This window comes from Sphaerisporangium sp. NPDC049002 (assembly GCF_040649355.1).
Lineage (GTDB): Bacteria > Actinomycetota > Actinomycetes > Streptosporangiales > Streptosporangiaceae > Sphaerisporangium.
Genome location: NZ_JBEZFH010000016.1, coordinates 1 through 57,671, shown reverse-complemented (window position 1 = coordinate 57,671; position 57,671 = coordinate 1). Strand labels below are relative to the sequence as shown.

Annotated in this window: 49 protein-coding genes (1 of these 49 running past the window's edge); 14 read left to right on the top strand and 35 right to left on the bottom strand. The window is 71.4% G+C overall.

What is annotated here, in order from left to right:
- The 4 genes from AB0B89_RS06250 to AB0B89_RS06235 form a co-directional block, all read right to left on the bottom strand.
- Positions 1 to 662: the 5' portion of an SIS domain-containing protein gene (locus AB0B89_RS06250; RefSeq protein ID WP_358548910.1), read on the bottom strand. Its footprint begins 460 nt before the window's first position; the window shows 662 of its 1,122 coding nt (coding positions 1–662); it begins with the start codon at positions 660 to 662; its stop codon lies off the left edge, out of view.
- Complete coding sequence (locus AB0B89_RS06245; protein WP_358548907.1) at positions 659 to 832, bottom strand: Trm112 family protein; 174 nt, start codon at positions 830 to 832, stop codon at positions 659 to 661. Before AB0B89_RS06245 ends, AB0B89_RS06250 begins: the two co-directional genes overlap by 4 nt.
- Before the next feature lies 1 nt (position 833).
- Positions 834 to 2,192, bottom strand: coding sequence for a phosphomannomutase/phosphoglucomutase (locus AB0B89_RS06240; protein WP_358548904.1), 1,359 nt, complete (start codon positions 2,190 to 2,192; stop codon positions 834 to 836).
- A gap of 268 nt (positions 2,193 to 2,460) precedes the next feature.
- Positions 2,461 to 2,826, bottom strand: coding sequence for a DUF3499 domain-containing protein (locus AB0B89_RS06235; RefSeq protein ID WP_358548902.1), 366 nt, complete (start codon positions 2,824 to 2,826; stop codon positions 2,461 to 2,463).
- Between the two features lie 196 nt (positions 2,827 to 3,022).
- Here AB0B89_RS06235 and AB0B89_RS06230 point away from each other — a divergent pair, with 196 nt between their 5' ends.
- Complete coding sequence (locus AB0B89_RS06230; protein WP_358548899.1) at positions 3,023 to 3,487, top strand: metallopeptidase family protein; 465 nt, start codon at positions 3,023 to 3,025, stop codon at positions 3,485 to 3,487.
- A 14-nt stretch (positions 3,488 to 3,501) separates the two neighbouring features.
- On the opposite strand, the gene AB0B89_RS06225 is transcribed toward AB0B89_RS06230, so the two are convergent.
- The 4 genes from AB0B89_RS06225 to AB0B89_RS06210 all read right to left on the bottom strand — a co-directional run bounded on the left by AB0B89_RS06225 (position 3,502) and on the right by AB0B89_RS06210 (position 11,281).
- A complete protein-coding gene (locus AB0B89_RS06225; protein WP_358548896.1) occupies positions 3,502 to 4,932 on the bottom strand; it encodes a DUF5719 family protein in 1,431 nt (476 codons plus the stop codon).
- On the bottom strand, positions 4,929 to 8,003 hold the full coding sequence (locus AB0B89_RS06220; protein ID WP_358548893.1) for a glycosyltransferase family 2 protein: 3,075 nt from the start codon (positions 8,001 to 8,003) through the stop codon (positions 4,929 to 4,931). The genes AB0B89_RS06225 and AB0B89_RS06220 overlap by 4 nt, the downstream gene beginning before the upstream one ends.
- A gap of 238 nt (positions 8,004 to 8,241) precedes the next feature.
- Positions 8,242 to 8,484 carry a WhiB family transcriptional regulator gene (locus tag AB0B89_RS06215; protein WP_114031515.1) on the bottom strand — a complete coding sequence of 81 codons (243 nt, stop codon included), beginning with the start codon at positions 8,482 to 8,484 and terminating at the stop codon, positions 8,242 to 8,244.
- A 280-nt stretch (positions 8,485 to 8,764) separates the two neighbouring features.
- The gene (locus AB0B89_RS06210; RefSeq protein ID WP_358548890.1) at positions 8,765 to 11,281 is read right to left on the bottom strand and encodes a hypothetical protein; all 2,517 of its coding nucleotides are present in this window, start codon (positions 11,279 to 11,281) and stop codon (positions 8,765 to 8,767) included.
- Between the two features lie 215 nt (positions 11,282 to 11,496).
- On the opposite strand from AB0B89_RS06210, the gene cofD reads away from it, so the two are divergent.
- Positions 11,497 to 12,423, top strand: coding sequence for a 2-phospho-L-lactate transferase (gene cofD, locus AB0B89_RS06205; protein WP_358548887.1), 927 nt, complete (start codon positions 11,497 to 11,499; stop codon positions 12,421 to 12,423).
- Positions 12,420 to 13,718 (top strand): coenzyme F420-0:L-glutamate ligase, encoded by a 1,299-nt coding sequence (locus AB0B89_RS06200; RefSeq protein ID WP_358548884.1) that lies wholly within the window; start codon positions 12,420 to 12,422, stop codon positions 13,716 to 13,718. Before cofD ends, AB0B89_RS06200 begins: the two co-directional genes overlap by 4 nt.
- A gap of 69 nt (positions 13,719 to 13,787) precedes the next feature.
- Here the strand turns inward: AB0B89_RS06200 and AB0B89_RS06195 are convergent, their stop codons facing one another.
- The 11 genes from AB0B89_RS06195 to AB0B89_RS06145 form a co-directional block, all read right to left on the bottom strand.
- Entirely contained in the window at positions 13,788 to 15,560 is a 1,773-nt protein-coding gene (locus tag AB0B89_RS06195; RefSeq protein ID WP_358548882.1) for a substrate-binding and VWA domain-containing protein, read from the bottom strand.
- Between the two features lie 147 nt (positions 15,561 to 15,707).
- On the bottom strand, positions 15,708 to 18,284 hold the full coding sequence (locus AB0B89_RS06190) for a bifunctional FO biosynthesis protein CofGH (protein WP_358548879.1): 2,577 nt from the start codon (positions 18,282 to 18,284) through the stop codon (positions 15,708 to 15,710).
- 319 nt (positions 18,285 to 18,603) lie between these two features.
- Positions 18,604 to 19,527, bottom strand: a complete 924-nt coding sequence (locus AB0B89_RS06185; protein ID WP_358548876.1) for a DNA-3-methyladenine glycosylase 2 family protein — start codon at positions 19,525 to 19,527, stop codon at positions 18,604 to 18,606.
- 127 nt (positions 19,528 to 19,654) lie between these two features.
- A complete protein-coding gene (locus AB0B89_RS06180; RefSeq protein WP_358548873.1) occupies positions 19,655 to 19,987 on the bottom strand; it encodes a hypothetical protein in 333 nt (110 codons plus the stop codon).
- Complete coding sequence (locus AB0B89_RS06175) at positions 19,984 to 20,244, bottom strand: hypothetical protein (RefSeq protein ID WP_358548871.1); 261 nt, start codon at positions 20,242 to 20,244, stop codon at positions 19,984 to 19,986. Before AB0B89_RS06175 ends, AB0B89_RS06180 begins: the two co-directional genes overlap by 4 nt.
- A complete protein-coding gene (locus AB0B89_RS06170; protein WP_358548869.1) occupies positions 20,238 to 20,456 on the bottom strand; it encodes a hypothetical protein in 219 nt (72 codons plus the stop codon). The genes AB0B89_RS06175 and AB0B89_RS06170 overlap by 7 nt, the downstream gene beginning before the upstream one ends.
- A gap of 192 nt (positions 20,457 to 20,648) precedes the next feature.
- Positions 20,649 to 21,863: a helix-turn-helix domain-containing protein gene (locus tag AB0B89_RS06165; protein WP_358548867.1), complete on the bottom strand. Its 1,215-nt coding sequence runs from the start codon at positions 21,861 to 21,863 to the stop codon at positions 20,649 to 20,651.
- Between the two features lie 414 nt (positions 21,864 to 22,277).
- Positions 22,278 to 23,381, bottom strand: coding sequence for an NDP-sugar synthase (locus AB0B89_RS06160; protein ID WP_358548865.1), 1,104 nt, complete (start codon positions 23,379 to 23,381; stop codon positions 22,278 to 22,280).
- A 14-nt stretch (positions 23,382 to 23,395) separates the two neighbouring features.
- Entirely contained in the window at positions 23,396 to 24,523 is a 1,128-nt protein-coding gene (locus AB0B89_RS06155; RefSeq protein ID WP_358548862.1) for a glycosyltransferase family 1 protein, read from the bottom strand.
- Positions 24,524 to 24,751: 228 nt separating this feature from the next.
- A complete protein-coding gene (locus AB0B89_RS06150; RefSeq protein ID WP_358548859.1) occupies positions 24,752 to 25,675 on the bottom strand; it encodes a lysylphosphatidylglycerol synthase transmembrane domain-containing protein in 924 nt (307 codons plus the stop codon).
- A complete protein-coding gene (locus AB0B89_RS06145; RefSeq protein WP_358548856.1) occupies positions 25,672 to 26,517 on the bottom strand; it encodes a class I SAM-dependent methyltransferase in 846 nt (281 codons plus the stop codon). Before AB0B89_RS06145 ends, AB0B89_RS06150 begins: the two co-directional genes overlap by 4 nt.
- Positions 26,518 to 26,645: 128 nt before the next feature.
- Here AB0B89_RS06145 and AB0B89_RS06140 point away from each other — a divergent pair, with 128 nt between their 5' ends.
- Positions 26,646 to 27,590, top strand: a complete 945-nt coding sequence (locus AB0B89_RS06140) for a lysylphosphatidylglycerol synthase domain-containing protein (protein WP_358548853.1) — start codon at positions 26,646 to 26,648, stop codon at positions 27,588 to 27,590.
- On the opposite strand, the gene AB0B89_RS06135 is transcribed toward AB0B89_RS06140, so the two are convergent.
- The 4 genes from AB0B89_RS06135 to AB0B89_RS06120 all read right to left on the bottom strand — a co-directional run bounded on the left by AB0B89_RS06135 (position 27,545) and on the right by AB0B89_RS06120 (position 32,737).
- Complete coding sequence (locus tag AB0B89_RS06135; protein WP_358548851.1) at positions 27,545 to 28,621, bottom strand: glycosyltransferase family 4 protein; 1,077 nt, start codon at positions 28,619 to 28,621, stop codon at positions 27,545 to 27,547. The two genes, AB0B89_RS06140 and AB0B89_RS06135, sit on opposite strands and share 46 nt — an antisense overlap.
- A gap of 1 nt (position 28,622) precedes the next feature.
- Positions 28,623 to 29,516, bottom strand: coding sequence for a glycosyltransferase family 2 protein (locus AB0B89_RS06130; protein WP_358548849.1), 894 nt, complete (start codon positions 29,514 to 29,516; stop codon positions 28,623 to 28,625).
- A gap of 149 nt (positions 29,517 to 29,665) precedes the next feature.
- Entirely contained in the window at positions 29,666 to 30,595 is a 930-nt protein-coding gene (locus AB0B89_RS06125) for a permease-like cell division protein FtsX (RefSeq protein WP_358548847.1), read from the bottom strand.
- A 33-nt stretch (positions 30,596 to 30,628) separates the two neighbouring features.
- Positions 30,629 to 32,737, bottom strand: coding sequence for a hypothetical protein (locus AB0B89_RS06120; protein WP_358548845.1), 2,109 nt, complete (start codon positions 32,735 to 32,737; stop codon positions 30,629 to 30,631).
- 209 nt (positions 32,738 to 32,946) lie between these two features.
- Between AB0B89_RS06120 and AB0B89_RS06115 the strand changes: the two genes are divergently transcribed.
- The 5 genes from AB0B89_RS06115 to AB0B89_RS06095 all read left to right on the top strand — a co-directional run bounded on the left by AB0B89_RS06115 (position 32,947) and on the right by AB0B89_RS06095 (position 40,496).
- Positions 32,947 to 34,491 carry a hypothetical protein gene (locus AB0B89_RS06115; protein WP_358548843.1) on the top strand — a complete coding sequence of 515 codons (1,545 nt, stop codon included), beginning with the start codon at positions 32,947 to 32,949 and terminating at the stop codon, positions 34,489 to 34,491.
- 146 nt (positions 34,492 to 34,637) lie between these two features.
- Positions 34,638 to 36,575: an LCP family protein gene (locus AB0B89_RS06110; RefSeq protein WP_358548840.1), complete on the top strand. Its 1,938-nt coding sequence runs from the start codon at positions 34,638 to 34,640 to the stop codon at positions 36,573 to 36,575.
- A 222-nt stretch (positions 36,576 to 36,797) separates the two neighbouring features.
- Positions 36,798 to 38,483: an acyltransferase family protein gene (locus tag AB0B89_RS06105; RefSeq protein WP_358548837.1), complete on the top strand. Its 1,686-nt coding sequence runs from the start codon at positions 36,798 to 36,800 to the stop codon at positions 38,481 to 38,483.
- A 102-nt stretch (positions 38,484 to 38,585) separates the two neighbouring features.
- On the top strand, positions 38,586 to 39,701 hold the full coding sequence (locus AB0B89_RS06100; RefSeq protein WP_358548835.1) for a glycosyltransferase: 1,116 nt from the start codon (positions 38,586 to 38,588) through the stop codon (positions 39,699 to 39,701).
- Positions 39,702 to 39,791: 90 nt separating this feature from the next.
- Entirely contained in the window at positions 39,792 to 40,496 is a 705-nt protein-coding gene (locus tag AB0B89_RS06095) for an acetoacetate decarboxylase family protein (RefSeq protein ID WP_358548945.1), read from the top strand.
- A gap of 5 nt (positions 40,497 to 40,501) precedes the next feature.
- On the opposite strand, the gene AB0B89_RS06090 is transcribed toward AB0B89_RS06095, so the two are convergent.
- Positions 40,502 to 40,813 carry a hypothetical protein gene (locus AB0B89_RS06090; RefSeq protein WP_358548832.1) on the bottom strand — a complete coding sequence of 104 codons (312 nt, stop codon included), beginning with the start codon at positions 40,811 to 40,813 and terminating at the stop codon, positions 40,502 to 40,504.
- A 79-nt stretch (positions 40,814 to 40,892) separates the two neighbouring features.
- On the opposite strand from AB0B89_RS06090, the gene AB0B89_RS06085 reads away from it, so the two are divergent.
- Positions 40,893 to 41,249 (top strand): hypothetical protein, encoded by a 357-nt coding sequence (locus AB0B89_RS06085; RefSeq protein WP_358548829.1) that lies wholly within the window; start codon positions 40,893 to 40,895, stop codon positions 41,247 to 41,249.
- Positions 41,250 to 41,253: 4 nt separating this feature from the next.
- Here the strand turns inward: AB0B89_RS06085 and AB0B89_RS06080 are convergent, their stop codons facing one another.
- The 8 genes from AB0B89_RS06080 to AB0B89_RS06045 all read right to left on the bottom strand — a co-directional run bounded on the left by AB0B89_RS06080 (position 41,254) and on the right by AB0B89_RS06045 (position 48,330).
- Positions 41,254 to 41,448: a helix-turn-helix transcriptional regulator gene (locus tag AB0B89_RS06080; RefSeq protein WP_103961967.1), complete on the bottom strand. Its 195-nt coding sequence runs from the start codon at positions 41,446 to 41,448 to the stop codon at positions 41,254 to 41,256.
- Positions 41,445 to 41,864, bottom strand: coding sequence for a hypothetical protein (locus tag AB0B89_RS06075; protein WP_358548826.1), 420 nt, complete (start codon positions 41,862 to 41,864; stop codon positions 41,445 to 41,447). Before AB0B89_RS06075 ends, AB0B89_RS06080 begins: the two co-directional genes overlap by 4 nt.
- Positions 41,865 to 42,191: 327 nt before the next feature.
- Positions 42,192 to 43,091, bottom strand: a complete 900-nt coding sequence (locus AB0B89_RS06070; protein WP_358548824.1) for a glycosyltransferase — start codon at positions 43,089 to 43,091, stop codon at positions 42,192 to 42,194.
- A gap of 189 nt (positions 43,092 to 43,280) precedes the next feature.
- Positions 43,281 to 44,048, bottom strand: coding sequence for a CDP-alcohol phosphatidyltransferase family protein (locus AB0B89_RS06065; protein ID WP_358548821.1), 768 nt, complete (start codon positions 44,046 to 44,048; stop codon positions 43,281 to 43,283).
- Entirely contained in the window at positions 44,026 to 45,066 is a 1,041-nt protein-coding gene (locus AB0B89_RS06060) for an iron-containing alcohol dehydrogenase family protein (RefSeq protein WP_358548942.1), read from the bottom strand. The genes AB0B89_RS06065 and AB0B89_RS06060 overlap by 23 nt, the downstream gene beginning before the upstream one ends.
- Before the next feature lie 82 nt (positions 45,067 to 45,148).
- Complete coding sequence (locus AB0B89_RS06055; RefSeq protein ID WP_358548818.1) at positions 45,149 to 45,883, bottom strand: phosphocholine cytidylyltransferase family protein; 735 nt, start codon at positions 45,881 to 45,883, stop codon at positions 45,149 to 45,151.
- Positions 45,884 to 46,012: 129 nt separating this feature from the next.
- Positions 46,013 to 46,636 carry a DUF5941 domain-containing protein gene (locus tag AB0B89_RS06050; RefSeq protein ID WP_358548815.1) on the bottom strand — a complete coding sequence of 208 codons (624 nt, stop codon included), beginning with the start codon at positions 46,634 to 46,636 and terminating at the stop codon, positions 46,013 to 46,015.
- A 2-nt stretch (positions 46,637 to 46,638) separates the two neighbouring features.
- On the bottom strand, positions 46,639 to 48,330 hold the full coding sequence (locus AB0B89_RS06045) for a CDP-alcohol phosphatidyltransferase family protein (RefSeq protein WP_358548812.1): 1,692 nt from the start codon (positions 48,328 to 48,330) through the stop codon (positions 46,639 to 46,641).
- Positions 48,331 to 48,570: 240 nt separating this feature from the next.
- Between AB0B89_RS06045 and AB0B89_RS06040 the strand changes: the two genes are divergently transcribed.
- Positions 48,571 to 49,983, top strand: coding sequence for a bifunctional cytidylyltransferase/SDR family oxidoreductase (locus tag AB0B89_RS06040; protein WP_358548809.1), 1,413 nt, complete (start codon positions 48,571 to 48,573; stop codon positions 49,981 to 49,983).
- Positions 49,984 to 50,074: 91 nt separating this feature from the next.
- Positions 50,075 to 51,838, top strand: a complete 1,764-nt coding sequence (locus AB0B89_RS06035; RefSeq protein WP_358548807.1) for a CDP-glycerol glycerophosphotransferase family protein — start codon at positions 50,075 to 50,077, stop codon at positions 51,836 to 51,838.
- Between the two features lie 41 nt (positions 51,839 to 51,879).
- Here AB0B89_RS06035 and AB0B89_RS06030 read toward each other — a convergent pair whose 3' ends face one another.
- A complete protein-coding gene (locus tag AB0B89_RS06030) occupies positions 51,880 to 52,908 on the bottom strand; it encodes a glycosyltransferase family 2 protein (RefSeq protein ID WP_358548940.1) in 1,029 nt (342 codons plus the stop codon).
- A gap of 101 nt (positions 52,909 to 53,009) precedes the next feature.
- On the opposite strand from AB0B89_RS06030, the gene AB0B89_RS06025 reads away from it, so the two are divergent.
- Positions 53,010 to 54,509, top strand: a complete 1,500-nt coding sequence (locus AB0B89_RS06025) for an LCP family protein (RefSeq protein WP_358548805.1) — start codon at positions 53,010 to 53,012, stop codon at positions 54,507 to 54,509.
- Position 54,510: 1 nt separating this feature from the next.
- Here AB0B89_RS06025 and AB0B89_RS06020 read toward each other — a convergent pair whose 3' ends face one another.
- Positions 54,511 to 55,173 (bottom strand): hypothetical protein, encoded by a 663-nt coding sequence (locus AB0B89_RS06020; protein WP_358548802.1) that lies wholly within the window; start codon positions 55,171 to 55,173, stop codon positions 54,511 to 54,513.
- 99 nt (positions 55,174 to 55,272) lie between these two features.
- Complete coding sequence (locus tag AB0B89_RS06015) at positions 55,273 to 56,103, bottom strand: phosphoribosylaminoimidazolesuccinocarboxamide synthase (protein ID WP_358548800.1); 831 nt, start codon at positions 56,101 to 56,103, stop codon at positions 55,273 to 55,275.
- Between the two features lie 631 nt (positions 56,104 to 56,734).
- On the opposite strand from AB0B89_RS06015, the gene AB0B89_RS06010 reads away from it, so the two are divergent.
- On the top strand, positions 56,735 to 57,634 hold the full coding sequence (locus tag AB0B89_RS06010) for a siderophore-interacting protein (RefSeq protein ID WP_358548798.1): 900 nt from the start codon (positions 56,735 to 56,737) through the stop codon (positions 57,632 to 57,634).
- Positions 57,635 to 57,671 lie beyond the last annotated feature (37 nt).

Here is a 57,671-nt window from a genome sequence, read left to right as displayed (position 1 = left end):
AGCGCCAGCGTCTTGCCGGGGTTGATGAACGACTCGCTCGACGGCCGGCAGCGGTGCGCGATGTCCTCCAGGCGCTTGGCCGTGGCCTCGACCGCGTCGGCGTTCACGTCGGCCAGCCCGAGCGCCGACGCCACGGCGACCAGGGGCATGGTCAGCCCCCAGAGGTTCGCCCGGGGCAGCCGGACCGCCCCCTGGACCGGCACCACCGGCAGGTGCGGCGCGGACGCCTGCTCGGCGATCGCCGCCAGCGGCGACCCCGCGCGTCCGACGGTGATCAGCCGGCACCCCCGGCGCACCGCCTCAAGCGCCAGGGTCCTGGTCTCCTCGGTGGTGCCCGAGCTGGACACGGCGATGACCAGGTCGGCGGCGCCCACCCAGCCCGGCAGCCGGTAGGAGCGCACGGTCACGATCGGGATCGGGACCCCGCCTCCGCACACGGCGGCGAGCATGTCGCCGGCGATGGCGGAACCGCCCACCCCCGCGATCACGACCGCCCGGGGACGGTCGCCCACGGACATCCGGGAGACGCCCGCCTCCAGCGCGCCCCGGTGCGAGGTGCGGACCTGCGCGCCGGAGGACGCCACCGCGGGCAGCATGCCCGCGGGGTCGCCCTCGGTCAGGAGCGCCGCGTCATCCAGCCGCTCGGGCTCGAACGAGCTCACGCCTTGCGAGCCTCGTCGACCAGCAGCACCGGGATGTCGTCTCGAACGGGGTAGACCAGCCCGCACGTCTCGGAACTGCAAGCCAGCTCATCGCTCTGGGTGACAGCGTTGAGCGGTGACTTGCAGGCCGGGCAGGCCAGGATGTCGAGCAACCAATCGTCGATCTTCACGTCAACTCCTCACGACGGCGAGGACCTCATCTCGGGTCGCCGCCATTAGCTTCTCGTCGGCCGCCTCGGCATTCAACCGAAGGAGCGGCTCTGTGTTGGACGGACGAAGATTGAACCACCAGCCGGACCCCGACACGGTGAGACCGTCGAGCTCGTCCACGGTCACCCCCTCACGGCCGGCGTACCGCGCGCGGACCCGCGCCAGCGCGGCCGCCTGGTCGGCGACGGTGCTGTTGACCTCACCGGACGCGGCGTACCGGGAGTAGCGCGCGAGCAGGTCGGACAGCGGGCGATCTTGCTCGCCGAGGGCGGCCAGCACGTGCAGCGCCGCGAGCATGCCGGAATCGGCGAACCAGAAGTCGCGGAAATAGTAGTGGGCGGAGTGCTCGCCGCCGAAGACGGCTCCGGTGCGGGCCATCTCGGCCTTGATGTAGGAGTGCCCCACGCGGGTGCGCACCGGGACGCCGCCGTTCTCGGCGATGATCTCGGGCACCGCCTTCGAGGTGATCAGATTGTGGATCACCGTGGCCCCGGGATGCTTGGCCAGCTCGCGCACGGCCACCAGCGCGGTAATCGTCGAGGGCGAGACCGACTCACCGCGCTCGTCGACGACCCAGCAGCGGTCGGCGTCGCCGTCGAAGGCCAGGCCGAGGTCGGCGCCCTTGTCGAGCACGGCCTTCTGCAGGTCGCGGAGGTTGCCGGGCTCGATCGGGTTGGCCTCGTGGTTGGGGAAGGTGCCGTCGAGCTCGAAGAACAGCGGGGTCACCTCCAGCGGGAGACCCTCGAACACCGTGGGGACGGTGTGCCCGCCCATGCCGTTGCCGGCGTCCACGACGACCTTGAGGGGCCTGATGCCGGAAAGGCCGACCAGGCCGCGCAGATGGGCGGCGTACCCGTCGAGCAGGTCGCGCTCGGTGACCGTGCCCGTGCGCCCGCCGGTGCTCTGGACGCCCGAGGCGAGCAGCTCGGCGGCGCGGTCGCGGATCCGCACCAGGCCCGTGTCGGCCCCGACGGGGACGGCGCCCGCGCGGCACAGCTTCATCCCGTTGTAGCGGGCGGGATTGTGGCTGGCCGTAAACATCACGCCGGGTAGCCCCAGGCTGCCGCTGGCGTAGTAGAGCAGATCGGTCGAGCCGAGCCCGGTGTCGACCACGTCGGCGCCCCTGCCTGTCGCCCCTCGGGCGAAGGCCACGGCGAGGGGGCCGGAGGACGCGCGCATGTCGTGTGCCATGACCACGGCGCCGGCTTCGAGGACCTCGACGAAGGCGGCGCCCACGGCCTCGGCGGTCTTCTCGTCGAGCTCACCGGGGACGACGCCACGGATGTCGTACGCCTTGAAGATCTTGGCGAGGTCGCCCACTGCCGCTCCGCACCTAGTCACGTCTGTTCTGACCGAGCCTACTGCGTTCCTCCCGGGCCTTTCACGGTGATCGGGAAGCGTCCGGGGCCGACGTGGGCGGGGATCTTTCCGGGACGCGGGTGGGGATCTTTTCCGGGGAGGCCGGTGAGAAGCTTTCCAGGGAGGCTGGCCAGAAGCTTTTCGGGGAGGTCGGTGAGGAGCTTTCCGGGCAGGTCGGTGAGGAGCTTTCCGGGGAGGAGGGCGCGGAGGCCGGGACCCGGCGGCGGCCTCAGCGTTCGAGGTTCTGCTGGGCGGACCGCAGGACCCGCAGGTGACCGCGCCGGCCGACCTCCACGCCCTGCCCCACGGGCTCGCCCGTCGAGGGCGTGGGCCTGGCCGCCTCGCGCACGGCGTTGGCGAGGGCTTCGAGATCGTCGGTGCTCGGTTGCCCCGCCTCCGACGGCAGCCGGACGACCTCCCACCCACGCGGGGCCGTCAGCCGCTCCGCGTGGTCCGCGCACAGGTCATAGCAGTGTGGTTCGACGTACGTCGCCAGCGGTCCGAGCACAGCGGTCGAGTCGGCGTAGACGTACGTGAGTGTGAAGACGGCAGGCTGCCTGCAGGCGGTACGGGAACAGCTGCGGACGGGGCTCACGGAGGGACCGTATCCGGTCCGCGTTCACATTGCCACCACCTGGCAGCTCTTAACGAGCGTGTCGCCACAATTCGGACACTTGCCGTCCCTTTACGGGCTGTATGGCGGGTCCTGAAACCGCATGGCGGACAGCCCGTTCGACGGGACGTCAGGGAGTGGGGCGCGGGACCAGAGAACCACGATCTAGGCTTGCTGTGTGAGTTCGGCCCCCGGCGGCAAGCCCCGCCCCAACGGCCCGCGGCGGCGCGACCGGCACGGCCGCGGCATGCGCGGTCCGCTGGCCCCGTCGCACGTGCCCATCGCGCGCTCCCGCAGCGAGCGTTTCGACGATTTCGTGCTGGACGCGGTCGACCGGCTGAAGCCGAAGTGGGGTGGGCAGCTCTCCTCCGTCGAGTTCGCCGTCGAGGAGGTCCCCCCGGCCGACGAGCTGATCGACGGGCCGGGCAGGCTCTCGTCCGACCCGATCCCCTTCGGCCGGGTCCAGCCCGCCGAGAGCGGCAGTCCGGCGGTGGTCGTGGTCTATCGCCGCCCGCTGGAAGCCAGGGCCCGCGATCGCGACACTCTGAGCGCGCTCGTGCACGACGTCGTGGTCGAGCAGGTCGCCAACCTTCTGGGCCTGTCGCCCGAGACCGTGGACCCCGGTTACGACGACCGCCACTGAGCGCGGCCACGCGGTCAGGGCAGCACCACGGTGGGCGCCTCGGAGATGCTCGGCACGATCGCCCAGGTGCGCGCGAGGGCCAGGGGCTGCGTCGTGACGAGCAGCCCGTCGGGGGCACGCTCGTCCATGACCCGCCCGCCGTAGACCGGCCCGGAGCCGGGAAGGGGCAGCACGACCACGCTGAAGTCCCCCCGGACCCCCGGAGGGGCCAGCTTGATCTCCTTCGTGCGCGACGCGGGGATCTCCACCTCCACGGGCGGGGGCGCGGCGCCCTTGAACGGCAGCGTCTGCACGCGCACCTTCCCTGCGGCGCCGGGCGCCGAGAGGACCAGCCGGGAGGAGATCTTCTTCCCGGCGCGGTTGTCGGCGACCACGCTGCCGATGTCGATCGGCACCGCTCCCGCGCTGAACGCGACGTCCTGCTTGGTGCCGGTGCCCGTGGCCATCACCCCGGCCACGATCGGGACGTCGGCGGTGAGCACGAGGGCCGACGGCTGCCCGCCGATGCCGGTCGACAGGTCGAGCGAGGCCGTGGACCCGGCGGTCACGTCGAGCGACTCGCGGTTCTTCATGGCGTAGAACCCGTCGGCCGTCAGCGCCTTCACATGGACGGTCGTGTCGGCCTCCCCCGGCGCGGTGACGTACAGCTCGCGCAGCCCGCCACCGCCGGGGATGCCGGGGACGACGACGCTGGTCGCGGGCTCGGCGGCGGCGGGGAGCCAGTCGGTGCCCTTGCCCTTCCCGAGGACCGCCCGCGCCGAGGCGGCCACGCGCCCGCTGATGGTGCGCACCTCCACGGCCATGACCAGGGGTGAGGGCGCGAGGTCGCGCACCCGTACCGCGCGGTGCTCCCCAGGCTTGAGCACGAGGCCGTTGCCTGAGTCGTTGACCACGGGACCCTCGCCGGCGTAGACCATGACCTCAAGGACGGCCTGGGCGGCGTCCGCGTTGGCGAGATAGAGCACGACGTCGGCGGCGGCCGGGCCAGGGCCGACGAACCACGCGCTGGAGCCGGGCTCGGCGCACCGCACCCCGGCCAGCCCGCGCGCCGTGCCATCGGCCTTGCGGGTGGTCTGCGCGGCCTCCAGCCCCGCCGCCATCGCGCCGACGCCGGCGACCTCCAGCGGCCCCGACTTCGCGGGCAGGTCGCGCTGCCACAGCAGGCCGGGCTGGTCGAGGCTCGCCAGCGGCGAGGTCTCGGCCCTGACCTCGGAGATCGTGGTACGCCCCGCGCCCTTGCCGCCGGGCGGGGTGATCGTGCTGACCCGCGCGCCGCCCGGGTCGGGGCAGACGGTGGAGACCGTCTCGACCGCGACCTTGTGCGGGGTGACGGCGGGCACGGCGGCGACGCCGGGACGGGTCACGGACGCCACGCCGAACAGGGCCGTCAGGGCGACCAGGACCAGGGCGAGGAATGCGAAACGGTTCTCGATCAGCGCCCTCACCGGACCAGCACTCCCTCGGTCTCGCGCTCCACCGGCATCTCGGCGTACTCGTCGGCGGCCTCCGCGCTCCGCGCGCCCGGAGAGGCCAGGACGAGGACCAGCGCCACGAGCGCGACCTGCACCCAGAGCCAGACGTCGTGCCAGAAGGCTCCGTACTCCACGGTGACGCGGCCACCGGCGGCGGGCACGTCGAAGCCCTGTGCCCAGCCGTCGACGGTGCGCCCTGCCAGCGACGAGCCGCCCGCCGTGGCGTTCCACCCGCCGGCGGGCTCGGCCAGCACCAGTGTGCGGGTGCCCTGCCCCACGGGGACCGAGACCGTCAGGCCGCCGCCCGCCGCCTCGGTGTACGGGACGGGCGTGCGCGCCCCGGTCTGGTCCTGGAGGTAGGCCCGGCCGAGGGGCTGGACCATGCGCCACAGCCCGGCGGTCGCCGAGAGGTTCACCCGGACCAGCGCGGGGTCCGCGTCGAGCGAGCGCCGCACCTTGGGATCGACCGGAGCCGGGACGGCGACGAAGCTGACGCCGTAGGTGGCCAGCGTGAGGGCGTCGTCGCCTCCGCGCCCGGAGACCACGCCCGCGACCAGGTCGGAGAGCCGCTGCCGCATCGCGCCGGAGACCGGCAGGTCGGTCTCCCCCAGCAGAGGAGTACGGCCGCGCAGCACGGTGAAGGTGAGCCGCCCGCCGTCCTCCGAGCGGAGCACGACCGTGCCCTCGCCCTCGGAGGAGCTCGCGGCGGCGAAGTCCGTGATCACGCTGGGCACGCCGCGCTGGAGCGGCCCCCGCACGCCTTCCTTGATCCACAACCCCGCCACGGCGACGGGCGAGGCGCAGGCCACAAGGACCATGAACGCCGCGCCGACCCTGCGCAGGCCCCCGGCCTGGTTGAGCTCGATGACGCGGTGCCCGGTCAGCGCCGCCGCCACGATCAGGCCCGTGGCGGCGAACGCCAGCGGCACGCCGGGCCAGGCGGGCGTGCCCTCCACGGGGACGCGGCTGGCCACGATCGCGACCAGGACGCCGAAGACCGTGACGCCCCATCCGACGATGACGACCATCTGGTGCCGCCGGAACAGCAGGGCCGCCAGCGCGGCGGCGATCAGGCCCCCGGTCACCCAAACGGGCGGCACGCCGGGGCCGCCGGGGCTGAGCAGCAGGAGGGCTTCGGCGGTGAGCCGGGGGTCGGCCAGCTCGGGGCGGTGCAGCCCGGCCTCCAGCAGGATGCGCCCGGGGTCGCCCGCGATCTGGACCAGCCAAGGGAACAGCAACACGATCGGCACGGCCATCGCGATGCCGAGCGAGAGGCCCACCCCGCGCCGCACCCCGCCGAAGGACACCGCGGCGAGGCCGCCGAGGACCGCGACGAGCACGTAGACCAGGGGCGCGAACGCCGTGCCGACCGCCAGCAGCAGGCCGAGGGCCCATGCCGCCCGGCGCGCGACGCGGCGCTCTCCCATGATGACCCGGGAGGCCAGCGCGGCGTAGGCGGGGAGCAGGACGAAGACCACCGCCGTGCCGAGCCTCCCGCCCGCGACGGCTCCTGTCGCCACGGGAAGCAGCGCGTACGAGGCGGCCAGCCAGACCCGGGCCAGCGGGTAGGAGATCATCGAGCGGGTGGCGACGTAGGCGGACAGGCCCGCGAGCGGCACGCAGCCGAGCAGCAGGACCGAGACCGCGAGCCAGGTCTTGCCGAGGAAGATCGTCGACAGGGCCGCGAGGACCGCGACGTACGGCGGCGCCCAGCCGTCGGAGCCGAGCCCGCTGGCGTGGTAGCCCGAGGTGTAGAACTGCCACAGGTCGGAGGCGCCGCCCACGACGGGCACCAGCGCGCCGCCGCCGAGCAGGCCGCCGTAGAGCAGGGATCGCTCGGCGGCCAGCGTGACGGCGACGAGCGCCAGGCAGAGCAGCACGCCGGGGTTGCCGAAGACGCGCTGCATCAGGCCGGCGTCGGTCAGCAGCTCGTCGCCCTCGTCGCCCTTGGACGGCTCGGAGATCACCGCGTGGTGCCGCCCGGCGGAGTCGATCGGCCCGGCCCCCGACAGGTAGTTCTGGACCATGTCGGCGAGGCGTCTGTAGGCCATGCCCGAGGGCGTGAGCAGCCGCTTCACCTTGGGATAGCCCTGTTTCCTACCCTGCTTCCTCGCCTTTCGCGCCTTCATGAGACGGCGGGGGGCGGCCAGCACGGAGACGAGCGCGACGACCTCGTCGAGGGCGTTGGCCGGCTGCTTGGCCAGCAGCAGCAGAAGCGTGCGGAACACCGAGCCGAAGATGTTGCGCACCAGCGACCACAGCAGCGACCGGAAGGGCAGGTTCGCCATGATCACGAACATGGCGTTGCGCCGGTCGAGCCTGCGCGGATGGTCGGTGCTGGCGGTCATGCGGCGCCTGCGCCGGGTCGCCGCCTCGGCGTGCCAGGCGACCGCGTCGGTGACGGTCAGCACGTGGTAGCCGGCGGCCGTGACCCGCCAGCACAGGTCGAGGTCGTCGCGGAAGAGGGGCAGGCCGGGGTCGAGACCGCCGAACTCCTCCCACACGTCGCGACGGATCAGCATGCCCGCCGTGGACACCGACAGCACCTTGCGGACGCCGTCGTGCTGCCCCTGGTCGTACTCCCTGGGCTCCAGGCCGGTGTCACGCCGGCCCGACCGGTCGACCGTGACGCCGACTTCGAGCAGGATGCGGCGGTCGAGCCAGTCGCGGAGCTTCGGGCCGAGGATGGCGACCTTCTCGTCCTCGGCGGCGGCCCACAGGAGCGCTTCGAGCGCCCGCGGGTGGGGCGCGCAGTCGTCGTGGATCAGCCAGATCCACTCTTGGCCACCCGTGCGGGGCAGCCGTTCGAGCACCGCCGCCACCGCCTCGCCGAAACCGGTCGAGCGAGGCAGGGTCAGGACGCCGTTGGCGCCGAGGGCCTCGGCGAGGAGCTTCCCGCTGCCGTCGCGGCTGCCGTTGTCGACGCCGACGAGCCTGTCGAGGGGGCGCGTCTGCCGGAGCACGCCTTCCAGCGACTCCCTCAGCCAGCGGGCGCCATCGTGGGCGACGATGATCGCTGTGACGGATTGACGCGGCGGGTGCACGGAGGTGGTGTCCTTGGGGGCTCGTGTGGCTTGCGCCGATCACGATACGGCACCCCGAGCGCGCCGGGTCTGCCACTCTCCCAATCAGGTCCAGATCACCGACCGGAGCTCACGTCCCCTCGCCCGGCCTCCGGCTATGGCCCCCCTAGACCCTAGCCGTTCGGCCGTGACCGTGATCGCTCAGTGTCGGTCGTCGTATCTCAAAACGTAACCGTCGCCTTCCGGCGGTTACGGTCTCTCAGCCGGCCTCTCGCTTGATCCGGCGACGCTCACGCTCGGACAACCCTCCCCAGATCCCAAATCTCTCATCATGCTGTAGTGCGTACTCCAAGCACTCGGCCCGCACCTCGCAGGACCGGCACACCTTCTTGGCCTCCCGGGTAGAACCACCCTTCTCCGGGAAAAACGCCTCCGGATCCGTCTGCGCGCACAACGCGCGCTCCTGCCATCCCAGCTCTTCCGCGCCGAGCACCTGTGCCATGACCAGATCGGTCAATGCACACCTCCTGCCGATCGCCCGCCCGCTCCGCAACGGAGCCCCCCTTTTGAACACCTTCCTCAATACCCACCCTGTGAAAGGCGTAACAACACAGTTGTAATTACACGCGTGTGCCGCGTGTGGCGTCAAGCAGCATGGCAGTATCCGGGGAAAGACCAGCTCACCCCGGTATGCGGGCCTTGGCGGAATATGTGGCCGTCTTCGGCGTATGCCGTCTACGCGGGACCCGACGGCGTTCTGATATCCCCGATCTTCAATGCCCTCAGCGGTCGGAACCGTACCAGCGTGATCCCTGATCAACACCTGGACCTGCCGGTTCTCTACCGCCGCTTTCCTCTGGCCTTGCCTGGGCCGACCGGTCGGGGGCGTAGATGGCGGTCGGATCGATCGGCTCGTCCCGGTGCCCCTGCGACCCGGGCGGGGGCATGGGGGCGTTCAGCGGGTCGTTCTGGAAGGCCTTGGGGTCGAAGCGGACCGTACTGTCCACGGCGACATCCTCCCAGGCCGGCTGCTGCGGCTGGTACGGCTGCTCCGCCGCCTGCTGGTACGGCCGGTCCTGCGACTGGGGATAGCCCTGATCCTGCGACTGGGGGTACGCCTGGTCCTGGGGCTGGGGGTAGCCCTGGTCCTGCGGTCGCTGGTACGGCTGGTCCTGGGCCTGGGGATACGGCTGCTCCTGGGCCGGCCGGTACGGCTGCGCGTCCGCCGGGGGCCGCGAGTAGCCCGAGGAGTCCCCCGCCGACTGCGGGTGGCCGAACGGGCTGCCGCTGTAGCCGGGGGTGTAATCCGGCGTCCTCACCGGATGCGTGCCGGTGGCGTACTCGCCCTGGGTGCCGCCGCCGTCCGAGGGCGACCCGGCCTGCGACTGCTGGTAGCTCTGCGCCTGCTGGTAGGCATGCGCGATCTGCTGCTGGCGCGCGTCGGCGGCCTCGGCATACAGCGGGGAGGGCTCGGGCCGGCGGCCGAAGTCGGCGCCGGAGTAGCCGCCGTACGGCTCACCGGCCTGACCGTACGGGCCCGCCTGCGGGCCGGTCTGACCGTAGGACGGGGAAGGCTGGTCCAGCGGGCTGGGCTGCGGGCTCGGCTGGGAGTAGACCTGCGTCTGGTCCATCGGGTTCGCCTGCGGGCCGGTCTGGCCGTAGGACGAAGACGGCTGGTCCAGCGGACCGGACTGACCGTAGGACGGAGAAGGCTGGTCGAGCGGGCCTGTCTGTCCGTGGACCGGGGCCTTGTCCAGCGGGTTCGTCTGCGGACCGGTCTGACCGTAAGACGAAGACGGCTGGTCCAGCGGGTTCGTCTGCGGACCCGTCTGACCGTAAGACGAAGACGGCTGGTCCAGCGCACTCGGCTGCGGACCCGTCTGGCCGTACGGGGCGCCGGCCTGCGCCGGGGGACGGCCGTAGGCGTGAGGCTGGTCGAAGGCGGTCGGCGCCGTGAGCGGCTCGGGCACGGCCTGGCGCGCGCCGGTCGTGAAGGCGTCGTTCATGCCGAAGGCACCCGCGCCCCCGCCCGAGTGCGGGTACGGCGAGCCCGCCTGAGGGGCATACGAGTCGGACCCTTGGGGAGCGTACGGGTCGGACGCCTGCCGGCCCTGCTGCCCGTGCTGGCCCGGCTGGCTCTGCTGCCCCGGCTGGCTCTGCTGGCCGTACGGGCCGGAGGGCTGCGGGGCGTACGGAGACGCGGAGGACGGCCCGTACGACCCGGAGGACTGCGCGGCGGCGGATTCGGCCGGGGCGCTCTGCGCGTACGGCTCGGACTTCAGGGCCGCCGCGTAAGCGTCGAGCGGCTGGGAGTGCTGGGGCGCGTAGGAGGTGTCGCCGAGGGGGCCCGCCTCGTTCGCGGGAACGTACGGCCGCACCTGCCGATCACCCTGCGGCCCGAACTGCTCGCTCTGCGGCTCGAACCGCTGCTCGCCCTGGGGGCCGAACTGCTCGCTCTGCGGCCCGAATCGCTGCTCGCCCTGGGGGCCGAACTGCTGATCACCCTGCGGGGGGAACTGCTGCTCCCCCTGCTGGGCGAACTGCGGCTGGTGCGTCTCGCCCTGCTGGGCGAACTGCGGCTGGTGCGTCTCGCCCTGCTGGGCGAACTGCGGCTGCGGGTAGGGGTCGGGACCCGGCTGCTGCTGGGCGTAGGTCTCCGCGGGCCGCTGGTCACCCTGCCCGTACGGCTGCTGCTGGGGGGCGTACGGAGCCGGGGGCAGCGCGGGAAGCGCGGAGGCGGGGCCGTTCTGGGCGGGCACGTACGGAGCCTGGTCGGGGTGGCCGCCGGGCACACCGTACCCGGGGTTGTCGCCGTGGAGAGGCTGCGGGGGGTACAGCCCCTGGCCGGGCGCGGCCTGCCCGGGCCGCACCGCCGAGGGCGCGCCGGACGGCAGGATGGAGAGCGCGTACACCAGGGCGACCGCGATGAGGGCGAGCGCGGGCACGCCGGTCAGCAGGTACTCGATGATGCTCCAGCCGCCCGTGCCGCCGCCGAGGAGCACGCCGATGAGGCTGATGAAGCCGAAGAGCGCGGCGACCGCCAGTGCGGCGACGGCGCCGAGGTTCACGAGCCGCGCACGCCGGGTCGGCTCGCCTAACCTGGTGACCAGGACGACGGCGCCGATCGCGAGCGCCGGGCGGAGCGGAGAGGTCAGCGCGCCGAGCGCGCCCGCCGACCGGGAGCCGAACGAACCGTCTTCGAGGATCAATCCCAGGGCGGCGACCAGAACCTGTGCGCAAACCACCGAAAGCATGATCAACGCCGCAGGCTCGCGGAGCCGTCCGGGCTCAACTTTCACCACAACTACCCCCCAATGGGTCATACGGCACCCGAAGTTTCGCACATCTCCCCACTTCGAGGACGCCGGACCCAACAACCTCATTGATCACACAAGCCCCGTATGAAAGCCATTCAACCCTTTCCATAAGCCCGTGAGCAGGCGTTTCGGAGATCACTTCGCCCATGCCCGAGCCCGGGGCCAGGCAAGAAGATGGCAATGGAACACTTGACAGCATGCGCATCGTGTCCCTAGCGGGTGGAATCGGCGGCGCCCGTTTTCTTCGCGGACTCCTGGCCGCCATCCCCGACGCCGACATCACCGTCATCGGCAACACCGGTGACGACATCACCCTTTTCGGTCTTCGTGTCTGTCCCGATCTCGACACCGTGATGTACACCCTCGGCGGCGGCATCGACGAGGAGCAGGGCTGGGGCCGTGCCGGCGAACGGCACCTCATCAAGGACGAGCTCGCCGCCTACGGCATGGAGCCGCAGTGGTTCGGCCTCGGTGACAAGGACATCGCCACCCATATCGTGCGCACCCAGATGCTGAACGCGGGCTACCCCCTGTCGGCGATCACCGAGGCGCTCTGCACGCGCTGGCGGCCCGGCGTGCGGCTGATCCCGATGACCGACGACCGCGCCGAGACCCACGTGGTCATCAACGACGAGCAGGGCCGCCGCGCGATCCACTTCCAGGAGTGGTGGGTGAAGCTGCGCGCGTCGGTCCCGGCCGAGCAGATCCTGCTCGTCGGCGCCGAGGAGGCCAAGCCCGCGCCCGGCGTGATCGAGGCGATCGAGCAGGCCGACGTGGTGATCCTCCCGCCCTCCAACCCCGTGGTCAGCATCGGCACCATCCTCCAGATCCCCGGCATCCGCGAGGCCCTCGAAGCCAAGACCGTGGTCGGCGTCTCCCCCATCGTCGGCGGCGCCCCGGTACGCGGCATGGCCGACGCGTGCCTCACCGCCATCGGCGTGGAGACCAGCGCCCAGGCCGTGCTCGAGCTGTACGGCTCCCGCCTGCTCGACGGCTGGCTGGTCGCCGAACAGGACAAGGACGTCGCGCTCGAAGGGGTCCGCGTGGTGGCCAGGCCCCTGCTCATGAGCGACCTCGACGCCACCGCCGACATCGCCCGCGCCGCGCTTGAGCTGGCCCGATGAGCGGCGCGCAGGCGGGCCGGGCCGGACAGGTGGTCAGCGTCCGGGGCGTGCACGGGCTGCCCGAGGTACGGCCGGGCGACGACCTCGCCGAGCTGGTCACGCGGGCCATGCCCGGCCTGGAGGACGGCGACATCCTCGTCATCACCTCCAAGATCGTCAGCAAGGCCGAGGGCCGCGTCCGGAAGGGCGACAGCCGCGCGGCGGCCATCGCCGAGGAGACCGCCCGCGTCGTCGCGCGGCGCGGCGAGACCGTGATCGCCCAGACGCGGCACGGCTTCGTCATGGCCGCCGCCGGGGTGGACGCCTCGAACACCGAGCCCGGCACCGTGCTGCTGCTCCCCGAGGACCCGGACGCCTCGGCCCGCCGCATCCGGGCCGGCCTGAGGGTCAACGCCGGGGTCATCGTGTCGGACACCTTCGGGCGCCCCTGGCGCAACGGCCTGACCGACGTGGCGATCGGGGCCGCGGGCGTCCGGCCGCTCGACGACTTCCGCGGCAGGTCAGACACCTACGGCAACCCGCTGTCCGCGACGGTCACCGCGCTGGCCGACGAGATCGCGTCGGCGGCCGAGCTGGTCAAGGGCAAGCTCGACGGGGTGCCGGTGGCGGTCGTGCGCGGGCTGTCCCACCTGGTGACCGCCGAGGACGGCCCGGGCGTACGGCCGCTCGTACGGCCCGCCGACGAGGACATGTTCCGGTACGGCTCCGCCGACGTGCTGTTCGCCCGCCGCACGATCAGGGACTTCTCCCCCGAACCTGTGGACCCTGCGGCGGTCAGGCGGGCCGTCGGCGCCGCGATCAGCGCCCCGGCTCCCCACCACACGACGCCGTGGCGTTTCGTGCTGCTGGAGTCGCCCTCGGCACGCGAGAAGCTGCTGGACGCCATGCTGGAGGCCTGGATCCGCGACCTGCGCGCCACCGGCTTCACCGAGGAGTCGATCACGCGCAGGGTCAGGCGCGGCGACGTCCTGCGCAGGGCGCCCTACCTGGTGGTCCCCTGCCTGGTCATGGACGGCTCGCACACCTATCCCGACGACCGCCGCAACGCGGCCGAGCGCGAGATGTTCGTCGTCGCTATGGGCGCGGGCGTGGAGAACCTGCTGGTCCACCTCGCTGTCGAGGGCCTGGGCTCGGCGTGGGTGTCCTCCACGATGTTCTGCCGCGAGGTCGTGCGGGAGGTCCTCGACCTGCCGGAGTCCTGGGATCCCATGGGCGCCGTGGCCGTGGGCCACCCCTCCGCCCCGCCGCGCGACCGTCCCCCCCGGGACGCCGCCGACTTCGTCGTCACCCGCTGAGCCACCGCCGACGAGGAGGACCACCGCCACGTCCCGGCGGTGGTCACCCGCCTTCTGAACCGGGCCTTCTCAGCCGGGCTTGACGCAGGTGGGGTGGCACAGGCGGCGGGCCAGGGCGCTCAGGAAGACGTCGATGATCTCGCCGGGCCCGGTGGCCACGTGCAGGGACCCATTGGTGATCGAGGTGATCTCACCCAGGGCGGCGCGGTCGACGTTCCTGCCGAAGGCCAGCACGATGATCTGCACGGGGTGGTCGGGGTCCCAGTCCTTTCTGAGCCTGTCCACCAGCGCCTGCCGGGAGAGCCCCTTGCCGTCGTCCCTGCCGGCCGTGATGACCAGGAGCGAGTTGTTCATCGCCGGGTCGTACTCGTCGGTCACCTCGCGGAACCCCGCGAAGATCGAGTCGTAGAGCGAGCTGTCGCGGCCCTTGTACGCCTTTAGCGTCTGGGTGAACCGGTCCAGGCGGCTCTGCCTGGTGAGCTGGTCGTCCTCGCCGTCCGGCTGGGTGATCGGCCCGAGCCGGACCAAAGAGCGGTACCCCTTGCCGCCGTCCAGCCCGTCCGCGAACTCCCACAGGCCCATCCGGGTGGAGCCCGGGAAGAGCTGGAGCCCGAGGTGGGTGGCCTTGAGCGCCACCGACAGCGGGGTGTCGCCCTTGCCGCCCGCGATGGGCTCGGCCATGTGCCTGGCGGCGTCGGCCAGCACCAGGATGTTGCTCGGCGGCGCGAGGCGGCTCCACGCGTCAAGGGCCTCGTCGATCACCAGGGGCGTGATGGACGGGCGCGGCCTCGGCTGACCGGCCGGGATCTCCGGCCCCGCGTCCAGCGGCGCGTCCTTGCCGTCGGGGAGGCGGAACCCGCCGCCGCGCACCGCCGTCCTCACCTCCGCCGAGGTCAGCCAGTTCCCGAAGAGCCGCGCGCCGGCCGAATCGGCGGGGTCCGAGGAGGTGACCACGTACGGGTAGTCGAGGATGATCGTGCCCTCTTTGGGGGTGAGCGCCACGACGGGGTCGGCGGAGGGCGTCCGGTTGTGCAGCCACACCGACTGCTCGGGCACGACGACGACCGGCCGCTTCCAGAACGAGTGGTCGTCCACGGCGGCGAGCATCGAGCGGTAGTCGGGGGCCGAGCCCGCCTGCGCCATCCGGACGAAGGCGGTCAGCTCCTTGTCCCCCCGGCCGCCCTCGCCCGCGATGTCCCTGGCGGCGGCCACCGTGGCGATGCCGGCGCCCGCCACCGACGGGTCGGGGACGCGGACGATGTCCGGCTCGTCCTCGGTCGGCTGGAGCCGTCCTCTCGCCGTGGCCGGGAAGACCATCTCCCAGCTCATCTCGGTGTTCCCGGTGGCGAACCGCTGGGCCAGGGAGCGCCTGGTCGCGAACACCAGCGGCGAGGTGGCCACCACGGTCTCGCTGGGCGCCACGCCGGGCGCGCCCTGCTTGCGCGCGAGCCGGATCCACGCGGAGGAGTCGGCGATCCAGGCGTCGGGCCGCTGGGCGAGCACCCCGGCCCGGTCGCCGATCAGCGTCCGCAGCACGGGCGCCGGGGACTGCTCGGTGACCTGCACCAGCACGCAGCGCCCGTCCACGGCCGCCCTGGTCGCGTTGAACCGCCCGGCGGCCTCCATGGCGACCGGGGCGATGTCCACCGCGGCGTCCACGCCGACGAGCACCGGGTCGCGGGACGAGCACGAGCCCTCCCCGCGCCGACCGGCCCATACGAGCGCCCCCGCGACCAGCACGACGACGATGACCGCCGCCAGCGGGCCGCGGCGCCCGGTCCGCCGGCGCGGGGGCTCGAAGACCGGTTCCGCGCGGTGCCGACCGTGTCGACCTGTCGCCACGGGTTCGCCTCTCGGTGTCTCGTGTTACAGGGAGGAGTCGGACGATTCTCCCAACGGACACCGTAGACAGCGCAAGTATCCCCAAGACGGAAATGGAGAACTTGTTATACCCGTGTCTGATAAGCCTTCCGGTCGGACGGGCCGCCCCTACTGCGCCAGCAGGGGGATGGTCCTGCGCACGCTGCGGCAGACGCCGTCGCTGGCCCTCGCCGCCGCGACGCGCTCCTCGGACGGCCGGCCGTACCCGGTGACGCGCTGGCGCAGCGGGCGTCCGGTGGGCGCGACCATCGCGGCGATCTCGGTGATGGTCTTGTACGACCCGTTCTCCGAGCCGGCCATGCGGCTGATCGTCTCCTCCATCAGCGTGCCGCCCAGGTCGTTCACGCCGCCCGACAGCACGGCGCGGCACAGCTCGTCCTGGAGCTTCACCCACGAGCACTGGATGTTGTCGATCGCGCCGTGCAGCATGATCCGCGCGAGCGCGTGCACGGCGCGGTTCTCCCTGGGGGTCGGGCCCGGCCGCGCGATGCCCGCCAGGTAGATCGGCGCGCTGTGGTGGACGAAAGGCAGCAGCACGAACTCGGAGAAACCGCCGGTCTCCTCCTGGATGCGGCGGATCAGCCGGATGTGCGCCACCCAGTGCGCGGGCGTGTCCACGTGGCCGTACATCATCGTCGAGGTCGTCGGGATGCCCACGCGGTGGGCGGTGGTGACGACGTCCACCCACTCCCTGGTGGGGAGCTTGCCCTTGGTCAGGACCCAGCGCACGTCGTCGTCGAGGATCTCGGCCGCCGTGCCCGGCAGCGAGTCGACCCCGGCCTCCTTCGCCGCCACGAGCCAGTCGTGGACCGACATGTTGGTGCGGCTCGCGCCGTTCATGACCTCCATCGGCGAGAAGGCGTGGACGTGCATCTCCGGGCACCGCTCCTTCACCGCCCTGGCGATGTCGAAGTAGGCCGTGCCGGGCAGGTCGGGGTGGATGCCGCCCTGCATGCACACCTCGGTCGCCCCCGCCTCCCACCCCTCGGCCGCCCGGTCGGCGACCTGGTCGAGGGACAGGGTGTAGGCGTCGGCGTCGGTGCGCCGCTGCGCGAACGCGCAGAACCGGCAGCCGGTGTAGCAGACGTTGGTGAAGTTGATGTTCCGGTTCACGACGTAGGTGACGTCGTCGCCCACGGCCTGCCTGCGCAGGTCGTCCGCGACCCGGCACAGCTCTGTCAGGTCGGCCCCGTCGGCGCTCAGCAGCGTGAGTGCCTGGTCGTCGGTGAGACGCGCGGGGTCCGAGGCGGCGCGGCGCAGCGCCTCACGCATGTCGGCGGCGATCGCGGTGCCCGCCGGCGTCCCGTTCGGGGCGGGCGTCCGCTCGCGCAGGGCGTCCCAGTCACCGTAGACGTTGTCGAAGTCGTCGCGCCTGTCCTGCGTCCGGCCCGTGGAGTCCACCTCGACGTGCAGGTCCGTACGGCCCGTCGAGGCGAACCCGCCGTCGGGCTCCTGCCACGGCAGGCCGGCGGGGAGCACGCCCGGAAGGGCCAGGCCGGTCTCCGGGTCGGCCAGCGCTGCCACGTGGCCGCGCAGGCGCGGGTCCAGCCAGGGCTCGCCCGCGAGGACGTACTCCGGGTAGATCGTGAGCCGCTCCTTGAGCGTGAACCCGGCCTCGGCCGTGCGGGCGGCGAGCTCCTCGATCTGCGGCCAGGGGCGCTCGGGGTTCACGTGGTCGGGCGTCAGCGGGGAGACCCCGCCCCAGTCGTCGATGCCGGCCCTGATCATCAGGGCGTACTCGTCGCCGATGAGGTTCGGGGGCGCCTGGACGCGGGTCCTGGCGCCGAGCACGAGCCGGGTGACCGCGATCGTGGCGGCCAGCTCGTGCAGGTCGGCGTCCGGCATGCCGCGCATGGACGTGTCCGGCTTGGCGCGGAAGTTCTGCACGATGACTTCCTGCACGGCCCCGTACTCGCGGGCGACGCGGCGGATGGCGAAGATCGACTCGGCGCGGTCGGCGACGGTCTCCCCGATGCCGATCAGGACGCCCGTGGTGAACGGCACGTTGGTGCGGCCGGCGTCCTCCAGCACGCGCAGCCGTACGGCCGGGTCCTTGTCGGGCGAGCCGTAGTGCGCCTCGCCCTTCTCCTCGAACAGCCGCCGGGAGGTCGTCTCCAGCATCATGCCCATGGAAGGGGCGACCGGCTTGAGCCGCTGCAGGTCGCTCCAGGTCATGACGCCCGGGTTGAGGTGCGGGAGCAGCCCGGTCTCCTCCAGCACGCGGATCGCCATGGCGCGCACGTAGGAGAGGGTGTCGTCGTACCCGTGGGCGTCCAGCCACTCCTTGGCCTGGTGCCAGCGGTCCTCGGGGCGGTCGCCCAGCGTGAACAGGGCCTCCTTGCACCCCATGGCGGCGCCCTGGCGGGCGATGTCCAGCACCTCGTCGGGACTGAGGAAGGCGGCGGGAAGCTTGCCGGGAGCCGTGGCGAACGTGCAGTAGCCACATCGGTCGCGGCACAACCTGGTCAGGGGGATGAAGACCTTGCGGCTGTAGGTGACGATCCCCTCCCTTCCCACCGAGGCCAGCCCAGCGTCCCTCACGCGGCCGGCGTATTCGAGGAGCCGGTCCAGGTCGGCCCCTCGGGCATGCAACAGAACCGTGGCCTCCGTCACGTCGAGCGCCTTGCCGTCTCTGGCCCTGGCCAGCGCCCGCCGCATCGCGGCGTCTGTAGGGTTCACGTCCATGGAACGCACAGTACGGAATCACCGCGGCCCGGCACTCGGGCGGGGTCCCGCCGACCGGCAAGGGGTTTAGCGGTCCTTAAGAGTAAGACTGACGAATTCTCGATAGACGTAAACATATGCGCGGGAACACACTTACAGAGTCACTCCTCCGCGATCCTCCAAAAGGAGACTCCGATGTCCTGGTTGGTCCTCGCCTTCATCGTCGCGGCGGCCCTGCTCGCCCCGCTCTTCGGCGCCGACACGCGCGACGGCCGCGACTGGAAGTCAAGCACGCCGCAGGCGCCCGACGAGCGGCGCTCGTACCCCGAGGGTCCGCCGGTCAGAAGGCTCGATAGTCGCGAACGGCCATCCGAGGGCCGCGCGCCGGTGGCCTGCGCCCGCCGAGTTCCAGCAGGCGGATGATCCTGTGGCGGTGCCCCCGGTAGGGAGCGAGCAACTCCAGCATCCCGGCGTCGTCGGTCTTCCTGCCGGTCAGCGACCACCCGACCAGCGACGGCAGGTGGTAGTCACCGACCGAGACGGCGTCCGGGTCACCGTGGGCGCGCTGCCGCGTCTCCGCCGACGTCCACACCCCGATGCCGGGCAGCGCCCGTAACAACCTGTCCGCCTCCGCCGGCCCGGACGCCTCCAGTCTCTCGGCGTGCAGGGCCGCGTTCACGATCGTCCTGGCCCGTACGGCCTCCGCCCCCGCGCGGTGCCAGTCCCACGAGGGGACCTTCCGCCACACCTCGGGCTCGGGGAAGACCCGCATGGTCGCGGGAGCCGGGCCCGGCGCGGGCTCGCCGTACGTCCGCAGGAGCCACCGCCACGCCCGCCACGCCTCCCGGCCGACGACCTTCTGCTCCAGCACCGCCGGCACCAGCGCCTCGAACACCCGCAGCGTACGGCCGACGCGCAACCCGCCGTACCGCGTGGCCAGCTCCCTGATCAGCGGGTGGCCGTCAGGCCCCAGCCGCTCGATCAGCCCCTGGAAGCCGGAGATCTCGTCCTGCGCGCCGAGGAGCTCCGGCAGGGTCTCCAGCATCCACTCGGCCCCCCGGCCCCACGCCTGGGCGACGACGACAGCCTCGCCCGGCCGGACCGTGACCCGGAGCGTGCCCGCCCCCTCGGGCGTGCGGCAGGTGCGCCAGATCGCCCTGTCGGGTGCGAGCTGCCAGGCGGGGTCGCCGCTCCCCCGGCGATGCGGCGCCATCGTCGGCTCCACGTCGAGGGCCCGGCCCGGGCGCCACCAGCGTTCTCGCACGCTGCCAGGCTATGGGCGCCCCGGCTCCCGCGCGTACGGTGGTCGTCGGCCGAGAACGGTCTCCTGTTCTATGTGGAGGGAGAACGCGGCGGACCCCGCCCGCACGGCTCAGGCCCGCCGCGCCGGTCTATCGGGCGCGTCCGAGCAGGATCCGTTCCCACAGCATCTCGGCGTCCGGGTATCGCATGCGCTCGGTGTCGCTCGTCTTCACCTGATCGCTGATGGGCGCGGCTCGGGCTTTGCGGCGTACCCACGCCCGCCCGCCGCCGGTCACCAGGTAGTACACCCTGAGCCGGCATTCGCACGTCCAGCGCAGCACCCGGGTGCGCTCCTCCCCGCTCCATGCGGGAAACCAGGTGACCCGGTCCGCTCCGCCTGTGCCCCGCCACCGGGGGATGTGCACCCCGTGGTCGGCGTTGCCCTGGAAGGCGCTCAGGTACGTCTCCAGGCGCTCGCTCACGGCGCGCCCGCCGAGTACCGCGCCCGGTGCGCGATGTCGTCCTGCGCCGCCAGCTCCATGGCCAGCGCTACGACGTCACCCCGGGCGATGCTCGGGACCAGGCCCGCGCACCGCTCAGAGGGGGTCAGCGGGACACGCCGGAAGGCCCACCAGCCCATCGAGCTGCCGTCCGGGCGTAGGGGTCTTGTGATCCTCCAGGCCGGGTTGTCCTGGTTGAGCACAGCGAGCTGGCGTTCGACGCGTGACGGCGTCACCATCCGGTCGCCACCGTGGCGAGGGCCTCCTGTTCGGCGATGGCCATGCAGACCTGGGCGAGGTCGTCCCCGTCGACGGTGCGCCACGCGCCGGCCTTCTCGGCGGCGGGCTCGTAGGGGCGGTGCCTGCTCGCCCAAAATCGTCCTTTATCCGACTTGAAGACGGACCACCCGACGATCGCGGGGTTTTCGTCGCTGCCCGTAGGCTTTCCCATTGGGTTGCACCTCCAGCGTGCGGCCAAGGGGACCCGTACGGCGTGACCGCGCCTGCGGGTCCCCGCTTTAGCGCAGAGCCGCACTCGCGTGACGGCCCCATCGCGCAGAGTCACGCCTACGACGGTAGGGCCGCCTTGATCGCCGTCACAGGGACGAAACCCACTACTCGCAGCAGTGCTGTCACGTCGCGATTAGTGCGCGACCCCCACGAAATCGGCCAACGCGTGGATGCCACGCGGCGGGGTGGGCCTCCCCAGCAGTTCGCGAACCACGACCTTGGCCAGGCCGGCGCGACGCAGCCACTCCGGCGCAGCCCGCCGGACCGCGCGGAGGGTTTCGGTGGCGTCGTTGTCGCGGTAGGTCTCCATCTGCGCCTGAGCGACGTCGAGCAGGAACCATGCCTTCCAGGAGTCAGGGGTCTTGCCGGTCATGGGCACGCGGCGGGCTAGTTGTAGCGCCGTACCCCATTCGCCTGCGGCCGTCTCGACCGCCACGGCTTGCATGGCCACGGATGTGGGTCCGAACACGCTGGTCCATCGGTCGGTGGAGTCATCCCCGACGCGCTGTGCCGCAGCCTGAGCGACGTTCAGCAGTTCCCGGGCAGCGTCATATCGGCGATGCCGGGCGTCGGCGGCTGCGGCCGACAGCAGTAGCCCGCCGTACACCGCGACATGCCCCGCCGAGGATGAGCGGAACCTCGGCTCGATCGAGTCGGCCGAGGCGATGGCGACGTGCTCGGAGTCGCCCAGTCTGCCCGTGCGCATGAAGATCCAGGCAACGCTGTTGGCGATCATCGCGGGCAGCAGCGGATCACCCGACCCTTGGGCGGCGGTGCGCGCCCGGTCCAGCCCGAGGAGTGCGAGGTCGTCCATCTGCATCCGGGCGAGGACGTGCGCGCCGAGCTGGCACGTCTTCGCCAGTACGGCGCTGGCCTCTTGGGCTTCGCCGTTGGTGTGCTCCCGGACCGCTATGCGCGCTTCCGTCAGCAGTCGGGGCACGACCTCGGCCAAGGCGGTGAACTCGCCGCGGTGGTAACTGCCCCACGCGTCTTCGACGGAGCGGCGTAGAGCGCCGACGCCGGGCGGGGTGTCCTCTTCGTCATCGTCGGTCGAGGGCAGAAAGTCGCTGACCGGCAGGAGGGACTGGCGCAGTGCGAGCAGTCGCGGGTTCTCCCGGTCCTGCTCCTGGTCGATGCCCAGTAGTAGCGCCGAGGTGTCCACGCCCAGGGCGTTCGCCAGCGCGTTGATGGTTGAGAGGCGCGCGGAATGGCGCTGACCCTGCTCCAGCTTGCGGATGGTGTCGACATGCACGCCGGCCCGCTCGGCGAGGACCTCTTGGTTGAGCCCGCGATAGCGCCGTGCGACCGCGAGTCGCTCGCCGATGGACATCTCTGGACGTAGGTCCATGGTGCTACGGTGATTCATAAGCCCTGGCCTTTCCTGGAGCGTCGCAACTTCAGGCTAGGCGCAGGGCTTTTCTCGTGCCAGGATCGCAGAGTTTTTGAGCCCGTCAGATTGACGGTGTCACGGATGACACCCTCCGGTCGCGAGGCAACCGTGGCCGAGACTGCCGCGCGCCGGTGAGGGCTCACTGAGTCCTCCATGAGTCCTGTCTCTTTCCCGGTGGCGTCGGTCTAGTGCTGCGAGGCTGGCAGGTCCGGCCGGGGAGTATGGCGAGCCCGGTACGCCAGGCCGGTGGGGATCAGCGGCAGCGTAACCGCCTCCAGCCAGTCCGGGAGGAACGCGATCAGCGAACGGTCGGCGTCGATGGTCTGCCCGGACCGCCCGTGCAGCGGTAGTCCGCCCGGACCGCTCGTGCGGTCAGATGTCGCTGGAGAAGCGGACCGCGCGCGTGGGCAGCGTCACGCCGGGCCAGACGCGGGCGCCGGCCAGCAGCTCGTTGCCGGGGCCGACGACCGCGCCGTCACCGATCACGGCGTTCCTCAGCACCGCCCCCGAGCAGATGCGGGCGCCCACGCCCACCACCGACTCGACCACCGTGGCACCGGACTCCACCACGCAGTCGGCGTACAGCACGCTCCCCCGGACGGAGGCGTCGGACTCCACGACGGCCCGGGGGCCGACCACCGTGCCACCGGCGACCTTGGCGTTCGGCGAGACCCTGGACTCCGGCAGCGCGAGGAACTCCCCGCAGGGACCGGGAAGCGCCGGAGACGCCAGGCGGCCCAGCACCAGATCGCACGACCCCTGGACGAAGGCCGCGGGGGTACCCACATCCAGCCAGTAGGACCGGTCGGCGTACCCGAGCACCAGCTCGCCGGAGGCGATCAGGCCGGGGAAGGTCTCGCGCTCGACGGAGACCACCTGGCCCGCCGGGATCTGGTCGATGAACGACCGCTGGAACACGTAGCACCCGGCGTTGATGCGGTTCGTCACGGGGTTCGGGGTCTTCTCCAGGAAGGCCGTGACCCGGCCGTCCGCGTCGCTCGGCACGCATCCGAACCTCGACGGGTCGTCCACCTCGGTCAGGTGGAGCGTGACGGCCGCCCCGCGCGAGACGTGCAGCCCGACCTGCTCGGAGATGTCGTGACCGGACAGGATGTCGCCGTTGAGCACGAGCACCGGCGCGTCGGATCCGCAGGTCAGCGCCTCGGCGGCGTTCCGGATCGCCCCGCCCGTGCCGAGCGGGCTCTCCTCGGTCATGTATTCGAGCGAGAGGCCGAACGCCGAACCGTCGCCGAAGACGTCGGCGAACATCGAGGCGCGGTAGGAGGTCGCGAAGACGACCCGGCGCACGCCGAACGACCTGGCCCTCGCCAGCTGGTGGGCGAGGAACGGGACACCGGCCGTCGGGAGCAACGGCTTCGGAGTGCTCAAGGTCAGGGGGCGGAGCCTGGTGCCCTGCCCGCCCACAAGGAGAATCGCCTCAAGGTGCGCCGACTCCGGCGAGTAGCTCTCCGTCACACCGTGAGGCTAGCTCACTGATCGACCGCACGTTGATAGGACACCATATGAGCCTCAGCCGACGCATCCCACGTGAACTCCCGTGAACGGGCGATACCGGAGGCGGAGAGCGACGCGCGCCGCTCCGGCGACTCCAGCAACGATTTCAGGGCGTCTCGGATGCTCTCGGCGTCCGGCTCGGTGTAGGCGACGGCCTCACCGCCCACCTCGGGCAGGGACGTGCGGTGGGTCGTGAGCACCGGCGCGCCGCAGGCCATGGCCTCCAGGACGGGCAGGCCGAACCCCTCGCCGCGCGAGGGGAACGCCACCACGACGGCGCCGCCGAGGAAGCCCGGCAGGTCGGCGAAGGAGAGGTAGCCGGGGCGGACGACCCGCACGGTGACGGGAAGCTCGCTGATCGCGGCGTTCACCTCGTCGTTCCAGCCGGCTCCGCTGGCCAGCACCAGGGCGGGCGGCGACGGCAGGTCGCTGACGGCCTGGCCGAACCCCTTGACGAGGTTCGGGACGTTCTTGCGGGGCTCGAAGGCACCGAGAAAGGCGACATAGGGACGGCCGTGCAGGCCGAGGCGGCCGGCCGTCCTCTTGATCTCCTGCTCGGACGGCTGGTGGAACAGCCCGGTGTCGACCCCGTGGTAGGCGACGTCGATGCGCGTCGGGTCGGCCGCGAGCACCCGTACGAGCTCGTCGCGGGTGGCCTTGGACGGCACGATGACGCGCGTCGCGTTGCGGACCGCCGTACGCGTGGCGGCGCGGAAGAACGACGCCCTGACGGTGTTGTGCTGCTCGGGCTCGGTGAACCACGTCACGTCGTGCACGGTGGCCACCGTGGGAATCCCGGTGTGCAACGGGATCGAGTAGAAGGGGGCGTGGATGACCTGCGCCCCGACCTGGCGGGCCAGCACCGGTATGCCGGTCTGTTCCCAGACCAGCCGGGTGCCCCTGCTGGAGATCGCCGGAGGCCCGGGGATGACGCGGGCGGAGGGGGCGATCTTGCCGTACCGCTCGGCGTCGGCCCGCTGGCAGACGACCGCGAGATCGGCGCCCGCCCGGTCGAGCGCGGCAAGGAGCCCGTCGACATAGCGGATCAGGGCCCCGCGATCCGCGGGAACGGCTGCGGCGTCGACGAGCACTCGGGGCGTCAAGAGCGATCGCTCCTCTCGGGTCTCCGGGCCGGTCAGGGACGGAGACCAGATGCGGGCGAAGGCCGCCTGCTCGTGCGAACCGGCAGGGTCACTGAAATGTCCCACCGGCTGCCGCCGGCACCGTCGCCGCCGATCCCCATCGACTTCACTCTATTGCGGGGCTCCCCAAATCCGTGAGAGAAATCACAGGCCATTTCATCCTTCTCGCCGGCGACCAATGGGGAAACATCAGTCGTTCCGAGCCGCCGCCGGCACCGTCTCGGCGCGGCGCGCGGCCAGGCCGGCGAGCCCGGCGCAGACGAGGTCCCCTGCCGACACGACCAGGCGCGAGCACAGCGCCGCCGCGATCGCCGAGCCCCCGTCGAGCACAGGCGCCAGCGCCGCCACCATGGCCACCTCGCGCACTCCGGCCCCGGCGGGAGCGACGAAGACGACGAACCCCAGGCACCAGGCGAGCGCGAACGCCCCGAGGGACAGCACCAGGGCCCTCGGCCCTGACGCGCCCAGCCCGGCGGCGATCAGCGCGAGGTGTACCCCGTACGCCGCCCAGCCCGCGAAGGCCCATCCGACCGAGGTGAGCACACCCCTGCGGGTCAGCGGGCGCTCCAGCGGGGGGCGTTTGATCAGCTTGAGCCCGAATCCGAGGACGGTGTTGACGACGCGGGGATGGAGGCCGGCGACCAGCAGGGGCAGCAGCAGGAGCAGCCACGCGTAGCGCGCCACCGAGTCGCCGGCGAACGCGGGCAGGGTCACGAGGGCCACCGCGAGACCACTGACCAGATAGATCGGATATGTCAGGAAAAAGGCGGCTGCACTGCGGGGTCGGGGGACGCCGAGGTCCTTGCCCATCTCCATCTGGGCGAGCACGGGCCAGAGCGACCCGGGGATGTACTTGCCGAGCTGGCCCACGAAGAACACCTTGGCCGCGTCGGTGAACCGCAGCGGCGAGCCGAGATCGGCCAGCAGCGCCCGCCACATCATCATCCCCGCCGTCAGCGCCGCCAGCACCGCGACCAGGGACCCGGCCAGCAGCGGCCAGGAGAGCCTGGTGAAGCCGTCGGCCACCTGGGTCCACCGCCCCGCGATCGCCCACGCCCCGAACCCCAGCGCGACCAGCAGGAACGCGAACCTGACCAGCTTCTTGCGCGTCACGGCGTGCGTACGTGCTCGGGAGGCCGCGGGAGGGCGGGGCCGAGGGGCCCGCGGGGCGTCTTGGTCGCCACCCAAAGGTAGGTCGGGACGACCGGCAGCAGCGCCCGCAGCGCCGTGCGAGGCGTCCTCGCCAGCGTGCCCTGGGCGGCGCGCCCGACGGCGCCGGGGAACAGCTCGGTGCCGGCGAACCGCTCCGGCGAGGCGAGCACGGGGAACGAGTAGTCCCAGACGTGGAAGTCCCCGAGCATGCGGCGCAGCCCGCCCCTCGTGCGGAAGCGCTCGTAGTAGTGGTCGGCCCGGCCGGACGCGCGGACGTAGCGATCGGCCAGCGACGGCGGCAGGTACGACAGGAACGGCAGCTTGTAGTGCGGCTCCATCACGCCGAGCCGGTTTCCGAGGCCGAGGTACAGCACGCCGTCGTCGGCGAGCACCCGGTGCATCTCCTTGACCACGGCGTCGGGGTCGACCACGTGCTCGTAGATGTGGTTGAAGACCAGCACGTCCAGCGACCCGTCGGGGAAGGGCAGCGCGGTGCCGTCGGCGCACACGAACTCGACCCTCTTGCCGAACCGCTCGGCCGCCCTGCGCAGGCCAGGGACGTCGATGTCCACCCCGAAGGCCCGGCGCGCGCCCGCGGAGGCCAGCTCGTCGGCGATGAACCCGGCCGAGCATCCGATGTCGGCGACGGTCAGCCCGTCGAGCACGGGGGAACCCGGATCACGGCCCAGGAAGTGCGCGAGCACAGCGATGATCTTGGCGGCCTTGCGGCGTCGCTTGGCCTCGTCCAGCATCGCGGTCTGGAGCTCGGAGTACTCAAGCTGCGCCACGCGTTCCTTACCCACGCCGCCCAAGAGTAGTGGGTTCGCGGTGCGGGCTCCGGTCCTATGTGTCGACCATGAACGGCTCCGCATGGGGTAACGATGCGGGAGAGGACCTACCGGCTGGTAACGAGTGATCGTACGCTGGGCGGATGCTGAGCCGCCTGCGATCGAGTCCCCTGCTCCGGGTGGGTCTGGCGCTCGTCGCCCTGGCTTTCCTCACGTACGGGCTGTCCAGGAACTGGAACGACTCCGTGGCCGCTCTCGGCAGGCTGTCGTGGTGGACGGTGGCCGGGTCCCTCGCCGCCGTCCTCGCCGGCCTCGGGTTCATGCTGCTTGCCTGGCGGGCCGTGCTGGCCGGGTTCGGCTCCCCGCTGCCGTCGCGCGTCGCCGCCAAGGTCCTGTTCATGGGGCAGCTCGGCAAGTACGTCCCCGGCTCTGTGTGGGCGTTCGCGGCGATGATGGAACTGGCCCGCGACCACGGCTCCCCGCCCCGCCGCACGTTCGGCGCGACGGTGGTGGCCCTTGTGACCTCGCTCGGCTGCGCGCTGGCGCTCGCTGCGGTGACGCTGCCGCTGACCTCGCAGGCCGTGGCCAGGCAGACCTGGTACCTGCTGCTGCTGATCCCGCTCATCGTCGTGGGCCTGCATCCCCGGGTGCTGACCTTCGGGCTCAACCTCGTGCTGAGGATCGCCAGGAAGGAGCCGCTCGACCGGGTGCTGCCGGGGTCGGCGATGCTGGTCGCGACCGCGTGGACGATGATCGGCTGGCTGTTCTACGGCGTGCACATCTGGCTGCTGCTCACCGACATGCGTCCCGGCGGCCCGTCGCTGTTCGCCGTCGCCGCCGGGGCGTACGCGCTCGCGTGGGTGACGGGCCTGCTCACCGTGATCGTCCCGGCCGGCATCGGGGTCCGCGAGGGCGCCATGGTGCTGGTGCTCGCGCCCGTCCTTGACGCGCCGCGCGCGCTGGTCATCGCGATCGTGTCACGGCTGGCCTTCACCCTCTCCGACGTCCTGTGGGCCGGGCTGGGCTTCCTGCTGGCGCGCGGTCATGCCTCCGAGGAGAGCAGGGCCTCGGCGTACGCCGACCAGTAGGGGTCGGGGTCCACGGCCTTCACGCCCTGGCGCAGCCGCTCGGGCTCGCCGTCCGCGTAGAACCGGGTGATCGCCTCGGTGAGCGCGCCGACGGAGCCGGGCTCGACGAGCAGCCCGTCGACCCCGTCGGTGACGTGGTCGGCCAGTGCCCCCACGCGGGTGGCGATGACCGGGAGGCCGTGCTCGTGGCCGAGCCAGGCGTTCTGGCTGGCCGTGGCGCTCCGGTAGGGAAGCACGAGGGCGTCGGCCCCGGCGAACAACGCGGGCAGGTCACCGGCGGGGACGTACCCCGGTCGCAGCTCGACCCGCTCGCCCAGGCCCAGCTCCTTGATCAGGGCGCGCGTCTCGTCCAGGCCGCCCCAGAACTCACCGGCGACCGTGAGCGAGACCCCCGGGACGGGTGCCAGCGCGCGCAGCAGCAGGTCGAGCCCCTTGTAAGGCCGGACCATGCCGAAGAACAGCAGCCTGTGCCGCACCCCTCCACCGGACCTGGCCTCGGCCTTCGTGGGCAGGTGCGGCGGCAGCGCGGCGACGCGGACCGGCGCGGGCGCCAGGTCGCGGGCGAGCCCCGCCTGCTCCTCGGAGTGCGCGAGCACCCGGTCGGCCCGCCGCAGCAGCGCCTTCACCAGCGGCGCGTCGTACGGCTTGCGCTCGTGCGGCAGCACGTTGTGGCAGAGCGCGACCACGGGGGTCCTGCGGCGCAGCCCGTACAGGATGCCCAGGTAGGCGGGCACCTGCACGGGGCTCAACAGGGTCAGCACGGCGAGGTCGGCGCCGCGCAGCCGGCGCCCGCAGCGGAGCCAGCCGTCGGGGCGCCGCCAGTCGAGGTCGCGCCGGATGCCAGGGAACGGCCGCCCCTCGGGCGCCGAGATGGTCTGCTGCCCGGGATACAGGAACGAGGGGTACTGCGCGCGCCAGGACTCGATCACGACGTCGTGGCCCAGGGCCGCCAGCCGGTGCGCCAGCTCCGTGGTGTGCTGCGCCCCGCCGCCCTTGTACGGGTAGGCGGGCCCGACGATCGCGACCCGCACGTCAGGCGCCCCGGGACCGGACGATCAGGTCGGCCAGGAGGGCCAGCGATCCGATGATCAGCCCGGACAGGACGAGCATCACCGTGCTCGCCGGGAAGTAGAACGGGTGCCGGAACATGTCGACGACGCCCTTGCCCAGACCGATCACGACCAGCCAGATCGCGGGCGGCATGAGCACCTTGAGCGGGTTGAAGTACATCACCATCCGCAGCACCTGCAGGATGTAGCGGTAGGCGTCGGAGATGAAGCTGAACTTCGACTTGCCCGCCCGCTTGCTGTACTCGATGGGCATGTAGTGCACGTCGTGCTGGTTCGACAGGAACGCCAGGGTGATCGTCGTCACGCAGGAGAAGCCGGGGGGCAGCAGGCGCAGATAGGGCAGGGAGACCGACTTCCTGAAGGCCCGCAGGCCGGAGTTCAGGTCGGGGATCTCCTGACCGGCCAGGCGCTCGGCCACCTTGCGGATGAACCACTTGGCCGGCACCCGGAGGACCTTGTGGGAGCCCTGCTCGCTGGTGCGCGCGCCGACGACCTGGTCGATCGTCGGGTCCTTCTCCAGGAGCTGCACGAGCTCGGGGATGCGCTCGTTGGGGTAGGTCATGTCGGCGTCGGTCCACACGACGATCTCGCCGAGCGCGTCCTGCGTGCCGATGCGCCGCACCGTGCCCGAGCCGCCGTTGCGGTGGAACGCCACGATGCGCATGCTCGGAAACCGGGGCGCGGCCTCCTGGAGGCGGGCGAGCGTCTCGTCGGTGGAATGGTCGTCCACGGCGACCAGCTCGTAGGTGTAACCGCTGACGTCCATGGCGCCGCAGATACGCTCGACCTCTTCGATGACGTGGTCCTGCTCGTTGTAACAGGGCAGGACGATCGTGACGTACGGCTTCGCTTCCACGGCGGATCCAGTCTCAGGCGTCTCGGTCACACTCACGTCGGGCGAGGATACAGTGCCGAGCCCGCCTTCGAATCCACCTCATCCTCACCTGGGCCTCTTCCCACCCACCCGGCCCCTACTCCGCGCCGTACGTCTCGCCCGGCCGCCGATCACTCGGCTCCGACCCTGCGGACGACCCGGACCCCCGGCATGTCCTTGATCGACTCGCCGACGACCTCGACGGCCCGGCGGTCGGTGAGCTTGACGTACAGCGACTCTCTCATGTCGTCCGCGCTGACGATGGCCGGGTCGTCCGAGGCGTCCGCGTCTCCGGAGGCATAGTGCTCGCGGATCTTCCTCACGTGGGCGTGGTCCTCGAAGTAGATCTTCTCCACCCCGGGGATGTCCCAGAGCCGGTCGACGATGGCCCGCTTCTGCGGCTCGGTCACCGATCGGTCGTCGATGCCGCCGCACACCAGCCCCGGGCCCTTCGCACACAGGTCGATCGCCACGTCGGCCTTGCCCTCCCAGAACATGGCCTGGGACCAGACGTAACTCACCCCTTCGATGGACCTCACCCGCGCGGCCACGCGAGCGTAGTCGCGGGTGCGCACCGTCCCTTCGAAGTTCGCCGGGCTGACGTAGGAGGTCTGGTCGGACGCGTCGCCCATCCCACTGATGACACGTGAAATCCAGAGGGACTTGTTCGGGTCGCCGCGAGAGACGAACCTCTCCTCGGAGAACCGGATCGTGGCGATCTCGGGAACGGCCCGCAGCGCGGCCTCGATGCCAGACGGCTTCTTGGCGGCCAGTTCAGCCGCCGGCGTGCATGCGGGGGATGGTGACCACTTGCCGCAAAGGCCGACCGTGAAGCCCAGGTGTTCGGGCCAGGGCCCGTCCGGCGGCGGCAGGGGCCTGCGTGAGCGGTCGTACAGGTACCAGCCACCGCCTCCTGCCAGTCCCAGCACGACGAGCACGGCCGTGCACACGGCCAGCAGCCTGCGGTGGGCCGATATCCAGGCCCGTAACCACGGATCCCGGTCGGGGTCGCCTCCGAACGACAGTTCCTCGGCCGAATGCGAGCTCGCGAGCGCGTCCATGAGGACCACTCTCGCGACCGGCGGAGTTCAAGGTCAACTCGGTGGGGGGAGGGCCATCCAGACGTCGATGCTCAGGGACCACGTGCCGTTCGGGGGGTCGACCAGGGAGCGCTCGTCCTGGCGGGTGCGGAGTCGCACGACCTGGGTGGCCGGGCCGTACGGCGCGAGCTGGGCAGGCTGGGCCGCGAGGACGACCGGGCGGCGGCCGGCGGAACGGATGCGCTCGGCCAGGCGCCTCACGTCGGCTGGGGCCGCGACGGTGATGTCGGCGTCGCGGCCCGCGGCGGCGCCGACATCACCCGACAGGCGGACCTGGGATACCGGCAGGCCGCACATGCCGCGTACGACCTGGGTGAACCGGTCGCCGGTGACGCGCTCGACGATCAGCACCGAGGCGTCGCGGGGCAGCGCGGCGCACAACCTCGCGACCGCCGCCGACTCCCCGCGCTCGACGGGTGTGAACGCCGTCCCGATCGAGGTCACCACGGCGGGGAGTACCACCAGCGCACCGCCCGCCGCGAGCAGCGAGCGCTGGACGCGCCAGCCGTACCCGGCCTGCCGCGCCCTCGCCCGCATCCAGCGCAGCCCCCAGACCGCCAGCAGGATCAGGCCGGGGACGATCACCGGTACGAGCCGCCGCGACGCGAAAGGATGGTCGGGCGTGATGGCGGGACGCCAGAGCGTGGTGACGGTCGTCCACGCGATGATCGCCAGCGGCAGCAGCCAGACGAACCCCCTGCCCCGCGCCATGCGCCGCGCCAGCACGGCCGCCGCCAGCGTGGCGAGCACGACGACCGGGACGCCGACGTACCAGATCACCCAATAGAGGGAGTTCTCGTAATAAAGACGGCTCGGATCGGGCGGCAGCCCGTTGGCGAGCTGCGTCATCATGATGAACTGCGCGTTGAGCACGTCGCCCTCGGCCCTCGCCACCCGATGGACGGTCTGCACCCAGGGACGTACGGCCAGGCCGAGCGCCACGAGGACCACCAGACCCGCCGCCAGCTCGGGCAGCCATCGCGCCGCCCTCCCCGTGCGCACCGCCTTCCACCCGATCGGGATGATCTTCGGCCCGAGGACCGCGCCCGCCGCCGTGGCCGCGAGGACGACCGCGCAGATGGCGAGCAGCGGGACGAGGGAGTCGGACAGGTAGCCGAGATAGGGCCTGGCCAGGAAGTAGGCCGCGACGAAGCCGAGCCCCACGCCCACGGCCAGGCCCCCGAGGAGCGGCAGTCCCATGCGCGCGTACCTCTCGCCCCGGCCGCGCCCGCGGCGCAGCGCGATCAGCAGCCCGGCGTAGGCCAACACGGGAAGCACGTCCCTGAGCCCGTCGATGCGCACCAGGACGGCCAGGCCGAAGACGAGCCCGGCGAGCGCCGCCGCGCGCGGGCGGGCGCGTGCGTCGACGGTGAGGGCGATGCCCCCGAAGATCAGAATCAGCGACGGGATCTCGCTGAACGTGGTGCGCGAGGTGTAGAGGATCGGCAGCGCGACCGCGAAGGCCAGCGCGGCGAGCGGGGCCCAGCGCGCCCCGACCAGCCGGGCGACGACGCCGGCGACGGTCAGCACGGCCAGGGCGCCGAGCACCGGGGGCGTCAGCAGCAGGCCGGAGACCCCTCCGATCCAGTGCCCGATGGCCTGGACGATCGGCGCGCCCGGCATGAACTGCGGCACGATCGCGCCGCCGTGGTCGTAGACCCCCACGCTGCGGGGGACCAGCGCCGGATCGCCTCCGCCGAACGCCGCCGTGCCGTACGGGATCGGCAGGGATCCGTGATCGGCCAGCCAGACGGCGTACTGGGCGTAGGTGGCGGGATCCCTGCGGATGACGAGCTGCTCGCTGTGGAACAGGCCGTTGAAGACGGCCGAGGCGGCGGCGATGCCGCAGGTGGCGGTGACGTGCCAGGCGGTGGCGTCGGCCGCCTCGTCCTCGCGGGCGAGACGCGCGCCGTACACGCACAGGGCGACCGCGAGCGCTCCGCCGAGCAGCAGCATGGGCAGCGGGCGGAACCAGCCGAGCAGGAGCAGGGGCAGCCCCGCGAGCAGCCAGCCCGCCAGGGCGAGGGCGGGCATGATCGACACCGCGGCGAGCACCCGGCCAGCCGACGGCCATCGCGAGTGATCGAGCCAGGTTCCGTCCATCTGTGTGCGCGAGCCTAGTCTCAGGAACGCTCCGCGTGGATGCGGGCACGTCCTGTCGGACCGGGTAGCGTACGGCCCGACCTCGTGGATCGTTCGTGTGTGGGGGTATGGAGTGGTGGCTGCCGGGTGGGACCGCGTCACGCGGACCGGCGGCAGCCTGTGCGAAACGGCCGGGCGGTTCATCGTCGGCGCTGTCGAGCGGTGGCGGCATGCGTGAACTGATCGGGGTGTTCCCCCCGGCTCCGCGGGCCGGTGGGGGCCTACGTGCCCTGGCCGGGCGGCATCGGTGGTTCGTCGCGGTGCTGTCGGCCGGGGCGGTGCTGCGGGTGGTGGCGATGATCGGTTATCGGCCCGCGCTCTGGTTCCCCGACTCCTACACCTACGTGGTCACCGCGATGCGACCCCGGCCCGACCTCGTACGGCCCGCCGGGTACTCGATGTTCCTCCGGCTGCTGGAGCCCTTCCACAGCTTCGGGTTCGTGGTGCTCGTACAGCACCTGCTGGGCCTGGCGACGGGCGTGCTCGTCTACGCGGCCGTACTGCGCCTGCGCGGCCGGAGCCGGGTGGGCGCGCTGGCCGCCGCGCCGGTTCTGCTCGACGCCTACCAGGTCGAGCTGGAGCACCTCCTGGTCTCGGACACGCTGTTCATGTTCCTGGTCGTCGCGGCCGTCATCGTCGCCATGGGGCCGTTGACCTGGCGTACGGCCTGCGCCACCGGCCTGCTCCTGGCGACCGCGACGCTCACCAGGACGGTGGGGCTGCCGCTGATCGCGGTCGTGGCGGCCTGGCTGCTGGTCCGGCAGGCGATGGCGGCACGCCGATGGGACACTCCACTGACCAGGGGGCTGCGTCTGGTGGGGGTGCTCGTCGTCGTGGCCCTGCTGCCGATCGCGGGGTACGCCGCCTGGTTCTCCTCGACGCACCACCGGTTCGGCATCGTGGGCTCCAACGGCGTCTTCCTGTACGCACGCACGATGTCGTTCGCCGACTGCGGCGTCATGCGCCCGCCGCCCGACCTCGCGGTGCTCTGCGACGGCACCCCGCCCGCGCGCCGGCCGCCGTCGCAGGAGTACGTCTGGGCCGCGGGCTCGCCGCTGGTCGCCCTGCCGGGCATCACCTTCACCGCGGAGACCGACCGGCTCGCGGGGCGGTTCGCGTTCCTGGCCCTGCGCAGCCAGCCGGTGGACTACGCGGCCTCGGTGGTGTCCGAGCTGGCCCGGTCGTTCTCCTGGGGCCGTCCGGTGTACCCCGACCAGGAGATCTACGACCACTACGAGTTCCCCGCCGTGACCCCCGCCCCGCCCGGCCGCGAGCCCGCCACCACCGGCGCGAAGTTCGCCGTGCGCTACGAGCGGGGTCCCATCGGCACGCGCGTCGCCGAGCCGTTCGCGGGCTGGACGCGGGCCTACCAGGACGTGGTCCGGCTGCCGGGCACGGTGCTCCTGGCGCTCCTGCTGGCGCCTCCCGTGGCCGCGGCCGTACGCCGAACGGCCGTACGCCGAGCCGTACGCCGAGGGGCCGTCCCCCGAGCGGCCGTACGCCGGCGCAGGGGAGAGCCTGCGGGGGCGCCGTGGACGCTGCCGTGGGTGACGTCCCTGTCGTTGCTGGTCATCCCCGCCGCGACCGCCGAGTTCGACTACCGCTACGTCCTGCCCGCGGTGCCGCTGGCATGCCTGGCCGCCGCACTCATGACCGCAGGAAAGAGGGATCGGTCAGACAGCCCACTACCTGCGAATTCTGTGAATTCCAGGTAAAGCAGCGGATTAGGATATTCCTGCAAATATCCTCCTGTCGGTAAGCTTGGCCGCCGTGTCGACCCCTCTGGAGTATTCATGATCATGAGCCTATTCACCCGATCATGCTGCCCAGAAGCGGGCCGGTGACCTAACCTCATGACGAAATGAGCGAGCACCGACACGGCGCCACGGTCAGGGACCAACGTGCGGATCCGGGCCAGCCCGGCCGCAGGTCGAGCCGAGGCCGGACGCCGGAACCCCCAGGCGGCCTCCCCCCCGCCGAGGCCGAGCGTCCCCGCCGCCGCCGGGGCGCCCCCCAGGGCCCGCAGGAGCCCCCGGGCCCCCAGCGCCCGGAGGATCCGTACGGCACCCGCGACGCCTACGGCACGCCGGAGGCCTACGACTCACGCGATCCCTACGGTGTGCGGGAGGCCTACGGCACCCCGGACGCCTACCGATCTCAGGAGTCCTACGGCCCCCCCGACGCCTACGGTGCGCAGGGCGCGCCTCCGGTCGAGGAGAAGCGCTCCCGCCGCAGGGGCGTCCCCGCCGAGCCCCCTCCCCCGCCGCCGGACGACCCCGGCCGGCGCGGGCGCCGCCGAGGCGGCAAGGCCCCCGGTGACCCGAAGACCGGGCGCCAGCGGGTCCTGGCCTACATCAGCATCGCCCTCACCGCCGTGCTGGTCCTCATCGCACTGACCGGGTACACGCTCTACCGCAACCTGCTCGGCAACGTCCGTACCGAGGACGTCAGCGGCGACCTCAACGCCAACCGGCCCGTCAACTCCACCGGCGCCCTCAACGTGCTGCTCGTCGGGTCCGACTCCCGCGCGGGCGACAACAAGAAGTACGGCCAGCACATGGCCGGCGAGGGCGAGCGCACCGACACGATCATCCTCATGCACATCTCGCCGAACCGCGACAAGGCGACGCTGATCAGCTTTCCCCGCGACTCGATGGTGCAGATCCCGGGCTGCAAGAACGCGCGTACGAAGGTGTCGATCGCCCCCCGCGTCGACATGATCAACTCGGCGTTCAACGAGGGCGGCATGGCCTGCACGATCAACACGATCGAGGCGACCACCAACATCCGTGTCGACCACTACATCAAGGTCGACTTCACCGGCTTCAAGGCCATCGTCGACTCGCTCGGCGGCATCCAGATCTGCGTGCCGCAGGCCGTCCACGACAAGCAGGCCAAGCTCGACCTCCAGGCGGGCAAGCAGATCGTGAAGGGCGAGACCGCGCTCGCGTACGTGCGTGCGCGCCACTCCCTCGGTGACGGCAGCGACATCAGCCGCATCAAGCGCCAGCAGATCTTCCTCTCGCAGGTGGCCAAGAAGGCGACCAGCGGCGACACCCTGACCGATCCCGCCAAGCTCCTGAACCTCGTCAGAGCCGCCGCCCAGTCGGTGGTCATGGACCCCCAGCTCGACGTGGACACCCTGATCCAGATCGCCCAGAGCGCCCGAAGCCTGACCGCCAAGGGGGTCAAGTTCGTCACGGTTCCCTGGGAGCCGTACCCCGCCGACAAGAACCGCGTCCAGTGGAAGCAGCCGGACGCCGGGAAGATGTTCGAGTCGCTGCGCACCGACGTCGAGGTCACCCCGACGGCCAAGCCGAGCGCGGCGTCCTCCGGCTCGGCCGCGCCCGCCAAGCCCGCGATCAAGCCGGGCGAGGTGCGCATCCAGGTGGTCAACGGCACCAACACCGCGGGCAGGGCCAAGGAGGTCGCCGAGGCGCTGGCGGCGCAGGGCTTCAAGGTGACCCAGGTGGGCGACGCGCGCAAGCCCGACGGCACCGACCGCCCGCAGACCATGGTGCTCTACGCCAAGGGCGCGGCCGCGGGACCCGACTACGCCGCCCCTGTGGTCGCGAAGCTGCTGACCAAGGTCACCCCCGCCGCCGGCAAGGTGACGGCCGGGCTCATCACCCCCTTCACCCCCACGGTGGCGCCCACGCCTTCCACCGCCACTCCCGCACCCGGCAGCCCGGTGATCCAGTTGGTCATCGGCGCCGACTTCAAGGGTGTCAAGGTGCCGGTCACCATCCCTGACAGCGCTCGCGTGGTCGACTCCAAGACGGACGTCTGCAGCACCTGAGCCGATCAAGGAAACGGCCCGGTTCCCCTGTGGGGCCGGGCCGTTTCTCATGATTCCCTCAGGGTTGAACTTCTGACTCCGTCGCGACAATCCCTGACGAGGGCGTTATGGTGGATCACCTGGCAGGCGCGCCCGCACGCTCCATTCCGCCGTCCTTCGAGGGCACCTTCCAGTGTCAGAAGCTACCCCTGGTCTCCCGACAGATGGCTGAGCGTTTCCCCCGTGAGTGACACCAGATCCTCCTTCCAGGTTCCGGCTCCACGCACCGACGGCGTCTCCACCGACGCCGACGAGGTCGGGGCCACCGCCAGACGAGGACAGGCACCGACCGGCCCCGCCCCGGACACCGACGCCGTCGAGGACGCGCCCACGGCGCGCTGGCCGGTCCCCGACTACGCCGAGCCCCCAACGGGCGCGTGGGACCGGCAGCGGCCTCACAGCGGCGGGCACGCCCGGGAGCCCCTGTGGCCGGTCGCCGAGCACGCCGCGAACGCCGGCGACGAGTCCTGGAAGGGCGTCCACGCCCGTCCCGGCGAGCACACCGGCCCGCCGGCGTCCGACGACGACCCAGAGACGTTCACCTTCGAAAGGCCCACGTGGGACGAGCCGACGGGCGGCACGTCCGTACGCGACGTCCCGCAGGCGCCCGCGCGTGAGACGCCGCCCGCCGCCCGGGGGCCCGTGCCCGCGTGGGAGGCTCCGCCGGGGCCGCAGGAGCGGCCTGAGGGCACCGCGTCCGACGGCTTCTCGTACTGGGAACGGCGGCCGATACCCGACGCCTCCCCCGCTACCTTCGACGGGGCGCCCCCCGCCTGGGCCGGGCAGCCCGGCGTCCGGCAGCCCGCGCGAGCCGGCGAGGCCGCCTGGGACGACTCCGCTCCCGAGGCCGAGGAGGCCCCCGCGCCCGCGCCGGTGAAGCGCCCGCGCGAGCCGTACCTCGACAACGTGAAGTTCGTGCTGATCGCGCTGGTCGTCACCGGGCACTCCCTGGTGCCCACGCTCGCGGCGCACTCGGCCCGGTCGGCCTACCTGTTCATCTACGTGTTCCACATGCCGCTGTTCGTGCTCATCAGCGGTTACCTGAGCAGGAACTTCTGGAACTCCAACGCCAAGACGAACAAGCTCGTCGACACCTTCCTCGTGCCGTACGTGATCGTGGAGATCGGCTACGCCGCGCTCCGCTTCGCGCTCGGCCACAAGTGGAGCCTGACGATCATCGACCCGGCCTGGCTCAACTGGTATCTGCTCGCCCTGCTCCTCTGGCGGCTCTCCACCCCGGTGTGGAAGCGCATGCGCTATCCCCTGCCGATCGCGGTCGCCGTCTACCTGCTCGCCGGGCTGTCCGATCTGCCGGGTGACTTCAGCATGGACCGCTTCTTCGGCCTGATGCCGTTCTTCGTGCTCGGCCTCTGGCTCCAGCCCCGCCACTTCGACATGCTGAACCGCCTCTGGGTGAAGATCGTGTCGGCGGTGGTGCTCGTCGGGGCCGCCGGGGTGGCGATCCTGATCTCCAAGCGCGTGCCGCTCGGGCCGATCTACTTCAAGGACAGCTACGCCGAGCTCCACCTGTCGTGGTGGATGGGCATGGGCATGCGCGCGGCCCTGCTGGTCGCCGCCCTGACCGTCTCCGTGGCGGTCCTGGCGCTGGTGCCGCGCGGGACCACGTGGTTCTCCGACCTCGGCACGCGCACGCTCTACTGCTACCTGCTCCACGGGGTGCCCGTGCTCATCGCCAAGGAGATGGGCTGGCTGAGCTACCCGTGGCTGCACGGGCCGCTCGGCGTCATGGCGATCACCAGCAGTTGCTTCGCTCTGGCGATCGTCCTGTGCCTGCCGGAGACCCGCACGGCCTTCAAGTGGCTGCTGGAGCCGCGCCTGGTCTGGCTCTACCGCAGGCCCTCCTCGTAGGGCCACCCGGCGCCCGCCAGAAGGGCTGATGTTAAGCGGCATTTCGGTTCTGATTCACGGTGCGCATCCGGGCAGGAAGGGAACGCCACCCAGCATCGACGTATGAAGGTATGTGTCGGCACGATCGTCCACCACCCGGAGGACGCGCGGATCATGCACCGGCAGATCCGCGCGTTGCTCGACGCCGGGCACGAGGTCACGTACATCGCGCCGTTCACCCATTGCAACGTCACTCCGCCCCAGGAGATCCGCGCGATCGACGTGCCGCGCGCCGTGGGCCTGCGCCGGGGACACGCGCTCAACGCGGCGCGCGGCGCGCTCAGGAAGGGCGCAAGGGACGCCGACCTGCTGCTCGTCCACGACATCGAGCTGCTGTTCGCCCTGCCACGACGCCGTCCCACGACCGTGTGGGACGTACACGAGGACATCGTGGGCGCCCTGGAAACCAAGCCCTACCTCCCGGAGTCCGCGCGCCGGATGCTCCCGCACCTGATCAACGGGATCGAGAGGCGGGCGGAGCGCCGCCTGCACCTGATCCTCGCCGAGGCCGCCTACCGCGACCGCTTCACCGGGAACCACCCGGTGATCCCGAACACCACGTACGTGCCCGCCGCGCCGCCTCCCCCGCCGGGCGCCGGGCGCCTCGTCTACGTCGGCCACCTCTCCGAGGCCAGGGGCGTCGCCGAGATGCTGGAGCTGGCCCGCAGGCTCCGCCCGCACGGGATCCGCCTGGACCTGATCGGGGCCGCCGACGCGACGGTGCGCCCGATGCTGCGGGACGCGCAGCGGGAGGGCCTGCTCGACTGGTTCGGGTACGTGCCGAACGACCACGCGCTGCGCATGGCCCAGGGGGCACTGGCGGGGCTCTCGCTCCTGCACGACGTGCCCAACTACCGGCAGTCCCTGCCCACGAAGGTCGTCGAGTACATGGCCAGGGGCATTCCCGTGATCACCACTCCGCTGCCCCTGGCGGCCTCGATCGTCGGACGCGCGGACTGCGGCATGATCGTTCCCTACGGCGACGTGGACGCGGCGGCGCAGGCCGTACTCCGCCTGCGGGACGACCCCGAGCGGCGGGCCGTGATGGCGGCCCGTGGGTACGCCGAGGCCCGCGGCCACTACCACTGGCCGGACCACGCGCGGGACTTCGTCGCCCGGCTGGAGGAATGGGCCGTCCACGTCCCCGCCCCCGCCGTCCACCGCGTCGTCCCGGCCTGACCCCTGGAATCCAGGCCCTGGCGCCCTGCGGCCCGGGTTGGTGTACTTGAGGTTATGGCTAGCCATCTCATCCAGGGGCGCTTGGTCAGGATGCCCGTGGAAGTCAGGGACGCCACGCTGTGCAGCGCGATGTACCTGGTGCGAGCCGACGCCGCCCGGGCCGTGCTCGCCTATGCCGACCTGGACGTCACCGAGGTGCTCCCCGGCAAGGCCCTGTGCACGCTGGCGTTCGTCCGCTACGGCGACAGCGACCTTGACTCCTACAACGAGTTCGGTGTGGCGTTCATGGTCCGCCCGCCGGAGGCCGGGCGCCCGCCCACGCGCGGCGTGCTGGCGGGGTTGAAGGACCTCCGCCTGAACGGCACCGGGGCGTTCATCCACTGGCTCCCGGTGGACCAGGGCTTCACCATGGAGGCCGGACGCACGATCTGGGGCTTCCCCAAGGAGCTGGCGGAGATCGACCTCCGCCTCACCTCGCCGTACAAGCGCTGCGTCCTGCGGAAGGACGGACGGCTCGTCCTCGACCTGCTGATCCGTCCGGGAATGCCCGTGGTCGGTGGCTCCACCCCGATGGACGCCTACTCCCGGCTCGACGGCGTGACCCGGCACACCGGCTGGACGATGCGTCCCCACGGCGTACGCGCCCGCCCCGGCGGAGCCCTGATCAGGCTCGGCAACCACCCCATCGCCAAGGAACTCAGCGAACTGGGCCTCCCCAAACGAGCCCTGCTCACCACCACCGTCTCCCACCTGACGATGACCTTCGACTCCCCCTTGGTACTCCCGCCCTCCTAAGACACTCACCGCCTTCCTGGACGAGCGTGCTCACGAATGTCTTCGCACGGCCACCCGCAGACTGCGTGCTGAGGTCCTCCATGTGTACGGCCGCGCAGATCGATCTCCTGCATGAGGATGGACGGGATGGCGGGATTGGCTTTCATCAGATACGGAATCTCGTCGATGACCAGCGGCATCGGGCGGTCTCGGGGGAGCGAGAAGAAGAAGGTGAGCGCGTCCCGCCAGTCCGCGAACGGATAGCCGACAGGAGAGCCGGTCTGCCGGGCGAGCGCCATGCCGAAAAGGCGAAGCAGTTCGACCGAGGAGACCGACATTCGCGATCCTGCGCTCTACCACTCAGTCCTCTCCGCGGTGGCGGAGGGAAGTAACACCTGGGGCGGCATAGCGAGTCATGTGGGCCGCAAGTCACCCGACATCGCCCACCCGCTCAACGTCCTGGAAGACTGCGGCCTTCTGACCAAAGAGAAGGATGCCTTCCGGTCGGGGCGGACGCGCTACCGTATCGCGGAACCGCTCATCACCTTCTACCAGGCGATCATGCGGCCCGAATGGACGGATCTCAGCCTCGGTCTCGCGGAAGAGGTCTGGGCACGATCACGGCAACGCTTCCTCTCCAAAGTGATGGGACCGCACGTAAGCCATGCCGGCGATGACAGATGCTCTTTCCGAGCACGCACGTACGGGATCGGGCGATCTACCGGCGCGGGTGCTTCCGCGGCCGTCCGAATGGTGTTCAGCTACTTCGGATGATGCTCTACTGCTCGTCGAGAAAAACTTCTTCGATCGTCAGGTCGAACACCTTGGCGAGGCGGAAGGCGACGGGAAGGCTCGGGTCGAACTTGCCTTTTTCGATCGCGATGATCGTCTGCCTCGACACGCTGATCCGCTGAGCCAGATCAGCCTGTGTCCAGTCGCGTTCGGCCCGGAGTTCCGTGATGCGGTTCTTCATCGGTATCTGATCATGCCAGCGGCGAAGGCGATCAGGAAGACGACTCCCAGGAGCGCGGGCAGGACCGCAGCGTTGACGTCGTAAGTGATGAGGCCGGCGGCGTCCGCGACGACATAGGCGAATCCGCCGACCCACCCTGCTCCGAGGGAGATGGCCAGGGCCTCCTGCATGACCTTGCGCTGCAACTCATCGACTCTCTGAAGAAAGCGAGTGAAGGCGACGATCCATCCGATGCCGACGGCCAGGTTGACGGCGACCGCGGCCCAGCTTGCCACCGGTTGCTGCGGGTCCCATAAGAGGTCGGGACCGAACTTGGCCAAGGCGAGGGTCGCCGCCCAGGCGAGTGTCCAGAGTACGAGCCGGACGGTTGCCTTGGTCGACTCCCGGTAGTCCCCGGTTGTGGTGTGTGCTTGCACGGGCGCCCTCCTGCGGCGAGAAGTCAAGGACACTTGACACGGTAGGAGGAGGCCGCCGTGATGTCAAGTGTCCTTTACGTCGGCCGGGTCGACCCCTGGTCAGGGCACCATGGGACGGTCATTAGTTCCGTCCGACAACGTGCGGCCCGGGCGACGCTGCTTTCCGGTCATCGCTGTCAGCCCACGTTCCTACGCTCTACGTGCCAATACACCATGACCCTGGCACCGCCGTAGCGCTGGTGCCACTCGGTCATGAAGTTCGCCGACCAGCCGGATGGCCTTGCGCTCGCGGAGCGCAGCCGTGCGAGAACCACGGCTGGCGACAGGTCAGACGATGGGAGGGCGGCCGAGGCGGAGCATGCGCCAGGCGGTGCGCCAGGCCATGGGGCGGCGTTCGCCCGCCGGTTCGCGGAGGCCTTCCTTGAAGCCCTGGAACCACGACTTGATCGCCAGCGAGGAGCGCTCGCGCACCAGCGTCAGCACGACCCAGTCGAGCAGGTACAGGGCCGCCAGCGGCCAGGGCAGGTTGCGGCGGGCCAGCCACACCCGGTTGCGCGCGTTCAGCCGGTAGAAGTCGGCGTGGCGCGTGGGCGGCACCTGCGGGTGGTACATGACGGCGTCCGCGTCGTACTCGATGCGGTAGCCCTCACCCAGGAGGCGCCAGGCCAGGTCCGTCTCCTCGTGGGCATAGAAGAAGCGGCCCGGAAGGCCGCCGACCTGCAGGTAGGCCGAGCGTCTGATCGCGCAGGCACCGCCCAGGAAGGTGGTCACCGGCGAGGAGCGCTGCGGGTCGCCGGCCCGCAGGCGGGGCACGTGACGACGCTGGCCCACGCCGCCGTCGGGGTCCATGACGCGGAAGGAGATCACCGCGAGATCGGGCTCGGCGGCGAACCGCTCGCGGACGTGCGCCGCGAGCTTGTCGTCGGCGTACCAGCCGTCGTCGTCGAGGAACAGCACCACGTCGCCCGTACACTCGCGGACGCCGTGGTTGCGGCCCTCGGGGATGCCGACGTTGTGCGGGACGCGCACGGTGCGCACGGAGGCGGAACCGGGCGTCGGAACGTCGGCGAGCTTGGGCACATCGGCACCGTTGCCGACGACCACGACCTCGACGTCTCCGTCGGTCTGGTTCAGCGCGGATTCGACGGCCCTGTCGAGCTCGGAGATCCGGTTACCCATAGTGAGGATGACACACGAGATCTTCAACGCGTCATCGCCTCGACGCATGGAGAACGCATGGAGTCATGATCACCGAGTCTGCTTGAGCGGGCAATCCAGCTTGTGTCTGCATACTGCGAAATAAGGGTATCGGAACTGCCAGCAAACCCCCGCCAAACAGTAACTGTTGGCTTGGCGACGGCTCTTGACAGAGATACGACGCCGGAGAAGCGCTGCCGGTTCCGATGCTTTCTCATGTCACCCGAGCCGCTTCGACGCCAGGATGCTCACAAGGTGCAGAACCGCCTGAAGCCCCGCGAATACGACACACGCGACGGTCAGCACCTGGGTCGCCACCAGGCTCCCCGCCACCGCGTCCCAGACGGCCGCGATCACGGCGATGATCGACAGCTCCACCGCCTGGATCACCCGGTGGAAGCGCAGCGCCGCGGCGATCTTCCGGGCCGCGCCGAGCCGCCGCGACTGGAACTGCTCGGCCGCCGCCTCCGTGGTCGCCGCCAGCCCCGAACGGGCACGGGCGACGTCCACCAGGTCGGTCTCCGACTTGATCAGGATGGCCCCGAGCGCGGCGGCGACGCCGAGCACGGTGTACCAGTCGGGCAGCGTGACCGAGGCCCGGAACCCGAGCCCGATCAGCAGCGCGGCCTCGCAGAAGTAGTGGCCGACCCGGTCGAGGTAGACGCCGGTGATCGAGGTGCGGTGGGTCCACCTCGCCAGCTCGCCGTCTGAGCAGTCGAGCAACAGGTAGACCTGGATCAGGACCGCGGCGGCGACGGCCGCCCACAGCCCCGGCAGGGCCAGCACCACGCCGGCGAGCAACCCGGCGAGGATCATCAGGCCGGTGACCTGGTTGGGGGTGATCGGCGTGCGGGCCAGCGCCCACGTCACGTAGATCGAGAGCTTGCGCATGTAGAGCGCTCCGGCCCAGTGCTCACCGGAGTTGCGCTCCATCGTCGTGTGCGGCTGAGCGACCGCGCGCAGCTCAATGACCGAGGGCCCGGACATATTCCTCCACCCGGTCACGCACTTCGGCCTCGGAGAGGCGCAGGTGCTCCAGAATCGTGTATCGCCCGGGACGGGTCGACGGCGCCAGCATCACCGCGGCGGTGAACTGCTCGGCCGTCAGCCCGACGTCGCCGGGGGTGACCGGCAGGTCATGCCCGCGCAGGCAGTCGGCGACCAGCGACAGCCGGCGCTCGTCCTCACGCAGGAAGAAGCAGAAGGCGGCCCCGATGCCGGCGAGCTCGCCGTGGTTCGAGGTGCCTGGGAATAGCTGGTCCACGGCATGCAGGATCTCATGATCCCCACCACTGCTGGGACGCGACGAACCCGCGATGACCATCGACATGCCCGACAGCACCAGGGATTCGGCGAGGACCGTGAGGAAGGCGTCGGACTCGACCGAGTCGCTCCTGCCGAGCACGGCCTCGGCGCTGGTGCGCGCCATGGCGACCGCGAGGCCGTCGATGGGCTCGCCGCGCTCGACGTTGCCGAGCTGCCAGTCTTCGATGGCCGACAGGTTGCTGATCACATCGCCCACGCCGGCCCGTACGAGTGAGGGGGGCGCGCCGTGGACGAAGTCGAGGTCGACCAGGATCGCCAGGGGCATCGGGACGCCGAACGAGCCCTTGCCCCCCTCGTGCTCCAGCGAGGAGACCGGCGAGCAGATGCCGTCGTGGGACAGGTTGGTGGCCACGGCGACCATGGGGATGCCGGTCAGCGACGCGGCGTACTTGGTCACGTCGATGGTCTTGCCGCCGCCGATGCCGACCACGGCCTCGTACGCGCCCTTGCGCAGGTCGGCGCCGAGCGAGACGGCGGAGTCCACCGAGCCGTCGGGGACCCGGAACACCTCCGCCTCGCCCAGCGTGGGCGCGATCATGCTGGAGATGTGGTCGCCCTGCCCGGCGCCCACCGCGACCGCGACCCGGCCGGAGGTGGCCACCCGGCTGTCGGCGAGCAGCGCGCCAAGCTGGGCCACCGCGCCCCGGCGGACCTCGACGGTCAGCGGGGCCATGAGCATTCGCGCTAGAAGCGGCATGCGTTCTCACAGACTGTCGAGGGACACGGCACACCGGCTGCCCACGGGCCCGCGGGCGGCTCGGCTAGTAGGTGCACGCGATCTCCCGGGCCTTGGCGAGGTCGTCGTGGTTGTCCACTTCCACCCAGTCGACCTTGCCGATGGGGGCGACGGCGATCTTCTCGCCGCGGGCCACCATCTCGCCGTACCCGTCCTCGTAGTAGAGCTGGGGGTCGCGCTCGAAGGTGGCCTTCAGGGCGTCGGCGAGCCGCGCGGCGGCTCCCGGGCGGATCAGGGTGGCGCCGATGTACTCGCCGAAGGCGTCGGCCGGGTCCATCAGCTTGGTGATGCGCCGAAGGTGGCCCGCCTCGTCGAGTGTGACCTTCATCTCCTCGTCGGCGAGCGACTTCACGTCGTCGACCGCGAGGAGGATGTCGCTGGTCACGGGCGCGTCGAGCAGCGTGCGCTCGACCGAGACCGGGTGGACGGTGTCGCCGTTGACCAGCAGAGCGCCCTCGGAGAAGTGGTCGCGCGCGCACCACAGGGAGTACGCGTTGTTCCACTCCTCCGCCTTGTCGTTGTGCACGAGGGTGAGCTTCACGCCGTGCCGCCGTTCGAGCTCGGCCTTGCGGTCGTGCACCGCCTGCGCCGCGTAGCCGATGATGACCACGACATCCCGCAGATCGACCGCGGCGAGGTTCCGCAGGGCGATGTCCAGGATCGTGGTCTCCCCGTCGACCGGCACGAGCGCCTTGGGCAGCGTGTCGGTGTACGGCCGCAGGCGTCGTCCGGCCCCGGCGGCCAGCACCATTCCCAGCAACGTGCACTCCTCAATAAAGCCAGAATCTGTAGGCCAAAGGTTAGTTGCCTGCAGGTGGTGATCGTGTAATCCCGGGTTCACCTATTCCATAACAAGACCAAACAGTGGCAATGACCGCCGTGAAGCGCGTCAGTCGTGCCCGCCGAGGTCGGCCGCCTCGACGCCGGATCTGGGCGCGACCAGCCAGCAGGTGACGCTCTCCCAGCAGAACAGCGCCGCGAGATACAGCGCGGCCAGCGCGAACACGGGTGTGACGATCTCCAGCAGGGCACCCATGGCGATCAGCAGCATCCTCCCCTCCCACCCGAGCCCGGCGGAGGCGAGCCAGGCGGGCGGATAGACCCGCTGGCGGCAGCGGTAGACGACGTCGTAGTGGTGGAAGAGCATCGCGCCGAGAAGGGTGAACAAAAGGACCTTGGGCACATCCCACGCGAAGCCGACGCAGGCGATGAAGCCGTACTCGGTGAGCCGGAGGATGGGCGGCACCAGCCAGTCGAGCCGCCCGTCGTGGGCGTGGGAGCTGCCGGGGCCCGCGAGCAGCAGCGCCACGGCCGGGGCGAAGACGGACGGCCCGTCGGCGCCGGCGACGCCGAGGAACAGCATCACCCCCGTGACGAACGCCCCGGCGATCGCGGGCGGCAGCGGCGGAAGCTGGCCCGCGACCAGCAGGCCCATGCCGCGCGCCAGCACCCCGTCGTCGCGGTAGGTCACCACGGAGCTGCGCGGCACCGGTGCCATGTGAACCCTGGTCATGCTCATAGAGACCTCGCGATCCGGCCGGTCAGCGTGTAGAGCGCCGCGAGCCCACCCCAGGCCAGCAGCGCGACGAAGGTCACCCGCGCGTTGAAGATCGCGGCGGTCAGCGCGATCAGCACCATGCGCTCGCCGATGGGCAGTACGACGATCTTCTTCAGCCAGCGGGACGCGGTGTTCCTGTCGAGGCGGGCCGAGAGCCGCGCGACCGAGCCGTCACCGCGCCTTCGTCCCGGCGCCACGACCACGCCGGGCGTCCCGGCCCCACCGGGCTTCCCAGGCCCGCCGGGTGTCCCGGCCCCACCGGGCTTCCCAGGCCCGCCGGACGTCCCGGGCCCGCCGGAGGAGTCGCGCCTGAGCGCGACCGGCAGCCCCAGCGAGCCGCCGTGCTCGGGACGCTCCCAGACCTGGCCGGCGCCGGCCGCGTCCGCCCGCGCCCCGGCGTACGAGAAGTCGATCATGTGGCGGATCGCCTGGACCAGCATGGCCGCTACCGCCAGGGCCCAGATGCCGCCCGGGCCCGTGGGCCCGAGCTCGACGCCACCGGCGTATCCAACGGCGAGCCCGACATAGACGACATACTCCTTCACGCGGTCGAACGTGGCGTCAAGCCAGGCCCCGAGGGGCGAGAACATACGGGTGTACCGGGCGAGCTGCCCGTCGACGCAGTCGAGGACGAACGACAGGAAGAGCAGCGCGGCGCCCGCGACCTGCGCGCGGCGCTCCCCCGCAGAGAAGGCGACCGCAGCGAGGCCCGCGAGGCCGACCGAGAGCCCGGTGACGGCGTTCGGAGTGAGCCCCAGCCTGGCGGCCAGCCGCACCACGTGCCCCGACCACGAGCTCACGAAGTAGGTCGCGACGAAGCCGTCGTCGGACTTGACCGCGGCCTCCAGCCGGGCGCGGCCCTCGTCGACCTCGCCAAGCCTGGCGATGGCGGCGTCGGCGCCGGGCTGGCCCGTGACCCTGTCGCAGTGCAGCCGCCCGAGGGGCGCCGCCCGTACGGGCACTCCCACGCGCACCAGGCCCGCCAGCAGCAGGTCGGCCACCTCGGTCTCCTCTGCGCCGCCGAGCCGTTGGTCCTGGGCCAGACTGGCGAGCTCCTCGGCGACGTCGGCGAGGCTCACCAGATCGGCCTCGCCCACGTGCAGGACGCCTCTGAAGCCGCCGTTGGCGCCGCTCACGGTGTGGAAGGAGTTTCCCGCGGCGACCACCCGGCCCCGCTCGGCGCGGACCGGAGGAAGCCGGTCGTGCTCTGGGGAGACCAGCGCGCCGGTGCCACGCGCGGGGTCGGCCAGGAGCAGGGCGAGCGCGTCGGTGTGAGCCACCAGGTCGCCGGGGAGCACGGCTAAGGGGCCTGAGACGGCTCGGGCGACCTCGGCCACCGCGCGCAGGTCGCCGGTGAGCCCGGCGCTCCGCGTGACGTCAGGCTCGACCAGAGGCCCGGCCGGCGGCTCGGTCACCGGCTCCACCGCGGGGCCCGCGACGAGCACGGCCGGACGGGCGGGGAGCGCGGGCAGGTCGGTGGCGCGGGTCACGACGTGCACCCGGGGGACATGGAGTGACGCGAGCTGCCGGGCGAGCCGGTCGGCCAGGGTGCCCTCGGGGCACGCCAGGCCGGTCGCCGGGGTGGTGGCGAGCAGCACCGCGGCGGCCGCCGGCGGCTTGGCGTCCGACAGGGCGCCTGAATGCTCCACAGTGCCGTGAGGCTTTCGGGGAGGCCTCACAGGGGGCGGGTACGCGGAGTCGGGCAACCGGGGGTCTCCTTCCGCGGCCGGGGATCGTCCACCCCGCAAAGTAACCGAGCGGTCACGCGCCTCGCAATCCCATCGGCGCGTCACGCGGCGCGCCGCTGCGTTATAAGGGGACGTGAGCGCTGCCTCCGGGTAGTGATCAGTAGGGTCAGCCATTACCGAGTCGCTTAAGGAAGTCCTATTTTGGCCACACAGGAACCACGCCTGCGGACCGTCGGAGTGGTCCTCGCCGGCGGAATCGGGCAACGCGTCGGGCTCAACACCCCGAAGCAGCTCCTCAAGATCGCTGGGCGCACGATCATCGAACACACCCTCGCGGTCTTCAACGACGCTCCCGAGATCGACGAGATCGTCGTGCTCATGGCCCCCGGCTTCACGGCCGATGTCGAGCAGTTGATCAAGCGGGGCGGCTTCCACAAGGTGAGCAAGGTCGTCGAGGGAGGCGCGAGCCGCACCGAGTCGACCTGGCGGGCCCTGCAGGCGCTCGGCCCCGGCGAGTGCGACGTGCTCCTGCACGACGCCGTGCGCCCCCTGGTGGAGCCGCGCATCATCACCGAGTGCGTAGAGGCCCTCAAGGTGTATTCGGCGGTCGACGTGGCGATCCCGTCCTCCGACACGGTCGTGGTGGCCGCGCCGGGCCCCCGGGGCGAGATCATCCGCGACATCCCCGACCGCTCGCGGCTGCGGCGCGGCCAGACCCCGCAGTGCTTCCGCCTGTCGGTGATCCGCGAGGCGTACGAGCGCGCCTTCGCGGACCCGGACTTCGACAGGCGGCCCGCCACCGACGACTGCGGCGTGGTGCTGCGTTACCTCCCGGACGTCCCCATCTACATCGTGCCGGGTAGCGAGCACAACATGAAGGTCACCCATCCCGTCGACGTCTACATCGCCGACAAGCTCTTCCAGCTCGCCTCGAACACCGCCCCCGTGCCCGCGAGCCCGGAGGCCTACCGGCGGGCGCTCGCGGGCAGGACCGTGGTCGTGTTCGGCGGCAGCTACGGCATCGGCGCCGACGTCGTGGACCTCGCCGGCGAGTACGGCGCCAACGTGTACTCCTTCTCGCGGTCCCAGAACGGCGTGCGCGTGGAGGACGCCGTCGCGGTGGCCGATGCCCTCGACCAGGCGGCCAAGGAGAGCGGCCGGGTCGACTACGTGGTCAACACCGCCGGGGTGCTCCACATGGGCAAGCTCGGAGAGGCGGACGACCTCACCGTGCAGGAGACCGTCGGCGTCAACTACCTCGGCCCGGTCAACATCGCCAGGGCGGCGATCCGCCACCTCCGCGAGACCCACGGTCACCTGCTGCTCTACACCTCCTCGTCCTACACCAGGGGCCGCGCGGACTACAGCCTCTACTCCTCCACCAAGGCGGCCGTGGTGAACCTCACCCAGGCGCTGGCCGACGAGTGGGCCGAGTACGGGGTCCGCGTCAACTGCGTCAACCCCGAGCGCACCGGCACGCCCATGCGGCACCGCGCCTTCGGCGACGAGCCGCCCGCGACGTTGCTGTCGCCCCGCGCGGTGGCCCAGACCTCCATAGACCTGCTCATCTCCAACCTCACCGGCCAGGTGATCGACGTACGCCGCATCCCCTGACATAAGCCACCCTGCGGTAAGCCCCGGCCGGTGAGTGGGTACAAGGTCGTCAACGCGCGGGGACACGACCGGGGGGCCGTCGATGGGGTGGGTGCGCCGAAACACGCCTGGAGCGTTCCTCGCGGGACTGCTCCTGCTGTCCTTCCCGGCGCTGATGGTCACCGCGCTGTACCCCTTCCCCACGGCCTTCGCCGTCGTGGTGGCGGTGTCGTACGGCGCGGAGGCGGCGGCCGGGCGCCTGGCGCGGCCGGTGCTCGACCGGCTGGGCCGGATCCACCTCGGGGTCACCGTGCGCTTCCTGGCCCGGGAGGTCGGCGCGGTGCTGCTCGTGGCGCGTACGGCCGGCGCGGGTTCCCGGTGGTTCGTCCTGCTCTGCGGCGGCCTCCTGCTCATGCACGTCCTTCGCGTGCTCCAGGCCGGCACCGCGCTCTACCTCGACCGCTGCCTCAACCTCATGCCGGTGGCGACCAGGAACCTCGATGTGCCCTCGCTGCGGATCCACGCGGAGCCCCCGGGAGGGCTGGCCGGATGGCGCGGGGCCCGGCTGTTCTACGTCGACGTCCTCCCCGTGGGCGCGATCGCCGTCAGTGCCCTCATGGAGGCGTACGGGCCCGGTACGGCCGCACTGGGCGGAGCCGGGCTCGGCGCGGCCATCGCGCTCCAGGCGGCGGCCGTGCTCGTACTGCTGCTCCACGCGCGGCGGGCGGCTCCGCCGGCGAACCGCGAGCACGTGATCGCGGCCGTCGACCAGCGCGTCCAGGCCTACCGCCCTGAGGTGATCTTCTACTTCTCTGGGCCGCCCACCTCGGTCTACCAGGCCACCATGTGGCTGGACACGATGGCACGGCTCAGCCGCCGCACGATCATCGTGCTGCGGGAGCGCGAGATCCTCCCCCTGCTCGGGCCGACGGCGCTGCCGGTGCTGTGCGTGCCCTCCGCCGTCGACCTGATGAACCTGCGCGGGCTGGACGGCGCCCGCCTCGCGCTCTACGCCTCGAACGTGGGTAAGAACATCCATCTGCTGCGGGCTCAGGGCCTGCGCAGCGTGTTCATCGGCCACGGCGACAGCGACAAGGAGGCCTCGTTCAACCCGTTCTCCAAGGCGTACGACGAGGTGTGGGTCGCCGGGCAGGCGGGGCGCGACCGCTACCTCCGCGCTCAGGTGGGCGTGCGCGACGAGGACATCGTCGAGGTGGGCCGCCCGCAGCTGTCGGGGATCAGGCGGAGCGGTCCCGGCCTGCCGGTCCTCAGCGTGCTCTACGCGCCCACCTGGGAGGGCTGGACCGACGACCTGTTCCACACCTCGCTCATCACGATGGGCCCGAAGCTCGTACGGGCCCTGCTCGCGCACTCCCCGGCCGTACGGGTGATCTACAAGCCGCACCCGCTGACGGGTGAGCGCGACCCGCGCGCCGGCACGGCGCACCGCAGGATCGTCGAGATGATCGGGGCGGGCGCCGGGCGGCATCAGGTGGTCACCGGCCCTGAGCCCCACCTTTACGCCTGCTTCAACGACTGCGACCTGCTGGTCAGCGACATCTCCAGCGTCGTCGCCGACTTCGTGGCGAGCGGCAAGCCGTACGCGGTGACCAACGTCGCGGGGATGGCCGGCCACGTCTTCCGCGAGCGCTACCCGAGCGCGGTGGCGGCCTACCTGCTCGGCCCCGGCCTGCGGGAGCTGCCGGGGATCCTCGCCCAGCTCCAGCGCCCGGGCGTGGACGAGCTCGCCGAGGCGAGGCGGGCGATGAAGACCTACCTGCTCGGGCCCGACCATCCGGACGCGATGACGCGGTTCGACGAGGCGGTCAACCGCGCCCACGACATGGCGGGGCTCAAGGGCACGCTACGGCTCTAGGGCTCCGGGAGCCCTGGGAGGCTCCCGGAGGGGGCGTGCGGCTAGGAGAGCGCGCCCTGCGGCGGCCTGGCGAGGCGAGGCGGGCTGGTGAGGAAGCCCCAGCCCCACGAGATGTGCATGGTCGCGTACACCAGCGGCAACCGCAGCAGAGCGCTGGTGGACAGCCCCCGGCCGGTGAGCACCGAGCCGGCGAGGATCGCCACGATGTACGCCCCGGGAACCAGCAGGCCGAGCGGGAAGAACGGCGACACCACAAGGCCGAGCAGCATCGCCAGCACCGCGAGCGGCGGGGCGAGGTAGCGGAGGTTGATCGTGCCCTCGTGGGTGCGGGCCACGACCCGCCGCCAGCGCCCGTAGTGGAAGTACTGCTTGGCGAGGGCCTTGACCGTCGGGCGCGGCCGGTAGGAGACGCGCATGCGGGGCTGGAACCAGACCAGGCCGCCGGTCTCCCGGATGCGGTGGTTCATCTCCCAGTCCTGCGCGCGCTGGAAGTGCTCGTCGTAGCCGCCGACCCGCTCCAGCGCCTCACGGCGGAAGACGCCGAGGTAGACGGTGTCGGCGGGCCCTGGCTGGCCTCCGGTGTGGAAGCGCGCGTTGCCCACGCCGATCTTGGACGTCATCGCGCACGCCACGGCCTGCTCGAACGGCGTGACGCCCTCGGCGGCCATGATGCCGCCCACGTTGTCGGCGCCGGTGCGTTCGAGGGTGTCGACCGCGACCTGGAGGTAGTCCTCCGGGAGCATGGCGTGCCCGTCGACGCGGGCGATGATCCCGTTGCGGGATGCCCCGATGGCGGCGTTGAGCGCGTTCGGGGTACGTCCGGTGGGATTCGGCACGACCTTCACGCGGGGGTCCTCCGCCGCGAGGGCGTCGGCCACCTCCTGCGTGCGGTCATGGGACGGGCCGATGGCGAGGACGATCTCGATCGGTCCGTCGTAGCGTTGGGCGAGCACCTGCCGCACGGCCTCACGCAGGTGGCGCTCTTCGTTGAGCACCGGCATGACGACCGAGATCGGCGGCCAGACTCGTGTGGTCTGGCTGGTTCGGGGCGAGTCGGGGAACTCCTTCATGGCGGCGCTCACGCTACTGTACGAGCGGGTGGGGACGGCAACCCACGGGCGATGGAAGCCCCCTCACCGGTGAACGTTCTCGGCCTGAGGGGGGCACCACGGTGAGTGACGACGACTCCGGTGCTGGCGTCGGCGACTCCGGTGTCCACGTGGGCGGCGACGCGTACGGCGGAGTCAGGCTGTCACAGCGCCGCACCAGGCGGGCACGGTCCAGCGCGCGCGGCCTGATGGTCACCGGGGCCCTGTCAAGCGCGGTGCTGCTCGGGTCGGGCGTGCTGTGGTTCCTGTCGACCTACGCGACGAGCCAGCTCAAGCGGGTCAACGCCGGCACCGTCGGGTCCGACGCCCGCGGAGCGATGAACATCTTGCTGGTCGGCGTCGACAAGCGCGACGACCTGTCGCGCAAGGAGCAGAACCGGCTCCACCTCGGCCGTGAGGTCGGCCAGCGCAGCGACACGATGATGGTGATCCACCTCTCGGAGGACCACTCGAAGGTCACCGTGGTCAGCCTGCCCCGTGACAGCTGGGTCGACATCCCCGGCAAGGGCACCCACAAGATCAACTCAGCGTACTCCCTGGGCGGCGCCAAGCTGGCCGTCCACACGGTGCAGAACGCCACCGGGCTGCCGATCAACCACTACATCGAGGTCAACGTCCTCGGGTTCATCAACGTCGTGAACGCCGTCGGCGGGGTCTCCGTGTGCACCCCCGTCGCGATCAACGACCAGCACACCAAGTTCCAGCTCCAGCCCGGCACGTACGAGCTCGACGGGGTCAAGGCGCTGTTCTACGCGCGCACCCGCGCCACCGCCCGTTCCGACCTCGACCGCATCGACCGCCAGCAGCAGGTCATCTCGGCCCTGCTCCAGCGGGCGCTGAGCGGCGGCACCCTGGCCAACCCCACGAGGCTCGGCGCCCTGGTCGGCTCGACGCTCAAGACCCTGACCGTGGACGACGCCCTGGCCAAGGACGTCCTCGGCCTCGCCGACCAGCTCAAGGACGTGTCGACCGACGACGTGGCCTTCACCACCGTCCCGCTCGCGGACGTGAACTACAAGGCGCCCACCGGGGAATCCGCCGTGCTGTGGAACAAGCCGGCGGCCCGCGACCTGTTCAAGCGCATCGCGGCCGACGAGCCCCTGGTCAAGCCGGCGGCCTCCAAGAGCGCCACGCCTACTCCATCGGCCTCGTCCTCCCCGGCTTCCTCGGCCGAGGCCCTGACCGTGGCTCCCTCGCGCATCGCGGTCCGGGTGCTCAACGGCACGGCCATCACGGGCCTGGGCGCGCGCACCAAGGCCGATCTGCGCAAGGTCGGTTTCCAGGTGCCCGCCGCACCCGGCGACACGACCCCACGCGACCACACCGACACCGTGGTGCGCTACCCCGCCGGCCGGGAGGACTCCGCGCGCACCGTCGCCGCCGCCATCCCCGGGGCCGACCTGCGGCAGGCCGACGTGCCGGGCATCGAGGTCATCGTCGGGAGCAAGTACTCCGGCACCAAGAAGGTCACCGTCAAGGACGACTCCCCCGCCGCCACCCCCACCCCCGCCGACGACGCCCCGGTGGCCAAGACCGCCACCCAGAACATCTGCAAGAAGTGAGTCAGGCGAGGGCGGCCGCGTCCTCGGCGCCGCTCACCGCTCCTTCAGGGGCTCCCTGCGCCAGCCGCCATCCCAGCGGGGCCAGGACGAGCCAGTAGCAGATGGCGCCCACGGGGATCAGGTCGAGGTCGACCGCCATCAGGGCGGTGCCGAGGACGACCAGCACGGGGCTCCAGCCGCTCACCCGTCCCGGCGTCAGCACGGCGAGCAGGACGACGAGCGCGAGAAGACCCACGTAGAACAGCACAGGGCCTACGGTGTAGAACGCCGGGCCCACGCCCGGATACCCCTGGACCTGCTGGAACAGGTCGTTCATCTCGGGACGGCCGGCCGCGCGCAGCCCCACGACGAGGTCGATGACGGCCTGCCCGGCCGTCGCGGCCACCCCGAGCAGGGCGATCACGGCGGTCAGGGTCGCGGTGAACCTCAGGCCCGCCGTGCCGGCGGCCACCATGCGGCGCATCCCGAGGACGACCGGCCCGAACAGGAGCAGCCCGATGAGGAACGCCGCGTGGCCGGTCGTCCAGGCCACACCCGGGCCCCGGACCCCGTCGAGCCCGTCCAGCAGCCGGATGACCCCGTACGCCAGCAGGAAGACGGGGGCGCCGGCGAACGCCATCCCGGTGAACACGTCGCGGGAGGCTGTCAGCGATCGATAGGACATGCTCCGATGATGCGCCGGACCCGCGCCCGCTCCCATCGGGGATGACCCCGGACCACCCCTGACGCCTCCCCCGCCCCGCCCCGGGGTTCCGGCGGCCGACTACCAGGCCTTGCCGGTGATGCGCTCGTACGCCTCGATGTAGCGTGCGCGCGTGGTGTCGACGACCTCCTGGGGCACCTCAGGCGCGGGCTCCTTCTTGTCCCACCCGGTGCCGAGCGCCCAGTCTCGTACGAACTGCTTGTCGAAGGCGTACTGCGGGCGCCCGGGCTCCCACTGGCCGGCAGGCCAGAACCGCGAGGAGTCGGAGGTAAGGACCTCGTCCCCCAGCACCAGCGTGCCGTCGGCCGCCCGTCCGAACTCCAGCTTGGTGTCGGCGATCAGGATGCCCCGCTCGGCGGCGAGCTCCGCGCCGCGCCGGTAGACCTCCAGCGTGACCCGCCGCAGCTCCTCGGCGGTCTCGGCGCCCTCCTGCGCGACCACGTCGGCGAAGGTGATGAACTCGTCGTGGGCGCCCAGCTCGGCCTTGGTGGTCGGCGTGAAGACCGGCTCCGGCAGCTTGGAGCCCTCCACGAGCCCCGGCGGGAGCGCCACGCCGGACACCGCGCCCGTCGCCTGGTACTCCCGAAGGCCGAGCCCGGCGAGGTAGCCGCGGGCGATGCACTCCACGGGGACCATGTCGAGCCTGCGGCAGCGTACGGCCCGGCCGGCGAACTCCTCGGGAACGTCGGTCGCCGAGATCACGTGACTGGGGACGATGTCCGCGAGCTGCTCGAACCACCACAACGAGAGCCGCGTCAGGACCTTGCCCTTGTCGGGGATCGCGGTCGGAAGGATCACGTCGTACACCGAGAGCCGGTCGGACGCCACGAGGATGATGTCCCCGCGGTCCTCGTAGACGTCCCGGACCTTCCCGGAGTGGAGAAGCTTCACCCTGCCCCCTGCTCTGCGGCCACCAACGGCCTCCCGTCCTCCCGAACCGCCCCCAGGCTATCGCCCACCCCCGACCCCGCCTTCCCTGAGCCTTCAGGAGACGCGCCTACGGCCCCCCACTACCTCCCATGGGCCTTGATCCCTCTAGGCTTAGATGCCTCTACCACGAAGGGAACGAAATGCCCGGTTTAGGCACGGCCGAGATGATCGCGCTTGTGATCCCCATCATCATTCTGTTTCCCATCGTGTACGGCGCAGTCCGACTGGCGCTCAAGCACCACCGTCGCAGCCAAGAGCGTGGAGGCTGAAGCCGCCGACATGACGTTCACGGCATCGTTCCGCCGGGCAGACCCGCACCTGTCGCGACTGTTCTGAGCATCCCGTCTGCGTTCGACCTGAAGGTGACCCCGGCCTCCACCGCCCGGCCCGTACGATCGGCTCGGGTGGTCGCACCGACGGATCGCCGGGGGGCGGACGTTCTCTACGCTGGGGAACGGAGCGCGGCAGTCGCCGGCGCGAGAGCGAAGAACGGGATCCCAGTGGGGGCGAAAGTGTGGAACGAGGTACGCGCCGCGAAGACGCGGCCCGGCGTGCCGCTGCCGGGCGCGCTGACCGGACAGGGGGCCCGCGCATGACCGAGCGTCCGGCACGCAGGACTCCGAATGTGACCCAGGCGCAGGTGCTGCGCGTCGAACGGCTGACGCCGCACATGATCCGCGTCGTCCTGGGCGGCCCCGGCCTGGCGGGCTTCCCCGCGGGCCAGTACACCGATCACTACGTCAAGCTGCTGTTCCCCGCCGAAGGGGTGACCTACCCGGAGCCCTTCGACCTTCAGCGCGTCCGCGCCGAGTTCTCGCGCGAGCAATGGCCACGCATGCGGACCTACACCGTGCGCCGGTGGGACGCCGAAGCGGGCGAGCTGACTTTGGACTTCGTCTACCACGGGGACGAGGGCCTGGCCGGCCCGTGGGCCGCCTCCGTCGTTCCCGGCGACCAGGTGCGTTTCGCCGGTCCGGGCGGCGGCTACGCGCCCGACCCGGCGGCCGGCTGGCACCTGATGGCCGGCGACGAGAGCGCGCTGCCCGCCATCGCCGCCGCCCTGGAGCGCCTCGCTCCCGGTGCGCGGGCGCACGTCTTCATCGAGGTCAGCGGCCCAGAGGAGGAGCAGAAGCTGGAATCGGCCGGCGAGGTCTCCATCACCTGGCTGCACCGGGGCGACGGGCGAGTCGGCGACGCCCTGGTCCGCTCGGTCCGGGCCCTGGACTTCCCTTCGGGCGCGGTCCAGGCGTTCGTGCACGGCGAGGCGGGCTTCGTGAAGGAGCTGCGGCACCTGCTGCGCGTCGAACACGGCGTGCCGCGCGAGGCGCTGTCCATCTCGGGATACTGGCGCGCCGGCCAGGACGAGGACGGCTGGCAGGCCACCAAGCGTGAGTGGAACCAACAAGTGGAAGCCGAACAGGAACCGACCCCCTGGGTTGCGTCCACGGGGGTGGTGTACGAGTTTCCGCTGGTAGTCAGCGTGGCGTCGTGAAATGAAGACGGCCATCACGTGATCCTTCAGGTTGCTA

What these genes read in the sequence shown, in the direction of transcription:
- cofD (WP_358548887.1), top strand. Translation starts at nt 11,497, where the DNA reads ATGCGCATCGTGTCCCTAGCGGGTGGAATCGGCGGCGCCCGTTTTCTT.
- AB0B89_RS06115 (WP_358548843.1), top strand. Translation starts at nt 32,947, where the DNA reads ATGCGTGAACTGATCGGGGTGTTCCCCCCGGCTCCGCGGGCCGGTGGG.
- AB0B89_RS06120 (WP_358548845.1), bottom strand. Translation starts at nt 32,737, where the DNA reads ATGGACGGAACCTGGCTCGATCACTCGCGATGGCCGTCGGCTGGCCGG.
- AB0B89_RS06190 (WP_358548879.1), bottom strand. Translation starts at nt 18,284, where the DNA reads ATGGACGTGAACCCTACAGACGCCGCGATGCGGCGGGCGCTGGCCAGG.
- AB0B89_RS06100 (WP_358548835.1), top strand. Translation starts at nt 38,586, where the DNA reads ATGAAGGTATGTGTCGGCACGATCGTCCACCACCCGGAGGACGCGCGG.
- AB0B89_RS06065 (WP_358548821.1), bottom strand. Translation starts at nt 44,048, where the DNA reads ATGTCCGGGCCCTCGGTCATTGAGCTGCGCGCGGTCGCTCAGCCGCAC.
- AB0B89_RS06125 (WP_358548847.1), bottom strand. Translation starts at nt 30,595, where the DNA reads ATGGACGCGCTCGCGAGCTCGCATTCGGCCGAGGAACTGTCGTTCGGA.
- AB0B89_RS06070 (WP_358548824.1), bottom strand. Translation starts at nt 43,091, where the DNA reads ATGCGTCGAGGCGATGACGCGTTGAAGATCTCGTGTGTCATCCTCACT.
- AB0B89_RS06050 (WP_358548815.1), bottom strand. Translation starts at nt 46,636, where the DNA reads ATGACCAGGGTTCACATGGCACCGGTGCCGCGCAGCTCCGTGGTGACC.
- AB0B89_RS06110 (WP_358548840.1), top strand. Translation starts at nt 34,638, where the DNA reads ATGAGCGAGCACCGACACGGCGCCACGGTCAGGGACCAACGTGCGGAT.
- AB0B89_RS06020 (WP_358548802.1), bottom strand. Translation starts at nt 55,173, where the DNA reads ATGTCCTATCGATCGCTGACAGCCTCCCGCGACGTGTTCACCGGGATG.
- AB0B89_RS06170 (WP_358548869.1), bottom strand. Translation starts at nt 20,456, where the DNA reads ATGGGAAAGCCTACGGGCAGCGACGAAAACCCCGCGATCGTCGGGTGG.
- AB0B89_RS06200 (WP_358548884.1), top strand. Translation starts at nt 12,420, where the DNA reads ATGAGCGGCGCGCAGGCGGGCCGGGCCGGACAGGTGGTCAGCGTCCGG.
- AB0B89_RS06030 (WP_358548940.1), bottom strand. Translation starts at nt 52,908, where the DNA reads ATGAAGGAGTTCCCCGACTCGCCCCGAACCAGCCAGACCACACGAGTC.
- AB0B89_RS06095 (WP_358548945.1), top strand. Translation starts at nt 39,792, where the DNA reads ATGCCCGTGGAAGTCAGGGACGCCACGCTGTGCAGCGCGATGTACCTG.
- AB0B89_RS06090 (WP_358548832.1), bottom strand. Translation starts at nt 40,813, where the DNA reads ATGTCGGTCTCCTCGGTCGAACTGCTTCGCCTTTTCGGCATGGCGCTC.
- AB0B89_RS06215 (WP_114031515.1), bottom strand. Translation starts at nt 8,484, where the DNA reads ATGGCACAGGTGCTCGGCGCGGAAGAGCTGGGATGGCAGGAGCGCGCG.
- AB0B89_RS06010 (WP_358548798.1), top strand. Translation starts at nt 56,735, where the DNA reads ATGACCGAGCGTCCGGCACGCAGGACTCCGAATGTGACCCAGGCGCAG.
- AB0B89_RS06080 (WP_103961967.1), bottom strand. Translation starts at nt 41,448, where the DNA reads ATGAAGAACCGCATCACGGAACTCCGGGCCGAACGCGACTGGACACAG.
- AB0B89_RS06140 (WP_358548853.1), top strand. Translation starts at nt 26,646, where the DNA reads ATGCTGAGCCGCCTGCGATCGAGTCCCCTGCTCCGGGTGGGTCTGGCG.
- AB0B89_RS06060 (WP_358548942.1), bottom strand. Translation starts at nt 45,066, where the DNA reads ATGCTCATGGCCCCGCTGACCGTCGAGGTCCGCCGGGGCGCGGTGGCC.
- AB0B89_RS06165 (WP_358548867.1), bottom strand. Translation starts at nt 21,863, where the DNA reads ATGGACCTACGTCCAGAGATGTCCATCGGCGAGCGACTCGCGGTCGCA.
- AB0B89_RS06175 (WP_358548871.1), bottom strand. Translation starts at nt 20,244, where the DNA reads ATGGTGACGCCGTCACGCGTCGAACGCCAGCTCGCTGTGCTCAACCAG.